The sequence below is a fragment of the Synechococcus sp. UW179A genome, from assembly GCF_900473965.1.
GTDB lineage: Bacteria > Cyanobacteriota > Cyanobacteriia > PCC-6307 > Cyanobiaceae > Synechococcus_C.
The window spans coordinates 106,608-150,473 of the sequence record NZ_UCNJ01000014.1 but is presented as its reverse complement, the minus strand read 5'-3'; the positions used below and the strand labels follow the sequence as shown (position 1 = coordinate 150,473).

Annotated in this window: 35 protein-coding genes and 2 tRNA genes (1 of these 37 cut by a window edge); 13 read left to right on the top strand and 24 right to left on the bottom strand. The window is 59.0% G+C overall.

The features are described from left to right. Positions 1-87: 87 nt before the first annotated feature. Positions 88-1,704: a photosystem II high light acclimation radical SAM protein gene (locus tag DXY31_RS08500; RefSeq protein WP_114993352.1), complete on the top strand. Its 1,617-nt coding sequence runs from the start codon at positions 88-90 to the stop codon at positions 1,702-1,704. Here the strand turns inward: DXY31_RS08500 and DXY31_RS08495 are convergent. The 3 genes from DXY31_RS08495 to DXY31_RS08485 form a co-directional block, all read right to left on the bottom strand. Then, complete coding sequence (locus DXY31_RS08495) at positions 1,668-2,462, bottom strand: lysostaphin resistance A-like protein (protein WP_371639258.1); 795 nt, start codon at positions 2,460-2,462, stop codon at positions 1,668-1,670. The two genes, DXY31_RS08500 and DXY31_RS08495, sit on opposite strands and share 37 nt — an antisense overlap. A 65-nt stretch (positions 2,463-2,527) precedes the next feature. Continuing rightward, positions 2,528-2,848, bottom strand: coding sequence for an ATP-dependent Clp protease adapter ClpS (clpS, locus tag DXY31_RS08490; RefSeq protein ID WP_066904616.1), 321 nt, complete (start codon positions 2,846-2,848; stop codon positions 2,528-2,530). A gap of 49 nt (positions 2,849-2,897) precedes the next feature. Next, positions 2,898-4,124: an LL-diaminopimelate aminotransferase gene (locus DXY31_RS08485; protein ID WP_114993374.1), complete on the bottom strand. Its 1,227-nt coding sequence runs from the start codon at positions 4,122-4,124 to the stop codon at positions 2,898-2,900. Positions 4,125-4,204: 80 nt separating this feature from the next. On the opposite strand from DXY31_RS08485, the gene DXY31_RS08480 reads away from it, so the two are divergent. The 3 genes from DXY31_RS08480 (at position 4,205) to DXY31_RS08470 (ending at position 9,612) form a co-directional block, all read left to right on the top strand. Continuing rightward, positions 4,205-6,856 carry a TIGR03960 family B12-binding radical SAM protein gene (locus DXY31_RS08480; protein ID WP_114993350.1) on the top strand — a complete coding sequence of 884 codons (2,652 nt, stop codon included), beginning with the start codon at positions 4,205-4,207 and terminating at the stop codon, positions 6,854-6,856. A 261-nt stretch (positions 6,857-7,117) separates the two neighbouring features. Then, positions 7,118-9,043, top strand: coding sequence for an Rne/Rng family ribonuclease (locus DXY31_RS08475; RefSeq protein ID WP_114993349.1), 1,926 nt, complete (start codon positions 7,118-7,120; stop codon positions 9,041-9,043). After that, complete coding sequence (locus DXY31_RS08470) at positions 9,040-9,612, top strand: ribonuclease HII (RefSeq protein WP_114993348.1); 573 nt, start codon at positions 9,040-9,042, stop codon at positions 9,610-9,612. Before DXY31_RS08475 ends, DXY31_RS08470 begins: the two co-directional genes overlap by 4 nt. On the opposite strand, the gene DXY31_RS08465 is transcribed toward DXY31_RS08470, so the two are convergent. Next, entirely contained in the window at positions 9,553-10,155 is a 603-nt protein-coding gene (locus DXY31_RS08465; RefSeq protein ID WP_114993347.1) for a DUF1997 domain-containing protein, read from the bottom strand. The two genes, DXY31_RS08470 and DXY31_RS08465, sit on opposite strands and share 60 nt — an antisense overlap. Before the next feature lie 50 nt (positions 10,156-10,205). On the opposite strand from DXY31_RS08465, the gene pheA reads away from it, so the two are divergent. Continuing rightward, positions 10,206-11,045, top strand: a complete 840-nt coding sequence (gene pheA / locus DXY31_RS08460; protein ID WP_114993373.1) for a prephenate dehydratase — start codon at positions 10,206-10,208, stop codon at positions 11,043-11,045. Here pheA and DXY31_RS08455 read toward each other — a convergent pair. From DXY31_RS08455 to DXY31_RS08415, 9 genes are all read right to left on the bottom strand, one after another. Beyond that, positions 11,042-11,986 carry a methyltransferase domain-containing protein gene (locus DXY31_RS08455; RefSeq protein WP_114993346.1) on the bottom strand — a complete coding sequence of 315 codons (945 nt, stop codon included), beginning with the start codon at positions 11,984-11,986 and terminating at the stop codon, positions 11,042-11,044. The genes pheA and DXY31_RS08455 overlap by 4 nt on opposite strands. Further along, positions 11,986-12,648: an LON peptidase substrate-binding domain-containing protein gene (locus DXY31_RS08450; protein ID WP_114993345.1), complete on the bottom strand. Its 663-nt coding sequence runs from the start codon at positions 12,646-12,648 to the stop codon at positions 11,986-11,988. The genes DXY31_RS08455 and DXY31_RS08450 overlap by 1 nt, the downstream gene beginning before the upstream one ends. A gap of 57 nt (positions 12,649-12,705) precedes the next feature. Further along, positions 12,706-13,026, bottom strand: a complete 321-nt coding sequence (rpsJ, locus tag DXY31_RS08445) for a 30S ribosomal protein S10 (protein WP_006042265.1) — start codon at positions 13,024-13,026, stop codon at positions 12,706-12,708. Between the two features lie 148 nt (positions 13,027-13,174). Continuing rightward, complete coding sequence (tuf, locus tag DXY31_RS08440; protein WP_114993344.1) at positions 13,175-14,374, bottom strand: elongation factor Tu; 1,200 nt, start codon at positions 14,372-14,374, stop codon at positions 13,175-13,177. Between the two features lie 42 nt (positions 14,375-14,416). Beyond that, a complete protein-coding gene (fusA, locus tag DXY31_RS08435; RefSeq protein WP_114993343.1) occupies positions 14,417-16,492 on the bottom strand; it encodes an elongation factor G in 2,076 nt (691 codons plus the stop codon). Between the two features lie 85 nt (positions 16,493-16,577). Further along, positions 16,578-17,048 (bottom strand): 30S ribosomal protein S7, encoded by a 471-nt coding sequence (gene rpsG, locus DXY31_RS08430; RefSeq protein ID WP_066904590.1) that lies wholly within the window; start codon positions 17,046-17,048, stop codon positions 16,578-16,580. 77 nt (positions 17,049-17,125) lie between these two features. Next, on the bottom strand, positions 17,126-17,500 hold the full coding sequence (rpsL, locus tag DXY31_RS08425; protein ID WP_066904579.1) for a 30S ribosomal protein S12: 375 nt from the start codon (positions 17,498-17,500) through the stop codon (positions 17,126-17,128). A 76-nt stretch (positions 17,501-17,576) separates the two neighbouring features. Continuing rightward, the gene (locus DXY31_RS08420; RefSeq protein ID WP_114993342.1) at positions 17,577-17,903 is read right to left on the bottom strand and encodes an AIR synthase; all 327 of its coding nucleotides are present in this window, start codon (positions 17,901-17,903) and stop codon (positions 17,577-17,579) included. A gap of 41 nt (positions 17,904-17,944) precedes the next feature. Further along, positions 17,945-19,639, bottom strand: coding sequence for a phosphodiester glycosidase family protein (locus tag DXY31_RS08415; RefSeq protein ID WP_114993341.1), 1,695 nt, complete (start codon positions 19,637-19,639; stop codon positions 17,945-17,947). 98 nt (positions 19,640-19,737) lie between these two features. On the opposite strand from DXY31_RS08415, the gene gltB reads away from it, so the two are divergent. Beyond that, entirely contained in the window at positions 19,738-24,336 is a 4,599-nt protein-coding gene (gltB, locus tag DXY31_RS08410; protein ID WP_114993340.1) for a glutamate synthase large subunit, read from the top strand. A gap of 15 nt (positions 24,337-24,351) precedes the next feature. Further along, entirely contained in the window at positions 24,352-24,657 is a 306-nt protein-coding gene (locus tag DXY31_RS08405; RefSeq protein WP_114993339.1) for a YciI family protein, read from the top strand. Positions 24,658-24,660: 3 nt separating this feature from the next. Here DXY31_RS08405 and lipA read toward each other — a convergent pair whose 3' ends face one another. Beyond that, positions 24,661-25,539 carry a lipoyl synthase gene (gene lipA, locus DXY31_RS08400; RefSeq protein ID WP_114993338.1) on the bottom strand — a complete coding sequence of 293 codons (879 nt, stop codon included), beginning with the start codon at positions 25,537-25,539 and terminating at the stop codon, positions 24,661-24,663. A gap of 18 nt (positions 25,540-25,557) precedes the next feature. Here lipA and DXY31_RS08395 point away from each other — a divergent pair. Beyond that, positions 25,558-25,631 (top strand) — tRNA-Pro (locus DXY31_RS08395). Between the two features lie 16 nt (positions 25,632-25,647). On the opposite strand, the gene cobJ is transcribed toward DXY31_RS08395, so the two are convergent. After that, positions 25,648-27,468, bottom strand: coding sequence for a precorrin-3B C(17)-methyltransferase (gene cobJ, locus DXY31_RS08390; protein WP_114993372.1), 1,821 nt, complete (start codon positions 27,466-27,468; stop codon positions 25,648-25,650). Between the two features lie 52 nt (positions 27,469-27,520). Then, entirely contained in the window at positions 27,521-28,921 is a 1,401-nt protein-coding gene (locus DXY31_RS08385) for a hypothetical protein (protein ID WP_114993337.1), read from the bottom strand. A 414-nt stretch (positions 28,922-29,335) separates the two neighbouring features. Here DXY31_RS08385 and psaA point away from each other — a divergent pair, with 414 nt between their 5' ends. Together psaA and psaB are read left to right on the top strand one after the other, a co-directional pair. Next, a complete protein-coding gene (gene psaA / locus DXY31_RS08380) occupies positions 29,336-31,642 on the top strand; it encodes a photosystem I core protein PsaA (protein ID WP_114993336.1) in 2,307 nt (768 codons plus the stop codon). Between the two features lie 22 nt (positions 31,643-31,664). Continuing rightward, positions 31,665-33,872, top strand: a complete 2,208-nt coding sequence (gene psaB, locus DXY31_RS08375) for a photosystem I core protein PsaB (protein WP_114993335.1) — start codon at positions 31,665-31,667, stop codon at positions 33,870-33,872. A 113-nt stretch (positions 33,873-33,985) separates the two neighbouring features. Here the strand turns inward: psaB and DXY31_RS08370 are convergent, their stop codons facing one another. Further along, on the bottom strand, positions 33,986-34,912 hold the full coding sequence (locus tag DXY31_RS08370) for a cupin (protein WP_114993334.1): 927 nt from the start codon (positions 34,910-34,912) through the stop codon (positions 33,986-33,988). A gap of 153 nt (positions 34,913-35,065) precedes the next feature. Here DXY31_RS08370 and DXY31_RS08365 point away from each other — a divergent pair, with 153 nt between their 5' ends. Then, complete coding sequence (locus DXY31_RS08365) at positions 35,066-35,356, top strand: hypothetical protein (RefSeq protein ID WP_114993371.1); 291 nt, start codon at positions 35,066-35,068, stop codon at positions 35,354-35,356. Positions 35,357-35,358: 2 nt separating this feature from the next. On the opposite strand, the gene DXY31_RS08360 is transcribed toward DXY31_RS08365, so the two are convergent. The 3 genes from DXY31_RS08360 to DXY31_RS08350 all read right to left on the bottom strand — a co-directional run bounded on the left by DXY31_RS08360 (position 35,359) and on the right by DXY31_RS08350 (position 39,295). Further along, positions 35,359-38,496 carry an efflux RND transporter permease subunit gene (locus tag DXY31_RS08360; protein WP_114993333.1) on the bottom strand — a complete coding sequence of 1,046 codons (3,138 nt, stop codon included), beginning with the start codon at positions 38,494-38,496 and terminating at the stop codon, positions 35,359-35,361. A 129-nt stretch (positions 38,497-38,625) separates the two neighbouring features. Next, positions 38,626-39,117 (bottom strand): photosystem I reaction center subunit XI, encoded by a 492-nt coding sequence (locus tag DXY31_RS08355; RefSeq protein WP_114993332.1) that lies wholly within the window; start codon positions 39,115-39,117, stop codon positions 38,626-38,628. 58 nt (positions 39,118-39,175) lie between these two features. Then, positions 39,176-39,295, bottom strand: a complete 120-nt coding sequence (locus DXY31_RS08350) for a photosystem I reaction center subunit VIII (protein WP_114993331.1) — start codon at positions 39,293-39,295, stop codon at positions 39,176-39,178. 114 nt (positions 39,296-39,409) lie between these two features. Between DXY31_RS08350 and DXY31_RS08345 the strand changes: the two genes are divergently transcribed. Continuing rightward, positions 39,410-39,904 (top strand): HEAT repeat domain-containing protein, encoded by a 495-nt coding sequence (locus DXY31_RS08345; protein ID WP_114993330.1) that lies wholly within the window; start codon positions 39,410-39,412, stop codon positions 39,902-39,904. Here the strand turns inward: DXY31_RS08345 and DXY31_RS08340 are convergent. Beyond that, positions 39,862-40,824 (bottom strand): glycosyltransferase family 2 protein, encoded by a 963-nt coding sequence (locus tag DXY31_RS08340; RefSeq protein WP_114993370.1) that lies wholly within the window; start codon positions 40,822-40,824, stop codon positions 39,862-39,864. The two genes, DXY31_RS08345 and DXY31_RS08340, sit on opposite strands and share 43 nt — an antisense overlap. Before the next feature lie 97 nt (positions 40,825-40,921). Next, positions 40,922-41,662, bottom strand: a complete 741-nt coding sequence (locus DXY31_RS08335) for a C40 family peptidase (protein ID WP_114993329.1) — start codon at positions 41,660-41,662, stop codon at positions 40,922-40,924. Positions 41,663-41,679: 17 nt separating this feature from the next. Between DXY31_RS08335 and DXY31_RS08330 the strand changes: the two genes are divergently transcribed. Further along, positions 41,680-42,576, top strand: a complete 897-nt coding sequence (locus DXY31_RS08330) for a serine hydrolase (protein WP_114993369.1) — start codon at positions 41,680-41,682, stop codon at positions 42,574-42,576. A 21-nt stretch (positions 42,577-42,597) separates the two neighbouring features. On the opposite strand, the gene DXY31_RS08325 is transcribed toward DXY31_RS08330, so the two are convergent. Further along, positions 42,598-42,686, bottom strand: a tRNA-Ser gene (locus DXY31_RS08325). A gap of 33 nt (positions 42,687-42,719) precedes the next feature. Then, a protein-coding gene (gene alr, locus DXY31_RS08320) for an alanine racemase (RefSeq protein ID WP_114993328.1) crosses the window boundary here: on the bottom strand, positions 42,720-43,866 show its 3' portion. 35 nt of this gene lie beyond the right edge of the window; 1,147 of the gene's 1,182 nt are visible here — the last part of the coding sequence; the start codon falls outside the window, past its right edge — the gene reads right to left on this strand; the stop codon is at positions 42,720-42,722.

Genomic DNA, 43,866 nt, shown 5'->3' with positions numbered 1-43,866 from the left:
ATGTCGCTTGCTTTATGAAGCCGACATGAAGAACCATTGAGACCTCGCTCAGGCGTTCTCAGGGAAGTGGTTGTTAGCGTCCAGTCCATGCAAGCCCTACTGCAACCGCCTGAGCTCTTGCCTCAGCCCAAGCATTCCGGCGAAAGGGTGCTGCTGGTTCGACTGCCCTGCAATCCAATTTTCCCGATCGGCCCGATCTATCTCGCTGATCACCTCCACAAGTGTTTTCCAGGAATCCCGCAGCGGATTCTTGATCTGGCTGCCTTACCGGTTCTTGATGTGCACCGGGTTCTGCGCATCACGATCGACCAATTCCGCCCCACCCTTCTGGTGTTCTCCTGGAGGGACATTCAGATCTATGCCCCCGTCGACGGTCGGGGCGGTAACCCTCTGCAGAATTCCTTTGAGGTCTTCTATGCCCGTAATCCCTTAAAGCGGTTGCACGGTGCCCTCGGTGGACTCCGGCTGATGACCAGCCACTACGGAGAGCTCTCACGCAACCAAGCTCTGGTGCGTAGGGGGCTTCGTCAAGCAAGGCGTCATCGTCCTGAAGCCAGGGCCGTGCTTGGAGGAGGCGCTGTCAGCGTTTTCTACGAACAGCTTGGTCGCTCTTTGCCCAAAGGAACGATTGTGTCCGTCGGTGAAGGTGAGCCTCTGTTGGAGAAACTGCTTCTCGGTCAATCACTCGATGGCGAGCGCTGCTTTGTGGTCGGTGAGCCCCCTCGGCCCGGGTTGATCCACGAGCAACCGGAAAGCCGACCGAAAACGGCATGTGACTACGACTACATCGCTTCGATTTGGCCCCAGCTCGACTGGTATCTCGAGGGGGGTGATTTCTACGTCGGAGTGCAGACCAAACGTGGCTGTCCTCATAACTGCTGTTATTGCGTCTACACGGCTGTAGAGGGCAAGCAGGTGCGCCTGAATCCTGTTCAGTCGGTGGTTTCGGAGATGCGTCAGCTCTACGACAGAGGTGTTCGAGGTTTCTGGTTCACCGATGCCCAGTTCATTCCCGCCAAGCGTTACATCGAGGATGCCAAGGAGCTTTTGCGAGCCATTAAGGCGGAGGGCCTCACCGATATTCGCTGGGCTGCCTACATCCGGGCCGACAATTTGGATCCAGAACTGGCTCAGCTGATGGTCGAGACCGGGATGAGTTACTTCGAAATCGGCATTACCTCAGGCTCCCAGGAGCTCGTGCGCAAAATGCGCATGGGCTACAACCTGCGCACTGTGCTGGAAAGCTGCAGGATGCTGGCGGATGCAGGCTTCCGTGACCATGTCTCGGTGAACTACTCCTTCAATGTGATCGACGAGCGTCCGGAGACGATTCGTCAGACCGTTGCCTATCACCGTGAGCTGGAGCGCATCTTTGGCGCAGATCTTGTTGAGCCAGCGATTTTCTTTATCGGGCTGCAGCCTCACACACACCTGGAGCAGTACGGCTTCGACCAGGGACTGATCAAACCCGGTTACAACCCGATGAGCATGATGCCCTGGACTGCGCGCAAGCTGCTCTGGAACCCTGAGCCCATGGGCAGCACTTTCGGCAGGATCTGCTTGGAAGCCTTTGATCTTGATCCATCCGATTTCGGCCGAACCGTGATGTCACTGCTTGAGAGGGATTACGGCGTGGCCCCTCTGCAGGAAGCACTTCGAGCACCGCTTCAGGGCCGGGCCGCTTTAGCCAAGGCCGTGAGCTGACGCCAGAGCAGAACGCCCAAAGCGATAATTCCAACCAGCCCGCCCAGGGGGTTGGCATGGGCTCCGCCGGGGCCGATCAGCCATTCGGGAGCATTAGGGGAGACCTGCAGCAACCCGGCTCGTAGTGCGAACCAGCCGCCGACCAGCCCGCCGTGCAATCCGACGCAGCCCCATAGGGAACCACCGTCTAGGCGCCTCTGCAGGGCAAGGATCAGACCAAGCAGCAACAAGCCTGTTAGCAGTCCGAGCATCGGCAGAAAACCCTGATCAAATCGGGTGTGCGCAAGGCTGAAAATCAGGGCCTGACTGATGACTGCTGTGCGAGGGCCAGTGAGTTCGTTGAGCTCTCCCCAGAGCCAGCCTCGGAAGAGCAGTTCCTCCGCCAAGCCCAGTCCGAAGCACAGCAATAAAGCGTTGACAACATCCGCTGTGGTGAGTTCCCCGAGCCAGCGCCCCCAGGATCCCAGCAGCAAGGGCAGGCAGATCAAGGCCAGTAGGCCTGCCGAACGCAGCAGGCCCTGAACCAAGCATGAGCCTGGTGATGCCTCGCCGCGGCGGCTGCGAATGCCAAGGGTCAGCCAGGGCTGACGGCTGTTCCAGCGTTGGCGCACCCAGCTGGGTAGCACCAGGATGAACAGCACGAATGTGATAACCGTGCCGATCAGCGACAGCTTGGAAGCTGAGGTGCCAGGACTCAGCAAACCGATGGGTTGTGCCATCAACCACCCCAGTCCATATAGCGCGGGAATTAAGGCGATCGCAGCGACCCAGCGGGGGTGAAGGCTGAGCAGACCATCCCAGGCTTCGACAGTGGGTTTAACGATTACTCCTCCGGTTCGATTGTGCTGGTGAGCCCTTTGCCTTTGAGCGTTTCGCAATAGAACTCGGCCGGCTCTAAGTCGCAAACGATCACAAGCCCAACGCCTGTGTTGTGAGCTTCCAGCATCACAGCCATGCAGTCCTGCTCGCTGAGTTGGGGAACCACCTGACGCAAGGTGGTGACCACATACTCCATGGAGTTGACCGGGTCGTTGTGAAGCAGCACTTTGTACCGGGGAGAGCGCTTGCGGACCTGTTCCGGTGCCTTGTCCAGAACGGCCGCTCCACCTGGGCTACGGCTGGGGGTGTCCACCGCCATGACCATGGTTCTCAGAGAAATCGAATTTAAAGGGGATGGGCGCACAGCTGGCGAGTCAGAGGACCTTGATTCGCGCCATGGCGCTGTCGACATTGTCTCGACTGTTGAATGCCGAGAGGCGGAAGTAACCCTCTCCAGCTGCGCCGAAGCCGCTTCCTGGAGTCCCCACTACATGCCCTTGATGGAGCAGATGGTCAAAGAAGCCCCAGGAGTCCATGCCGTCAGGAGTCTTGATCCACACGTAAGGAGCGTGCTCCCCGCCATACACGGTGAGGCCAGCTGAGCTGAGTTCGCGACGGATAATTGCGGCATTCTCCATATAAAAGGCCACCAGGTTCTTCACTTCTTGCTGGCCGGCATCGGAGTAAACGGCTTCGGCGCCACGCTGAATGATGTAGCTCACACCGTTGAACTTGGTGCTCTGTCTTCGGTTCCAAAGGCCCCAGAGTTCAACAGCCTCACCATCAGAAGTTTTGCCCTTGAGTCCTTTGGGAACAACGGTGAGCGCGCAGCGGGTGCCGGTGAAGCCGGCATTCTTAGAGAACGAGCGGAATTCAATGGCGCAGTCACGGGCTCCTTCGATCTCGAAGATTGAGTGGGGAAGGCTCGGGTCCTGAATAAAGGCCTCGTAGGCGGCGTCGAACAGGATCAGAGAGCCGTTGGCGCGGGCGTAGTCCACCCAGGCTTTCAGCTGTTCCTTCGTTGCTACGGCACCTGTGGGGTTGTTGGGAAAGCACAGGTAGACCAGATCCACCGGTTCGCTGGGGATCTCGGCAGTGAAGCTGTTGTCGGCACTGATGGGTAGATAGGTGAGACCGGCATAGCGCCCTTCGTCGCCGGCATCGCCGGTGCGACCAGCCATCACATTGCTGTCCACATACACGGGGTAGACCGGATCTGTGACGGCGATCTTGTTCCCTGCCCCGAGGATGTCAAGGATGTTGCTGCTGTCGCATTTGGAGCCGTCGGAAACGAAGATCTCCTCGGCGCTGATGTCACATCCGCGTGCCTGAAAGTCGTGCTTGGCGATGGCTTCCCGCAGCCAGCCGTACCCCTGTTCAGGGCCGTAGCCGTGAAAACCTTCGGCGGTACCCATCTCATCAATGGCTGTTTTCATCGCCTCGCGACAGGCCTTGGGGAGTGGTTCTGTCACGTCGCCAATGCCTAGGCGAATCAGAGCTGCATCAGGGTTCGCAGTGGCAAAGGCCTTCACCCGACGTCCGATTTCAGGGAACAGATAGCCCGCCTTGAGTTTGAGGTAATTGCCGTTGACCTGAACCACAGAAAGACCGATTTCTGCGGGCATCCTGCTACATACGATGAAGGAAGTCGGGTCGGAAGACCGTGACCGTCGCGTTGAATATGAATACATCCATCGCTCCTGTGTCATTTGACGAGCTGGTGGATGCGGGCATCAACAGGCCAGCTCGCTACATGGGCCATGAGCTCGGCGTTGAGCCGAAGGACTGGCATGCCGCCAGGGTTCGTTGGGCTCTCACCTATCCCGAGCTTTATGAGGTGGGCTCCAGCAATCTGGGCCACATCATTCTCTATTCGATTCTCAATGCCCTGCCTGGGCAGGTGTGTGATCGCTCCTACCTTCCAGCAGCTGATCTGGCCGAACGCCTCAAGCAACGTGAGCAGGCCCTCTTTGGTGTGGAGAGTCGCTGGCCCCTCAATGCTTTCGACATTCTTGGCTTCAGTCTGAGCTATGAGCTTGGAGCCACCAACATCCTCGAGATGTTGGATCTCTGCAGGGTTCCGATCCGGGCGGCAGATCGCGGGGACCTTCCGCTGAGCGACCCGCAGGCTCCGCCTCTGATTTTTGCCGGAGGACCAACCGCAACCAGCAATCCAGAGCCCTATTCGGCCTTCTTCGATTTCATTGCCTTGGGTGATGGTGAGGAGCTGTTGCCAGAGATCGGATTGGTGCTGGCCGAAGGCAAGCAGGCAGGGCTGACACGCTCGGCTCTGCTGCTTGATCTGGCTTTGGTGCCAGGGGTTTATGTGCCTTCTCTCTATTCCCCGGGCCCAGATGGGGTGAGCCTTGAACCGCTGAAGCCAGGACTGCCAAAACGGGTGCTGAGACGTGTGGCTACGCCGATGCCCCATTACGCAATGGGTCTCGTCCCCCATGTGGAAACAGTCCATGACCGGCTGACGGTGGAAATCCGACGGGGCTGCACGCGTGGCTGTCGTTTCTGCCAGCCGGGCATGCTCACGCGGCCGGCGAGAGATGTGGAGCCCGAAGCCGTGATCGAGGCCGTTGAGACGGGCATGCGTCAGACCGGCTACAGCGATTTCTCACTGCTGTCGCTCAGCTGCAGTGACTACCTGGCGCTCCCGGCTGTGGGAGTGGAGCTGCGCAATCGGCTTGCGGATCGCAATGTCACGCTTCAGCTCCCCAGCCAGCGAGTCGATCGTTTCGACCAGAACATCGCCCACATTCTTGGAGGTGCACGCAAGGCAGGACTCACCTTTGCTCCGGAAGCCGGCACTCAGCGTCTGCGGGATATCGTCAACAAGGGGCTCACCGATGATGACCTTCTGCAGGGCATCCGTACGGCAATGCAGAACGGGTACCGCAAGGTCAAGCTCTATTTCATGATCGGGCTACCGGGAGAGACCGATGCCGATGTGCTCGGTATCTCCGAAACCTGCCGGATGCTTCAGGAGTGTTGTCGCGACCTGGGCCGCCTCAGCCTCAATACCACCATCAGCAATTTCACGCCGAAGCCCCACACTCCTTTTCAGTGGCACAGCGTTTCCACAGCCGAGTTTCTCCGACGTCAGCAATTGCTGCGTGATGCGGGACGACGGCTTCGAGGTGTGCGCTTCAACTTCACGGATGTGCGCCTTTCGGCGATGGAAGATTTTGTGGGTCGAGGCGATCGGCGGTTGGCCCCTGTGATTGAAGCGGCCTGGCGTGCCGGCGCGGGAATGGATGCCTGGTTCGAAGCCCTGGATCGCACCTACAACGCCTGGACCAGTGCCATTGCCCACGCCGGGCTTCAGGGGAGTTACCGGCAGATGGAGCTTGGTGGCTGGAGTGCCGTGTCGGCGCTGGATCGTGATGATCTTGAGGCGTTCTGCCGGCAACCCCTGCCCTGGGATCACATCGACAGCGGCATCGACAAAGGCTGGCTCGTCCAGGATCTGCAGCATGCGCTCGCCTCTAGCGTTGTGCCCGACTGCTCGTTTGAAGCTTGCAGCAGCTGTGGCGTCTGTGGTCCTGATCTGGGACAGAACGTTGTAGTGGCGCCACCTGAAGTCCCAGTGGCCAAGCCTCAGCAGGCGCCACCGAGTGAGCGTGTCTGTCGCATTCGCTTTCGCTTCAGCAAAACAGGAGCGATGGCGCTGCTCAGCCATCTGGATCTGGTGCGTCTTCTGGAGCGGGCACTGCGCAGGACCGAGCTGCCCGTGAGCTTCACAGGTGGATTTCATCCATTGCCTCGGCTTCAGCTCGCACTGGCGCTCCCTTTGGGAGTGGAAGGGGAAGGCGAATGGATGGATCTCGAATTTGTAGAGACCGTGGACGCGCTGAGGGTGAAGGAGCGTTGGCAGCAGTCGTTGCCACCGGGATTGCGCCTGATCACGGCTGAGGAGGTGGCGGTGTCATCGCCCAGCCTTGCTCAGCAGGTGCGAGCCAGCCGCTGGCGATTTGTTCTAAATGGCTCAGAGCGGCTGTCGCAGAGTGAATCCGTCGACTGGTCGCAGGCCGTCTCGGCACTGTTTGCGCAGAACGAGCTGATCTGGGAAGACACTGATAAGAAGGGTCGACCGCGTCGTCGTGACGTGCGTGACCTGCTTCAAAGTCTGCGACTTGTGGAGCTTGTTGAGCCCTGTTCCGGTGCAGTCGGGTGCGGAGCGGAGCTGGAGCTCATCGCTGCTGTTGATTCCCAGGGCCGCAGTCTCAAGCCGGCCCAGCTGCAGTTCTGGCTCTCGCAACATCTGGGGTTTGACTTGTCACTCTCCCGTGTTCGACGGATCGAGCTGACTCTGTTGCAGTGCTAAATTCAAATGAGGACTTCAATCCAGAGGCTTGAGCCACGGATTCGTCCCGGACTTCATTGTCCCAATCATTGTTTGGAACCAGAGGCCTAGGCCTCAGCTCCAGCCAGCGCCCTAGCGCTGATATTGATGCCATAGGAGCGATTCGCTCCGTGCCATTTCGACCGAAGGGTCTTCTCAAAGCAATTCCAATTCACCCCCGATCAAGGAGCCAGCGGCTCACTGATTGGTATCTGCCCTGACGGGCGTCGTCAGTTCCTGTTTATGCCCCAGCAAATTGTCATCGCCGAGCAGCTGCGAATTGCAGCGGTTCTGTCCGATGACCGCGTTGATGAGCTGATCGTGGCGCAAGGCCGCTATCAGATCGGTGACGTGTACCTCGGAACGGTGGAGAACGTGCTCCCGGGGATTGACGCCGCCTTTGTGAACATCGGTGAGAGTGAGAAAAACGGTTTCATCCATGTGAGCGACCTGGGCCCGCTGCGCCTCAAAAAAGGTTCTGCAGGCATCACTGAGCTGCTCGAACCGCGCCAAAAGGTTCTCGTTCAGGTGATGAAAGAGCCCACCGGCACAAAGGGCCCTCGTCTTACCGGAAATCTGGCTCTTCCAGGCCGTTATCTGGTGTTGCAGCCCAGTGGTCAGGGAGTGAATATCTCCCGTCGCATCAGCGCCGAAGGAGAGCGCAATCGCCTACGAGCTCTAGGGGTGTTGGTGAAACCGCCGGGTGCTGGTCTGCTCGTCCGCACGGAAGCGGAGGGAGTCAGTGAAGACCTACTCATCGATGATCTCGAGTCTTTGCTGCGTCAGTGGGAAGCGATTCAGAAAGCCGCTGAAATCGCTTCGCCGCCTGTTCTGCTCAACCGGGACGAGGATTTCATCCATCGGATTCTTAGAGATCACATCGGCCCTGACCTATCCCGTGTGGTGCTCGATAATGCCGCCGCTGTCGACCGTGTGACCACCTTCCTGGGCCAGGAAGGGGCCAACGTGTTGGTGGAGGCACACACCGAATCCGACGAGCTGCTTGAGCACTTCAAGGTGAATGCGGCCATCCGTGATGCTTTGAAACCGAGGGTGGATCTTCCATCCGGCGGTTACGTGATCATCGAGCCCACGGAGGCTCTCACCGTGATCGACGTGAACTCGGGCTCGTTCACCCGTTCCGCCAATGCTCGTGAGACGGTTCTCTGGACCAACTGCGAAGCGGCTGTCGAGATTGGACGGCAGTTGAAGCTCCGCAACATCGGTGGTGTGATCGTCGTCGACTTCATCGACATGGATTCCCGTCGTGATCAGTTGCAGCTGCTGGAGCATTTCATGACGGCGATGCGCGATGACATGGCACGCCCTCAGATCGCACAACTCACCGAGCTGGGCTTGGTTGAGATGACGCGCAAGCGTCAGGGTCAGAACATTTACGAGCTGTTCGGTCGAGTCTCCCCTGGTTACGAGGCCGTGCTGCCTGGGAAGGATCTTCCTCAGCCTCAAGCTGCCGCTACAGGCCTGGTGAGGTCTTCAACATCGGCGCGTGCGGAAGTCCCTGCCTCTGTTGATTCAGGAGGAGGTCGCCGACGTCGTGGTGGCCGCAGCCGGCTTAATGGATCCACTGAGACCAAATTGGTTGACTCGCCCCTTGAGACGACTGTTGCCGCTGAATCCACATCGGATGCCATCGAGCCTGCGGGCTCCAACCGCCGCCAGGATCCCGAACTGGTCGCAGTGCCGATGGACGACGACCAAGAAAGGGTCTTTGGCTGGTTGGGGCTGAACCCTGTGCTTCTGCTGGATCCACCTCCCGAAAATGACAACCTGCTAGTGCGTGTGGTGCGACCGGGTGAAGATGCCGACTCAGTTCTGGAGGACGCACGCCAGCAGTTGGCTGCCAATTCAGGTCGCCGCCGCCGTCGCGGCTCCCGTGGTGGTCGAGGTGGTGCGCGCAATGGTTCAACCGCCCCGGCACCTTCGCCCGTGCCTGCCTCGGGAACCGCTGAAGAGGCACCCTTGCTGGTTGAGATCACCCCACTGGAGGTGACTCCTACCCATGGCGCCCCGACACCGTCGCAATCGGTTGCTGGACCTGAGTCAAAGCTCCCTGAACCCGTTGCAGCAGCAGTTGCCGAGCCTGAGCAGCCCGCTGAAGAGGCCCGGCCGGGTCGGCGCCGGCGACGGTCATCCGCTACTGCCGAGTGATTGCTGGAGTTGATGAGGTTGGCCGTGGATGCTGGTTCGGCCCTGTCTTCGCTGCGGCGGTCATCCTCACTGATCCTGCCGCGAATCAACTCTCCGATCTCGGCCTGACCGATAGCAAAGCCCTCTCTCCCAAGCGCCGAGCTGCGCTGGTTCCCGAGATTGAAGCTCGAGCGACCAGCTGGGCACTTGGGCAGGCGGCCGCGCGTGATGTGGATGCCAAGGGGATCAGGGTGGCGACGGAGCTTGCGATGCTTCGTGCTCTTCAAAAACTCCCCCAGGTCCCCGAGTTGGTTCTGGTGGATGGAGTGCTGCCTCTGCGTCCCTGGACGGGAGCTCAGCGCACCATCGTGCGGGGTGACAGCTGTGAGGCTTCAATTGCTGCCGCCAGCGTGCTGGCAAAAGAAGCGCGTGATGCTTTGATTCGTCGTCTGGCGCGACGTTTCCCTGGTTACGCATTGGAACGCCATGCCGGATATGGCACCGCTCAACATCGAGCGGCCCTGCTGGTCTCAGGTCCCACTCCGATGCATCGTCACACCTTCCTCACCAAGGTGTTCTCCGGGGTCTGAGCGCTGCTCCGTACTTGTTGTCTCCTTCGCCGGTGGCTGCAGTGCCCAGTCCTGAAAATCTCGCACCAGCTGTCGCCCAACCCGACCTTTAATCGTCATCAGGATGCCGTTCAGAATCGACTCGCCTGTGCTTTCCAGCACTCGTTTCGGAATCAGCTTCAGCAGTGGTGGCTGACTGACATGGACTCCGAGCTTCGCCTCGCCCTGCAAGCCGTGATCCGCCACTTCAAGCAATGCTTCCAGGCTCAGCTGGAAGTCGTCCACAAGGCCAAGTCCATCCAGCGTGGCATCGGTCGCCTGAATGGTGATGGTGCCATCACCCTGCTCGATCTTCAGCGAAACGACAGGACAGACCTGCAGCTGAAAAACTTGCAGTGTGGTGACGGTGTATCGGTAACGACCAGGACCGATTCTGTCGAGCTGACGCGCATCCAGAAGAGCTTTGATCACTCGGTCTTCCTGTTGCAGGTAGCTGCGCAGGTGTTCGGTCTGGTTGGCGACCGGCAGATCGAGATGCTGACTGGCGCGGAAGGCAAGGGTCATGCCCCTTGTGCTGACGCGGCATGATCCTATCGATGCAAGTGCTTGGATCCATGCCGATTCGGATGGCGTTTCTTGGGCCGGAAGGCACCTATGGAGAGCGAGCGGCCAAAGAGATGACCCGGTTAGAACAATTCAGTGATGCTGAGTTGGTGGCATGCACCGGGCTGCGTTCAGTGGTCGACCATGTGGCTGATGGCCGTTGCGAGGCTGCTGTAGTGCCTGTTGAGAACTCCGTTGAAGGTGGTGTCACGGCCAGTCTTGATGCCCTCTGGTCTCATCCCGATCTGTGCATTCGACGTGCTTTGGTTCTTCCGATCCGCCACGCCCTGCTCAGTAGTGGTTCGATAGAGAGCGTGACGGAGGTGCTGTCTCACCCTCAGGCGCTGGCGCAATGCAGCGGCTGGTTGGCAACCCATCTTCCGCAGGCGCTCCAACTGCCAACCACATCCACAGCAGAAGCTGCGCGGATGGTTAAAGGCAGCCGTTTCAGAGCAGCAATTGCGGATCGGTGCGTTGGCGAATTGCAGGGTCTAGGGGAACTGGCGTTCCCGGTGAATGATGTGGTGGGCAACAGGACCCGCTTTCTGTTGCTGCATCGCGGCGAGCGTCTGCGCGATGGTCAGCTCGCCAGCCTGGCTTTCTCTCTGCATCGCAATGCTCCTGGGGCTCTGATCGAAGCTCTTCAGGCGATTGCGGGGCTCGGGCTGAACATGAGCAGGATCGAGTCGAGACCGTCGAAACGCGCGTTGGGTGAATACGTGTTTTTTGTGGATGTGGAGTTGCCAGCTTCCTGTGCGGATGGCGTACTGACAAAGCTGGAGACGCATCTCAGCCCACTGTGTGAGCATCTGGCCAATTTCGGTGCTTATCCCAGCTCGGAATTCAACTAACCAGAGGCGAGGCGGAACACGCCGAATTGCATCATTCCCCGGGCGAACGCCCAGCGCATCAACAGCATTGTGGGAGTTTCACGCAGGCCTTGAAGCAGGGCGGGCGGGCCGAGTTTGAGCACTGCTGCGGGTCGGCGAAACCCTTCCAGGATCGATTCATTCCAGGAAGGGAGAGTCGCCCTGGTCCAGTCACCTGTGTCGATCAGCCCTCGGCGCTGACTGCTGCATTCGAGGTTGTGCTGAAACCCCGGGATGCTGGCGAATTCGGGATGAGCCCACTGGGTCAGCAGCTGATGCATCACCCAGCGTTCGCGGGCATCAAGTGCACCATCGCGAGGATCACGACGGTTCCAATCAGCGACAGCCAGAGCTCCACCTGGTTTGAGAACCCTGAGTAGCTCATCAGCAAACCGTTGCTTATCCGGCATGTGTGGGCCTGCCTCCACACTCCACACACCGTCGAATTCAGCGTCCGCAAGATTCAGGTTCAGCGCGTCCATCACGGCAAAGCGGCAGGACAGGTTGTCCGGTGTTAAATCCGTAGCCCGTTGGATCTGTGCGGGACTGATGCTGATGCCAAGCACGTCAAAGCCGTAGTCTCTGGCAAGAATCCGGGCGCTGCCGCCGATCCCGCAGCCCACATCAAGCACTCTTGATCCGGGAGGGAGGCGATCCAACCCACTCCAATGCACCAATTCGTGCACGAAATCGGCTTTGGCACGGCGGAAATCCCGCCGAATCGGAGGGTCCCCATAATGTCCCAAGTGCACGTGCTCTCCCCAGAGAGTCTCGAGCAGTCGGTCTTCGGTCCAGGCGTCATAAGCAGAAGCGACGCTTTCACTGGACTGATAGGTCCGGCTTCGTCGAGTCCAGAGTGCATAGGCTCCCGCAGCGGCTGCGAGCCCGATCACGGCCGGAGCCAGGAAAGTGGTGACAGGCATCAACCGTTGCCGGAATCGGCTGAAGAGAGGGTGTCGCGCAGCACGGTGCGTGCTGCCAGCTGGCGACGGGTTTCATCGAGCATTTCGAACTCCTGTTCGAGCCGGGTACGGGTACTCGTGAGTTCCAGAAGTTCCTGCTGTTGATCGGCCACGGGGCCACCGAGGTGAGCACCGATCCAGAACGAGAGCTCTCTCGGCAGGTCGGGCAGATCGTCAGGAAGTGCTGTGGGGGAATCCGTGAGCTTTGCCGTCAGCTCGACCACATCTCTGAGGGCTTTTGTAACGGAATCGCTGAGAGTATGAAGCTGATCGATGTCGCTCTCTGGCTCATCCTCAATCCAGCTCACCATGGCAGTGCGGAAAGGAGTCTCACGGGTCACATTCAGCACCCTGAAACGCTGCTGTCCGAGCGTCACGACGTTGCTGCGCCCGTCGTCGCCTGTCTGATGCTGGATCACTTCGGCACAACAGCCGATGGAAGCCATCCTTTGGCTGCGGGGATCCCAACGAACGACGCCAAAACGTCGATCACTTTCCAAGACGCTCTGCAGCATCATCCGGTAACGCGACTCGAAGATGTGCAACGGCAGCACGTCGCTAGGGAACAGAACGAGATCCGGCAGAGGAAATAGGGGAAGCTCTCTGACGGACAGGTCAGCCACGCATGAAATTACTGAGGAATCGAATCTTAGGCAGCTGACCGAATGACCGTGCTCGGCTTAGAGCTTCACCTCGATATCCACGCCGCTGGGCAGATCGAGTTTCATCAATGCGTCGATCGTCTTGGCAGAAGGACTGTAGATATCAATGATGCGGCGATGGGTGCGTGTCTCGAAATGTTCCCGTGAATCCTTGTCCACGTGGGGGGAGCGGAGCACGCAGTAGATCTTGCGCTTGGTGGGAAGAGGAATGGGGCCGATCGCCGTTGCAGCAGTGTTATCGGCAGTTTCGATGATCTTGTCGCAGGACAGATCCAGCATGCGGCGGTCGAACGCCTTCAAACGGATTCGGATCTTCTGCTGGGCAATTGCAGTGGACATGAAGCGCGAAGAAATCTCCTAGGGAGATCACGAGAGGTGGATTGTCGAGGTGCAGATTGAACGTGTCTTGGCAACGTTCACTTCGTTCATGAATGCTAAGGGATGGCCTGACACTGGTCAGCCCATCCCTGCAATCATCCCGGTTCGATCACTCGATGATCTTGGAGACGACGCCCGCACCAATGGTGCGTCCACCCTCACGGATGGCAAAACGCATGCCCATTTCCATAGCGACTGGGCAGATCAATTCCCCCGTCATCTGGATATTGTCTCCGGGCATCACCATTTCCACGTTGCTGCCATCTTCCGCAGTGAAGGCGGTGATTTGACCGGTCACGTCCGTGGTGCGGATGTAGAACTGCGGGCGGTAGCCAGCGAAGAAAGGAGTGTGGCGACCACCTTCTTCTTTTTTGAGGACGTAAACCTGACCCTCAAACTTGGTATGAGGGGTGATTGAGCCAGGCTTCACGAGCACCATGCCGCGCTCGATGTCTTCCTTCTGAATGCCGCGGAGCAGCAGACCCACATTGTCTCCAGCCATTCCCTCATCGAGCAGCTTGCGGAACATTTCCACACCGGTAACGGTGGTTTTCCGAGGCTCTCTGATGCCGACGATTTCGACTTCTTCGCCCACCTTGACGATGCCGCGCTCGATACGGCCTGTCGCCACGGTGCCACGGCCGGTGATGGAGAAGACATCCTCAACAGCCATCAAGAATGGCTTGTCGACTTCGCGCTCGGGCTCAGGGATGTTGGAGTCAACGGCTGCCATCAGCTCTTCGATCTTGGCTTCCCACTCAGCCTCACCTTCGATGGCCTTCAGTCCAGAGACCTGAACAATGGGGATATCGTCTCCGGGGAAGTCGTAGCTGGAGAGCAGTTCGCGGATCTCCATTTCCACCAGTTCGATGATCTCTTCGTCATCAACCATGTCGCACTTGTTCAGCGCAACCACCAAGGCGGGGACGCCCACCTGCTTGGCCAGCAGGATGTGCTCCTTGGTCTGGGCCATGGGGCCGTCGGTGGCGGCACAAACGAGAATGGCGCCGTCCATCTGAGCGGCACCGGTGATCATGTTTTTCACGTAGTCCGCGTGACCGGGGCAGTCCACGTGGGCGTAGTGACGCGAGTCCGTCTCGTATTCGACGTGAGCGGTGTTGATGGTGATGCCGCGTTCGCGCTCTTCAGGAGCACCGTCGATATCGGCGTAGTCCTGGACCTCTGCCTGTCCCTTTTTGGCGAGCACATTGGTGATCGCGGCGGTGAGGGTTGTCTTGCCGTGGTCAACGTGGCCGATGGTGCCGATGTTGACGTGGGGCTTGTTCCTTTCGAACTTCTCGCGTGCCATTTTGGTTAAAGAATCGGGGGTGAAATTAAAAGGGGGTAGAGATCAGGAATTGCCCTGATTCTTGGAAATGATGGCCTCGGCCACGTTGCGAGGAACATCCTCATAGTGGCTGAATTCCATCGAGAAAATACCCCGACCCTGGGTCATGGATCGGAGCTCGGTGGCGTAGCCGAACATCTCGGCCAAGGGCACCTTGGACGAGACTTTTGACGTGCCATCGTCAATTGCCTGACCTTCGACCTGGCCCCTGCGGGAGGACAGGTCGCCGATGATCGAGCCGAGGAAATCCTCGGGGACTTCGACTTCGACCTTCATCATCGGCTCAAGAAGCACTGGATTGCACTTCTTGACCGCATCCTTGAAGGCCATCGAACCGGCAATTTTGAAAGCCATTTCCGACGAGTCCACATCGTGATATGAACCGTCGATCATGGTGACTTTGACGTCGATCATCGGGAATCCGGCGATCACGCCGGACTCACAGGTCTCCTTCATGCCCATTTCGGAGGGCTTGATGAATTCCTTTGGAACGACACCGCCAACAATCTTGTTGACAAATTCAAAGCCGGATTCTGGTTCGCCCGGCTCCATTTCGATCACCACGTGGCCGTATTGACCCTTACCACCTGTTTGACGAGAGAACTTGCCCTCGCCTCGTGATGAGGCGCGAATGGTTTCGCGATAGGAAACCTGAGGAGCGCCGATATTGGCCTCCACCTTGAATTCACGAAGCATCCGGTCGACCAGGATCTCCAAGTGGAGCTCTCCCATCCCGGCAATCACGGTCTGGCCAGTCTCTGAATCAGTTCTGACCCGGAAGGTGGGGTCTTCTTCAGCCAGTGAGACGAGAGCTTTGGAGAGTTTCTCCATATCGCCCTTCGTTTTGGGCTCAACTGCTACGGAGATCACCGGTTCAGGAACAAACAGAGTCTCAAGAACAATCGGATCTTCCACAGAACACAGAGTGTCTCCAGTGGTTGTGTTCTTCAGACCCAGAACAGCACCCAGATCGCCGGCGCGCAGCGCATCAACTTCCTCGCGGTCGTCGGCTTTCAGCACAACCAGCCTGGAAATGCGCTCTTTGCTGTCCTTGGTGGAGTTGAGCACGTAACTGCCCTTCTCGAGCACACCGGAGTACATCCGAACAAAGGTGAGCTTGCCGTAGGGATCAGCCATCACCTTGAAGGCAAGCGCACTGAAGGGAGCTTTATCGTCAGATGGACGAACAGCTTCCTTGCCGTTAGGCAGAACTCCCTGGATCGGGGGAACGTCCACAGGTGCGGGCAGGTAATCGACAACTGCGTCGAGAACCAGCTGTACTCCTTTGTTTTTAAAGGCGGAGCCACAAAGCACGGGCACGAGACCATGCTTGAGGACGCCTTCGCGAATGCCGTTTTTCAGCTCATCGATCGAAAGCTCTCCGGTTTCCAGGAACTTCTCAATCAGGTTTTCGTCGTTCTCGGCAACGGTTTCCATCAGAACGTTGCGCCATTCATCCACCTGATCCTTCATGTCAGCCGGAACATCGGTGACTTCGATGTTTTGACCGAGATCGTCTTTGTAGATGTGTGCCTGATTGGCCACGAGATCAATGATGCCGCTCAGCTCGCCTTCAGCACCGATGGGCAGCTGAATCGGAACGGCATTCGCTTTGAGTCGATCCTTGATCTGACCGTGAACCTTGAGGAAGTCGGCGCCGGTGCGATCCATTTTGTTGACGAACACCATCCGTGGCACGGAATAGCGGTCGGCCTGGCGCCAGACGGTTTCTGACTGAGGCTGGACTCCTCCAACCGCGCAGAACACAGCAATCACACCATCGAGCACACGCATGGAGCGCTCCACCTCGATGGTGAAGTCCACGTGACCAGGGGTATCAATGATGTTGATGCGGTGGTCTTTCCAGCTGGTTGAAATGGCCGCAGCAGTGATGGTGATGCCCCGCTCGCGCTCTTGAGCCATCCAGTCGGTCACCGCTGCACCGTCGTGCACTTCACCGATCTTGTGAACCACGCCCGAATAGAACAGGATCCGTTCTGTCGTGGTGGTTTTGCCCGCATCAATGTGGGCAGCGATACCAATATTTCTGACGCGTTCCAGGGGAAAGGCGCGAGCCACAGGAAACTCCGGGGTGGGGCGTAAAAAGGCGGGTGAGATCCTACAGGTCCGCCCCGAGCAATCGAGGCTTCAGAGCGGGGTTGGATCAGTAGCGGTAGTGGGCGAATGCCTTATTGGCTTCGGCCATCTTGTGGGTTTCTTCGCGTTTGCGAACGGCACTGCCTGCTTCATTGGCAGCATCCATCAGTTCACCAGCAAGCTTCTGGGCCATGCTGCGACCATTGCGAGCGCGAGAAAAACTGACAAGCCAACGCAAAGCCATGGCAGTGCCGCGCTCCTGGCGCACTTCCATGGGCACCTGATAGGTGGCACCGCCGACGCGTCGGGCACGGACTTCAACGAGAGGAGTCGCGTTCTTCACGGCCGTTTCAAAGAGCTCGATGGGATCGCCACCGGTGCGGTCGCCGATCAGACTGAAGGCATCGGACAGGATTCGCTGTGCCGTGGACTTCTTTCCATGCTTCATCAGCCGGGCCACGAGCATCGTGGCAAGTCGGTTGTTGAACTGGGGATCAGGGAGGACCGGGCGCTTGACGGCGGCGTTACGGCGTGACATGGACTGTCAAATAAAAAAGGAACGGAGAAGGGTGAAGGTGATGGGTGGAAACGATCCTGAAGCTGGATCGTTGGCGATCATTCCTTCGGTGACTTGGCGCCGTACTTCGAACGAGACTGACGGCGGTCCTTGACCCCTGCGGTGTCAAGAGTTCCGCGAATGATGTGATATCGAACTCCGGGGAGATCTTTGACTCGACCACCGCGGATCAGCACAACCGAGTGCTCCTGCAGGTTGTGGCCGATACCGCCGATGTAGGCGGTGACCTCAAAACCCGAGGTGAGGCGCACACGGGCCACTTTGCGCAAAGCCGAATTGGGCTTCTTGGGGGTGGACGTGTACACACGGGTGCAAACACCACGGCGTTCGGGGCAGGCTTTCAGAGCTGGCGATTTGGTTTTCGCCTTTGAGCTCTGGCGCTCGGTCCGGATCAGTTGCTGAATGGTTGGCATCGACGGTCGCGTAGCGGCCGGAGATCCGACCTGTTCGACAATCCATCACAATACCGGTTCGACCTGCCTGATCTGATCAAAGGCGGCTGAAAGCGCTGCCGCAGGCACAGCAACGCACTGCATCGCTGCTCAGGATCAGAAATCCACCGCCACTGATGTCGCTGCGATAATCCAGTGTCAGCCCTTCCAGCAACGCGTGCTGGGCATCGGGAACATGCAGGGTGACGCCCTCTGATCTGGCAACCGGTGTTCCGCTGAGCTGGCCTGGCTGAAGACGGATGACATTTCGCTCACAGTGCCCTGCCGTGAGATCCAGATGCATCGCTCCGGGGGTTCCTGCAACAGCAGCCTGTCGACCCAGTTCGGCGGCTGCAGTGGCGGTGATTTGCAGCGTGGCGCCCATGGACCGAAGCTCAGGAGAGGCTCCAGTGTGCCAGCCGTTGTTCAGCGGCGAACCAGCCCCAGACCGTTCTGAACCCTGGGTGTCATGCCGCGTCCTGTCATGACGGTTCGATTGGCTGCAAGCAGCGTGGTGGAGCTACCACCATCGAGATTGAGGGCGTCGAGCATTCCCAGCTGCTGAAGAGCCAGTGTCGTTTCCAGCAGCGTGGGATCACTCCCTGAAGTGCCTTCGATTGTTAACAGCCACACACGACTGCGGTCCTGGGCAACAACCGTTCGTGGAGCTGCAAGGGATAGGAACCCGGCACTGAACCCTTCCTGGCGACCTCGCAAAACAACCTGGCCATTTTTCAGCAGAAGTGGACCACCGGCCAGCACCTGAGGTTGCTCTCCGACTGCAGAAGATGGCCGCACACTGATGCTGACTCGATCGCCGGGTTGAGCTGGAAGTGGAGCTCCAGCGCGGGAAACGATCAGGGAGGCGCCGGGTTTCAAAGGAACCCCCCGATTCAGCTCGGCGCGATCATGCTGACTAATGGTGACTCCATCCCGCACGCTGATGGCCTTCTCTTCGCCGCTAAGGGCCTTGTAGATAGGACCCCATGCACGGGTGTACCGACTCAACCCGCGCTGGACGTAGCCACTGTTGAGAAAACCCAGGCCCCAGCGACGTCCACCGTTGACCTGCATGGACTGGTCGAGGCGCAGTCGATTGAACAGAAGTCTGTTCCCTGCTGTCCAGCCGATGGCTCCCCGGTTCAGAATCGGTCCCGAAAACCAGGTCCCATCGACACGAAGGGCGCCGAGGGGAAGCTGACGAACACGATTAAAGAACCCTCCATTGATGGCCAACAAAGCCTGTTCAGGCTGGGCCAGTTGGCTCAGAAATCGAATCCCGGTTTGTGCCCCTCGAGCAGCGAGTGGTCGAAGCTTGAGAGTGCTGCTGTTAAAGGGAACACCTGCTCTGTAAATCTTCACCGGCTTGACCCCTACACGAAGTGTGCGGGCGTCCAGCACCAGTCCGTTGCGATTCTCCGCCTGGATCTCTGGATTGAGCAGAGCTGACTGCAACGCATTCCTGCTAGCACGCACCTGGGTGGTGCCCGAGCTGCTCAACCCATCGATCACAAGCCGCCACGGTGATGCAAGCGTGAGCGTCGGACGATCGGCACTGCCTTGGAGTCGCAGACCATGACTTTCACGCTTGGTCTTCAGACCGATTTCACGCAACTGGGCTTCTTGGGCTGCACTGATCGAAACCCCAAGGAATAAATCGTCGTTCTGACGTTGCAACAGCGCAGGACCACTGAGATCGAGCACCAGCCGCCCTGCTGTGCTGCCGCGCCCCTGACGCAGCTTCTGGACTCTGGGAGCTTTGAGCGAGATCGAGAGGACACCATTGCGACGGCTGGTCGAGACATTCAATGTCTTGAACCAAGGTGCTGCATCAACTGCCACCTCATCGTCAAGAGAGCGCTTGTTCAGTGCCTGTAAAGGGACGCTTTGACCGAACCACTCCAGTGCCTCGCCTCCTTCATTGACAACCCTCTGGAAGCCGAGTCGTCCGATCAGCAGATCCAGTGGAATCCAGAGCTGGTCTGGTGAGCTTTGGTCGTTTCCGACCCACTGCCAAGTCCCCTTGGATGCAAGGCCTCCAACCTTGACTTCGCTACCGCTGAACCGGTTGGCTGTGCGCACTTCGGCAACCGGGGCTGGAGGAGGAGGCGGCAATAACATGTGCAGACGCTAGCCGGGGTGGCCAATCCTTAGGATCGAATTTGGTCCGTGATGGATGTTGCATCCAGAGCGGCGTCAGCCCGACTCTTATCCAGGTCATGACTCACCTCACCGGCTCCTCCTGGCCTTACAGCGACAGCGCTGCGCCCCAGGCGGTAGCCGGCGAAAAGGACGCCTGTGGAGTGGGATTCCTGGCTCAGATGCAGGGACAACCCAGTCATTGGGTTCTGGAGCAGGCCCTGCGTGGCCTTGGATGTATGGAACACCGCGGTGGTTGTGGGGGTGACGCTGACTCAGGTGATGGTGCGGGCGTTTTGTGTGAAATTCCATGGTCTTATCTGAGGGCGATCTGGCCGGAAGCGGCTGATGCCCGTGGTCTTGGAATGATGTTTCTGCCCACAGATGCTGAACGACGTCAGCAGGCTCGCCAGTTTTTTGAGGAGGAGGCCGCTGCGCTGGGCCTGCAGTACGCCGGTTGGCGCGAGGTGCCTGTCGACTCAACAGTGCTTGGGCCGATGGCTCGTGAAACGGCTCCTGTCATTGAGCAGTGGCTCGTCAAGGGGGAGGCTGAAGGTGATGCCTTCGAGGCGCTGCTGCTGCGTCTACGGCGCCGCGTTGGTGCCAGGGCCAGGGAAGCATGGGGGTTTGAGGGGTCACGCGACTTTTATGTGGCGTCCATGAGCAGTCGAACCGTCGTCTACAAGGGCATGGTGCGTTCGGAAGTGCTCGCGCAGTACTACGCCGACCTGCGTGATTCCCGCTTCGAAGTGAGCTTCGCGGTGTATCACCGGCGCTTCAGCACCAACACCCTTCCACGCTGGCCCCTAGCCCAGCCAATGCGGATGTTGGGGCACAACGGTGAGATCAACACTCTGCTGGGCAATCTCAACTGGGCTAAGGCCTCTGAAGCCAGCCTCGCTGGAGTCTGGGGAGACGCCGCGGATGACCTCAACCCTGTGGTCAATCCCGCTTTCAGTGATTCAGCGAACCTCGACGCCACGCTCGAGCTGATGGTGCGCAGTGGTCGCTCGGTTACCGACAGCCTGATCACCCTTGTCCCGGAAGCGTTCCGCAACCAGCCAGACCTCGATAGCCGTCCTGATGTAACGGCCATGTATGAATTCAACGCTGGCATCCAGGAGCCATGGGACGGCCCTGCTCTGTTGGTGTTCGCTGACGGTAAGCGTGTTGGAGCCACCCTTGACCGCAACGGCCTACGCCCGGCTCGCTGGTGCTCTACGGACGATGGCTTCGTGATTATGGGATCCGAGACTGGCGTGGTGGATCTCAGCGGCAAGACCGTGGTCCAGAAAGGTCGGCTCGGTCCCGGTCAGATGCTGGCGGTTGATCTGGAGACCGGCCAGCTCCTGGATAATTGGTTGGTGAAAGAAGACGCCGCTGGACGTTTTCCCTACGGCGATTGGCTGAAGCAACATCGCCGCAACGTGAGTCCGCAACCCTGGACCCAGTCTCAGCAGGTCGGAGAACTCGACCTGCTGAGACTGCAGACCGCCATGGGCTTCACCGCCGAGGATTTCGACCTGATCATTGGCGACATGGCTTCCCTTGGGAAGGAGCCCACCTTCTGTATGGGTGATGACATCCCACTGGCAGTGCTTTCGGACAAGCCTCATTTGCTCTACGACTATTTCAAGCAACGCTTCGCTCAGGTCACCAATCCTCCGATCGATCCCCTTCGGGAACAACTGGTGATGAGCCTGGAAATGCATCTGGGTGAACGTCGTCCGGCGTTGAAGCCTCAGGCCGATGCCGCTTCTGTGATTCACCTTGATACCCCGATTCTCAATGAGGCTGAGCTGGAAGAGATCAGCCAGCAAGGTCTTCCTGTTCAGTTCCTGTCCACTCAGGTGGCGGTTGAATCCTGCACCGGTGGATTCCGAACCGTTCTTGATGCCATGTGCCAGGCGGCTGAGCAAGCCGTGCACGATGGGGCCCAGGTTCTGGTGCTCTCCGACCGCGTGGATGCCAACGCCAAGCCCACGCCCCTGACTGCCACCACGGTGGCGATGCCAGCACTTCTCGCCGTTGGCTCGGTTCACCACCATTTGCTGCGCCGCAAGCTGCGACTGCGCTGCTCAATTGTGGTGGACACCGCTCAGTGTTGGAGCACTCATCACATGGCCTGCCTGATCGGCTATGGAGCAAGCGGCGTTTGTCCATGGTTGACCTGGGAGACCACCCGCCACTGGCTCCAACACCCGAAAACAAGAAAGCGCATCGAGCAGGGAAAGCTTCCCGACCTCAGTGCTGATCAGGTTCAGGCCAATGTGCGCATCTCTCTAGAAAACGGTCTCAGAAAAATTCTGTCCAAGATCGGAATTTCGCTGCTGGCCAGTTATCACGGCGCTCAGATCTTCGAGGCGATCGGGCTGGGTGCTGATGTGATCGAGACCGCCTTCAGTGGCACGACCAGCCGGGTTGCCGGCATGACTCTTGCGGAACTGGCGAACGAAACACTCTCGATGCATGCCAAGGCATTCCCCGAGCTGAATCGCAGCAAGCTCGAGTTCATGGGATTCGTTCAATATCGCAATGGTGCGGAGTACCACCGCAACAATCCTGAACTTTCCAAGGCCTTGCACAAGGCTCTGGCCCAGGGGCCTGGCTATGACCATTTCTCCACTTACAAGACGTTGCTGGAGAACCGTCCGGTGATGGCGCTGCGTGACCTGCTGGAGTTCAAGGTTGCGTCGACGCCGTTGCCCCTGGATCAGGTGGAGAGTGTGGAAAGCATCTGCACCCGTTTCTGTACCGGTGGCATGAGCCTCGGGGCGCTCTCTCGGGAAGCCCACGAGGTGTTGGCCGTGGCCATGAATCGCATTGGCGGCAAGAGCAACAGTGGCGAGGGTGGTGAGGATCCTGCCCGCTTCCAGGTGCTTACTGACGTGGATAACGATGGCCGGTCCGTCGCCTTCCCCAGCATCGGAGGGCTTCGGAACGGCGATACCGCCTGCTCTGCGATCAAGCAGATCGCCTCAGGTCGCTTCGGTGTCACGGCTGAATATTTGAGGAGCGGTAAACAGCTGGAAATCAAAGTGGCCCAAGGGGCCAAGCCGGGGGAGGGAGGACAGCTTCCCGGCCCGAAGGTGGATAAATACATCGCCTGGCTTCGCAACAGTAAGCCTGGAGTCGCTTTGATTTCACCGCCACCGCATCACGACATTTATTCGATTGAGGATTTGGCTCAACTGATCCACGACTTGCATCAGGTGCATCCCTCGGCGCCGGTCAGCGTCAAGCTTGTAGCCGAGATCGGCATTGGTACCATCGCCGCCGGTGTGGCCAAAGCCAACGCGGACGTCATCCAGATCTCCGGCCATGACGGAGGCACAGGGGCTTCCCCGCTGAGTTCGATCAAGCATGCCGGTGGTCCTTGGGAACTGGGCCTCACCGAGGTGCATCGTGCTCTGCTCGAGAATGGACTTCGTGACAGAGTTCTGCTCAGAGCCGATGGTGGTCTCAAGACCGGCTGGGATGTGGTGATCGCTGCGATGCTCGGTGCTGAGGAATATGGCTTCGGCTCGATCGCCATGATCGCCGAAGGCTGCGTGATGGCTCGCGTTTGTCATCTCAACAGCTGCCCGGTTGGTGTGGCGACACAGAAGGAGAACCTCCGTCAGCGCTTCACCGGAGTTCCTGAGCACGTCGTGAATTTTTTCTGGTACGTCGCCGAAGAGGTGCGTCAGCTCATGAGTCTGCTGGGTCTGGCCCGACTGGAGGATCTCATTGGTCGCAGCGACCTCCTTAAGCCCAGGGGCGTGTCTCTGGCCAAAACCAAGTGTGTGGACCTCTCCAGCCTGCTGGCACCGATCAGTGGTTCTGAAGATCGTTCATGGCTGACCCACAGTGCAGAAGCTCATGGCAATGGGCCGATTCTCGAAGACCAACTATTGGCCGACCCCGAGCTGATGGCTGCCATTGAGAGTCAGCGATCCATCCGTCGCACAGTTCAGATCGTCAACACCGACCGGAGCGTCTGCGCACGTCTGGCCGGTGAGATTGCCCAGCGTTACGGCAATCGTGGCTTTCTGGGCCAGCTCGATCTCACCTTCCGCGGAGCTGCTGGTCAAAGCTTCGGGGCTTTTCTCGTTCAGGGTATGAATGTGCGCCTTGAAGGCGAAGCCAACGACTACGTCGGAAAAGGCATGAACAGCGGTCGTATCACGCTTGTGCCATCGGATTCCACCGCAAATCCCGGTGATCAGGTGATTCTCGGGAACACCTGTCTGTATGGAGCAACCGGTGGTGAGCTGTTCGCGCAGGGTCGCGCCGGGGAGCGCTTCGGTGTGCGCAACAGCGGTGCCCGCACTGTTGTTGAGGGTGCCGGCGACCACTGCTGTGAATACATGACCGGTGGCGTTGTGGTTGTGCTCGGTAGCACTGGCCGCAACGTTGGCGCTGGGATGACCGGTGGCGTCACATTCCTTTTGGATGAAGGCGAACGGGTTACTCCACGTGTGAATCCGGAGATCGTTGAGGTGTGCCCTATCACCACATCTGAACAGGAGTCCACGCTCAAGGGTCTGCTCGAGCTTCATGTCGCTGCTACCGGCAGTGAGAAAGCTGTGGCTCTTCTGTCTGACTGGTCTGCCTCAAGAAGCCGTTTCAAGGTTCTGGTTCCTCCTAGCGAACGTGCTGCCATGGGGCTGGCGGATAAACAGGCGGTTGCGGCCTGATCGATCAACCGCACTGTGCCCTGGTTCATCAAGACCGAAACATTCACTCAGGAGACGGCCGCGCTGCCCCTTGAGCAAAAGCGGCCTCACCTCGAGGCCCATCGCCGATGGGTGATGTCCCAGTGCCACTGCGGACGTCGTATCCACAGTGGCTATCTAGTGGATGGCGAGAAGCGGCCAGGCGGAGGTGGACTGTTGATCTTTGAAGCCCGCAGCTTCGAGGACGCCTACCGCTGGGTGCAGGCCGACCCGATGATTCAGTCAGGACTGGTGACCTGGCAGTTGCAGGAATGGATTCAGATCGGCGGCGATGCGCTCTGATCGTCAGCGTGGGTGGCTGATCATCAGGCGCTGCACTTCGCCGGCGTGATAGCTGCTGCGCGTCAGAGGACTGCTCACCACCTGCAGACAACCCAGCTCCTCTTCGCCAATGCGCCGATAACTGTCGAACTGTTCCGGAGTCACGAAGCGGTTCACCGGTAGGTGTCTCGGCCCGGGAGAGAGGTACTGGCCAATGGTGACGATGTCGACACGGTGGGCGCGCAAGTCGCGCAGCACTTCGATCACCTCCTCATCGTTTTCTCCGAGACCCACCATCAGACCGGACTTGCTGTACGACCTGGGCCATCCATCTCTGACCCGTTTCAGCAATTCCAGAGAGCGTTCGTAATTGCCCTGTGGTCTGGCTCTTCTGTAAAGCCTTGGAACCGTCTCGATGTTGTGGTTGAGCACGTGTGGGGCGGCGTCCATCACCGTTTCCAGTGCGTCCCAGTTCCCACAGAGGTCGGGGATCAGCAGTTCGATTGTGGTGAAGGGTGAGCGTTGTTTCACCTGTTCGATGCAGGCAACGAACTGACTGGCTCCGCCATCGCTGAGGTCATCGCGGTTCACCGAGGTGATCACCACATGCTTCAGTTTCAGCCGTGACACCGCTTCACCTAAACGTTGCGGTTCGGTGGGATCCAGCGTTCGAACGCTCTTGTCGAAGTCAATGTCGCAGTAGGGACAGGCACGCGTGCAGCCCGGACCCATGATCAGAAATGTTGCGGTTCCCCCGGCGAAGCATTCACCGATGTTTGGGCAGCTGGCTTCCTGGCAGACCGTGTTGAGCTTGAGGTCAAGAAGCAGGTCGGCAACAGCTCCGATGCGTTCCCGCTGCGGGGCTTTGACGCGCAACCAGTCGGGTTTCAGAACTGAGGTCATCTTCTACAGTCGGGCCATCGGGATGTGGCGCAGCTTGGTAGCGCACTTCGTTCGGGACGAAGGGGCCGCAGGTTCGAATCCTGTCATCCCGACTGCACTAGGTCGTCATCAGCTCAGTGCGGCTCCTGGGTAACCCCTGGGGGTCACCATGCGGCCGTCCTGAACGCGGCTGCTGCTGTTTCCTATTACCAGCACCGTAAGCATGTCCACGTCTTCAGGCCGCAGGTTGCCCAGATTGTGAATGCTTACCTGCTCTTCGCTGCGTCCGAGCTGGCGAGCCATCACCACAGGAGTGGTCAGAGGACGCGCGCAGAGCAGAATCTCAATGGCCTTTGCCAACTGCCAGTCGCGTTCCCTGGAGCGAGGGTTGTAAAGCGCCACCACAAAATCTCCGTCGGCAGCTGCCTTGATGCGTCGTTCGATCACCTCCCAGGGTGTGAGCCGGTCGCTGAGAGAAATGGTGCAGAAGTCATGCATCAGTGGTGCACCAGCCTTGGCGGCAGCCAGCTGTAATGCGGAGAGACCAGGATGCACTTGGAACTGAGGACGTTCTGTCTGAGGCAGGTCCAGCCAAAGCTCTAACGCCAGCCCTGCCATGCCATAGATGCCGCTGTCTCCGGAGGAGATCAGAGCAACACGGCTGCCCTGACGGGCCAGATTCAGCGCCTGCAAGCAGCGATCGCGTTCCCGGGTGAGTTGTCCGTCTAACCGAACCTGATCGCAGCGCCGCAGCGGTTCAAGCAGATCCAGGTAAAGGCCATATCCCACCCAGAGGACACAGCGGCTGAGTGCTGTGCGGGCGTCGGCAGTGAGCAGTTGCAGTGACCCGGGCCCACTGCCGATCAGATGCAGCTCACCCTTCCAGGGTGCCAGGGCTTGGGCAGCCTCTGCGATCGCCACCGTTACGGCGCCTTTCTCGTCGCCCTCTGCATGGAAGATTTGCTTGGCCTGCAATAGCTGTGCGCCCTCTCCTGAGGCCAGCAGTGCAGAAGCTTCCGCAACAGATGCTGTGCCCATCTCCGCCTTCACCACTTCAGAGGGTGTGGGCACGGCAACATTGGCGAGGGCAGTCGCGCCGAACAGCCGTAGAGGCCAACACTGCTGCTCAGAGAGCTGCAGCAAGGCAGGCTCGTCACCCTTGGCTTTAATGCTGCTGATGCCTGCCACGGCTTCCTTGGCCATTCCTGCGGACTGAAGTGAGCGATCCACAGCTCGTTGAATCAGTGCAAGGCTGCTCAAGCGTTCGCAGCCGATGCCGATCCAGAGCGTGGCTGGGTGCCAGCGACAGCGAGCCCCGTTGGATCGTGGACCGATTGCCAGTGCTGCCTCCTGCTCGGTGTCTGCGGCAACGCTGAAGTTTTGACCGGCCTCACTGCTGCGCCAGAGGTCTGATCCTGTCTCTTGAAGAACATTGACCGGATGCCCAGTGGCCTGGGAGACCATGAGTTCATGCCAATCTTCCGGAGCGCCGCCACGCACCCAACCCCAGTCTTTTCCGAAGGCGTCGAGAGCTAGGCGCTGCTGGCTCGCTGCATCACCGGTCAGCACGACCTGCCCCCCCAGTGCAGCTGCCAGTGCATGGGCCAGTTGTTCAGCCCCTGCCGCATGACCACCAATCAGGGGCACGATCTGTTGACCGCGTGCGTCCATCACCACCACGGCAGGGTCGTTCTGCTTGCAGCTCAGTAAGGGGGCGATCAGTCGTATGACGGCACCCAGGGCTCCGATCACAATCGTGGAGCCTCCGTCTCGCCACTGACCAGCCAGAAGTTCCGTTGCCGGTGCAACCAGCAAATCGCGAGGAGGGGGCTCCAGTGCTGCGGCCGCCAGCGGTGTCAGTCCCACCCGATCAGCCTGGCCCACCTGTCGCAGCTGCTGAAGTAGGGGCCAGGCACTCACTGATAGGCCCAGTGCGAGTGAAGCTCCCATCGGATTGATGGAGGTGGTGTTGACAGCGTTCAGGTCTAGCGGCCTCAGTGAATCAGCGCTGGGTGCCATCCTCGTTCAACAGCTCCCTGGCTGATCCTCCCAGGCTGCTGGTGATCCGCAGCTTCTCCGGCTCGGCTGCCGGTTCGGTCTTGCGGATCTCTTCTTCGGGAACAGCTTTCTCGGCTTTGCTGGTCTCCAGCGACTCTTCTGAGTCGGCAGCAGACTGATCTGGTGCCACTGGCAGTTCATCGTCAGCTGTGATTGCCGGAGGCGAGGAGTCGATCTGCAGCCGGCTTGGATCAACCATCAAATCCGCAGCGCCATCTGCGTCTGAAGCCCTGGTTTGTTCTTCCATGGCTTGTCCAAAAACGGTTTGTTCATCAACTGTTTGTCCTTCTGCTGTGAGGGTCTCCGTTGAAGGGTTGTCTTGGATGAACGCCTCCGTTTCAGAATCAGTGGTGAGTGCAGTCTGTGGCGGTGCAGCTTCTCTCTCAGCTGCCTGTTCTGGTTCAGGAATGACTTCACCAAGCAGGCGCGCCATCTGTTCATCGCTGAGACTCGACTGCATCCAGATCGCACGAGCACCGGCGAGTGCAGCGGTGGTACGCAATTGATTGTTGAAGACCGGTGTGATCGGATCACCAAGACCGTCGAGCAGTTCCATCTGCACGCTGCCATTTCTGTTGCCTGCGGCTTTCAGCCAAAGAGCCTCTTGACGGTCAACAAGAAAACTGTCGCCATTCACGCTGATCCTCAGCCTCCAGCGGCCATCTCCCTCCCGCAGGTTCTGAAGCGGGGCGTTCCAGATCAGCCAGTCGATCAGCAGCGGATCACCGCTGCTGAGATCGGAGGGGCTGACCACTGCAAGCCAGGGATCATTTTGATCCGGCTGAGTTCCTGAAAGCTGCTGCAAGAGATTCAGTCTCCACTGAAGGCTTGCCCCCTGAGATTTCACGGCTTCACCCCAAGGCATGGCGGCATAGGCCGAAAAGCGATGACTTCCCGGGCTGAGATCGGGAAGCGTGATCTGGAGTCGATCGTTGTCGGCGTGGCTGAAACGCAATGGCGGATCGTCGTCGATCTGGAGTGCCACATGTGCACCAAGCCCCAGTTGTGGATCTTCGGCCAGAGGCCAATCTTCGATCCGTAACGTGAGTTGCCTCTCCCCGTTCTTCAGCACACTGCCATCAGAGGGGCTGATCAGCTTTAGTTGGGGCGAATGGCTGCTCAGGGCTGTCTGCAGCTGCTGAACAGCGCCCGGGGGACTGACTTCCTGCAGTCGCCCGGAAGGTGAAGCAACACTGATGATCTCTGCGGAGCGTTCGCGATCGCCTGAGCCGTCTGCTCCCCAGGGCCAGGCCTGCGCGGTTGCGGCGGGGACCACCATGATCCACAGGGCAAGCAGAGTCTGCAGCCAGTGATGAAGGTGGTACGTCCGGCCTGATGCCGCCATGGGGCAAAGCTTGAGTCGACCCATTCTGGGCACCGATGGAGGGGACGCACTATTGGGAATGATTTGCATTAAATAGATCGATATGTGTCGCCTGTTTGTGTTGCTCAACGTGCCTAATCGGGGTCTCCTCGCTGATGCTCGAGCTGATGCAGATTCCAGGTCTGGACAGGCCCGCGGCCGGATTGAACCTTTGTAACTCCCTGTCGTGTGATGACTGCTTCCCCTCCTATGCTTCCCGCAGCGGTCCCCTCTTTGGGGCCCTAGCTCCAGTGAGAGTCAGGGTTCATTGCTCTGAATGCCACTGGCGCCCGGCCACGGTGAAGCTTGCTGATCCGCGTCCGGGGCCCCGGTAATCCCATTGATTTCCGGAGGGGTGTCCCACCACCTCGATCCCGTCCCTCGAGGAACGACTCGATGACCATCAGCCCACCAGAGCGTGGGAGCACCGCGAAGACTCAAGTCGAGAAGGTTGACAATCCAGCGACCTTCGAATTGTTCGGAAAGCCCGGACATTTCGACCGAGCCCTCGCGAAAGGTCCCAAAACCACCACCTGGGTTTGGAACCTCCACGCCAACGCTCACGATTTCGACAGCCACACGAGTGACCTTGAAGAGGTTTCTCGAAAGATCTTTAGTGCTCACTTCGGCCATCTGGCCGTGATCTTCATCTGGCTGAGCGGTGCCTTTTTCCATGGCGCCCACTTCTCCAATTTCTCCGGCTGGCTCGCCGATCCCACCCATGTGAAGCCAAGCGCTCAGGTGGTATGGCCGATCTTCGGCCAGGAGATCCTCAACGGCGACATGGGTGCCGGCTTCCAAGGCATCCAGATCACTTCAGGTCTCTTCCATGTCTGGAGGGCCTGGGGCATCACCAATGAGACGCAGTTGATGTCTCTCGCCATCGGCGCTCTGGTGATGGCCGGCCTGATGCTGAATGCAGGCGTTTTTCACTATCACAAGGCAGCTCCGAAGCTTGAGTGGTTCCAGAACGTTGAGTCGATGCTCAACCACCACTTGGCTGGTCTGCTGGGCCTGGGCTCACTGTCCTGGACCGGTCACTTGCTGCATGTGTCACTGCCCACCACCAAGTTGATGGATGCCATTGACGCCGGCCAGCCGCTGGTGTTGAACGGCAAGACCATTGCTTCCGTGGCAGACATTCCTCTTCCTCACGAATTCTTCAATCAGGATTTGCTGGCTCAGCTCTATCCAGGATTCAGTGCCGGCATTGGTGCTTTTTTCAATGGCAACTGGGCTGCATACAGCGATTTCCTCACCTTCAAGGGTGGAATCAATCCTGTGACCGGAAGCATGTGGATGACCGATATCGCTCATCACCATCTGGCTATCGCGGTGCTATTCATCGTGGCCGGACACATGTACCGGACCAACTGGGGAATCGGGCACTCCATCAAGGAGATCCTCGAGGGCCAGAAAGGCGATCCTCTGCTTTTCCCTGCAACGAAGGGCCATGACGGCCTGTTCGAGTTCATGATCAACAGCTGGCATGCCCAGCTGGCTCTGAACCTTGCAATGCTCGGCTCCCTGAGCATCATCGTTGCCCAGCACATGTACGCGATGCCTCCCTATCCGTACATGTCGATTGACTATCCGACTCAGATCGGTTTGTTCACCCACCACATGTGGATTGGTGGCTTCCTGATCGTCGGCGCTTCAGCTCACGCCGCCATCGCGATGATCCGCGATTACGACCCCGCCAAGCACGTCGACAACGTCTTGGACAGAGTGCTCAAGGCCCGTGACGCTCTGATCAGCCACCTCAACTGGGTGTGCATCTGGCTTGGCTTCCACAGCTTCGGCCTGTACATCCACAACGACACGATGCGTGCTCTGGGTCGCCCCCAGGACATGTTCAGTGATTCCGCGATCCAACTGAAGCCCGTCTTCGCTCAGTGGATTCAGGGTTTGCACGCCGCAGCTGCCGGTAGCACCGCTCCCAATGCTCTCGCTGGCGTTAGTGAAGTGTTCAATGGTTCCGTAGTGGCCGTTGGTGGCAAGGTTGCCGCAGCTCCGATTCCTCTGGGTACGGCGGACTTCATGGTCCACCACATTCACGCCTTCACGATTCATGTGACGGTGTTGATCCTGCTCAAGGGTGTTCTTTACGCCCGTAATTCCCGTCTGATTCCAGACAAAGCCAATCTTGGTTTCCGCTTCTCCTGCGATGGCCCTGGTCGCGGTGGCACCTGTCAGGTGTCTGCTTGGGACCATGTTTTCCTGGGTCTGTTCTGGATGTACAACTCCCTGTCGGTCGTCATTTTCCACTTCTCCTGGAAAATGCAGAGCGACGTCTGGGGTGCGGTGAGGCCTGATGGCTCAGTCCAATACCTCACCAATGGCAACTTCGCCAACAGCGCCATCACCATCAATGGCTGGTTGCGTGATTTCCTGTGGGCTCAGGCCGTTCAGGTGATCAACAGCTACGGCTCTAATACAGCCGGCTACGGAATCATGTTCCTTGGTGGTCACTTCATCTGGGCTTTTAGCCTGATGTTCCTCTTCAGTGGCCGCGGCTACTGGCAGGAGCTGATTGAGTCCATCGTCTGGGCTCATAACAAGCTGAAGGTGGCCCCTGGCATCCAGCCTCGTGCGCTGTCCATCATCCAGGGCCGTGCTGTCGGTGTTGCTCACTATCTTTTGGGCGGCATCACAGTCACGTGGTCCTTCTTCCACGCCCACATCCTTGTGGTGGGCGGCTGACCTTTCCTGAACTTTCCCTCTAATGGCAACGAAATTTCCTTCGTTCAGCCAGGGTCTGGCACAGGACCCGACAACCCGCCGCATTTGGTACGGGATCGCCACGGCTCACGACTTCGAGAGCCATGACGGAATGACGGAGGAGAGGCTTTACCAAAAGCTCTTCTCCACCCATTTCGGGCATCTCGCAATCATCGGCCTCTGGGTTTCGGGAAACCTGTTCCATATCGCCTGGCAGGGCAACTTCGAACAGTGGGTCGCCGACCCCCTGCACGTGAAGCCCATTGCTCACGCAATCTGGGATCCCCATTTCGGTCAAGGCGCCATTACCGCCTTCACCCAAGCGGGAGCCACATCACCGGTGAACATCGCCTACTCAGGTCTGTACCACTGGTTCTACACAATCGGCATGACGAAGAATGCCGAGCTGTATCAGGGTTCCATCTTCATGATGATCCTGTCGGCCTGGGCCTTGTTCGCCGGTTGGCTGCACCTGCAGCCCAAGTTCCGCCCTTCACTCGCTTGGTTCAAGAATGCTGAGTCACGCCTGAACCATCACCTGGCCGTCCTTTTCGGTTTCAGCTCAATCGCCTGGACTGGACACCTGGTTCACGTGGCGATTCCCGAATCCCGGGGTCAGCACGTGGGGTGGGACAACTTCCTGAGCGTGATGCCTCACCCTGCCGGTCTTGGACCTTTCTTTACCGGCAACTGGGGTGTCTATGCACAGAATCCTGATTCCATGGGCCAAATCTTCGGGACAACCGAAGGGTCCGGTACTGCGATTCTCACCTTCCTGGGTGGCTTCCATCCTCAGACTGAAGCCCTTTGGCTCACTGATATCGCCCATCACCACCTGGCGATTGGTTGCATATTTGTGATCGCTGGTCACATGTACAGGACCAACTTTGGCATCGGTCACTCCATTAAGGAGATCCTCGAAGCTCACAATCCTCCTAAGGGCACTCCTGGTGATCTGGGTGCTGGTCACAGGGGTCTTTACGACACCTTGAACAACAGCCTGCACATGCAGCTCGGCTTAGCGCTCGCCTCGCTTGGTGTCGTTACCTCTCTGGTGGCTCAGCACATGTATGCAATGCCGTCGTATGCCTTCATTGCAAAGGCCTACACGACACAAGCTGCTCTTTACACGCACCACCAGTACATCGCCATCTTCCTGATGTGCGGTGCCTTCGCCCACGGAGCGATCTTCTTCATCCGTGACTACGACCCCGAAGCCAACAAGGACAATGTCCTGGCCCGGATGCTTGAGCACAAGGAGGCGATCATCAGCCACCTGAGCTGGATCACCCTCTTCCTTGGCTTCCATACCCTGGGTCTTTACGTTCACAACGACGTTGTTGTGGCGTTCGGAACACCTGAGAAGCAGATTCTGGTTGAGCCCGTCTTTGCCCAATTCGTTCAAGCCGCTTCCGGTAAGGCGATCTATGGATTCGACGTGCTGCTCTCCAATTCCGCTGGTGCTGCCGCTAATGCCAACGCTGCTTACATGGGTGGGTGGATGGATGCCATCAATGGGAACACCGACGTGTTCTTGCCGATCGGCCCTGGTGACTTCATGGTTCACCACGCCATCGCACTGGGTTTGCACACCACCACTCTGATTCTGGTCAAAGGTGCTCTGGATGCCCGTGGCTCCAAGCTGATGCCAGACAAGAAGGACTTTGGCTACTCCTTCCCCTGCGACGGCCCTGGCCGTGGTGGTACTTGTGACATCTCTGCCTGGGACGCCTTCTATCTGGCTGTCTTCTGGGCACTGAACACAATCGGTTGGGTCACCTTCTACTGGCACTGGAAGCACCTGGCCATCTGGCAGGGCAACGTGGCTCAGTTCAATGAGTCCAGCACCTACCTGATGGGTTGGTTCCGCGATTACCTGTGGCTGAATTCCTCCCAGCTGATCAACGGTTACAACCCCTTCGGCAGCAACAACCTCGCCGTTTGGGCCTGGATGTTCCTGTTCGGCCACCTCGTCTGGGCGACTGGATTCATGTTCCTGATCTCCTGGCGCGGTTACTGGCAGGAGCTGATCGAGACCATCGTTTGGGCTCATCAGCGCACACCGCTTGCCAACCTTGTTGGCTGGCGTGACAAGCCAGTGGCTCTGTCGATCGTTCAGGCTCGTGTTGTGGGTCTCGCCCACTTCACGATTGGCTACATCCTCACGTATGCCGCCTTCCTGATCGCATCGACTTCCGGCAAGTTCGGCTGATCAATCCTGTTTGCCCTGGCCACAGGGCATCATAAATTCACCCCTGTCCAGCTCATCTGGCGGGGGTTTTTTGTTGGGTGAAAATGAATGGCGCAGAGCCCTTCAGCCTTTGATCAGCCGCTAAAAAGAATGTCGAGCGTGCGCAGATAGGTGTGCAGTCCTGCGTCCTGAATCGGCAGCACGTAGGCATCAGCACCAGACTCATTGTGGTGGGAATGCCAGTAGCCCGGTGGGGTCACAAAAGCGGCACCAGCTGCCCAGTCTTCCCGATGTGGCTTCCGGATTCTTCCCTGATCATCGAGCTCAGTGCCAATCAGGGTGTAGCAACCTGGCCTGCAGTCCACGGCGAAATCCAGGGCGATCGACTGGTGTCGGTGAGGCTTCTGTTCCTGCCCAGCGGGAAGAATGCCCAGCATGGCCCAAAGGGTGTGGCTGACCGTTCTGGTCTGGGGAAACGCAGCGTTGCCCATCAGCACACTGACTCGGTTGGCACGGGCGCCGCTGGGGTTGGCTGCGATCTCAGCTAGTCGCCCTTGGCTATCGCGATGGCTGTAAAAGGTTGGTTCAAAAAGGGCTTCATTGGGAGTCACACCTAGAAAACGCAGCAGTGGTGCGTCGTGCACCCAGTAGAGAGCCGCCTTGCCAGAGCAGCTGTGAATGGCGTCTCCTCCTGCTGGGAGAACGAGCATGTCGCCCTTGTTCCACTGGAAGTGTTGGCCGCAGGCTTCCGTTTCACCGTCTCCATCGGCTACGAAGAACAACTGGCTTGTTGCCACAGCAGTGGTGCGCAGCCCGTCGCCATTCATTCGGATGAAGTTGGCGCATAACGACGGGCCGGTGGCAGGTCCACTGCACTGCAGTTCCTCGCTCAGATCCAGAGGCATCACGGCACTACCGTTTTGGCCAAAGAAAGCAGGGGAAAAGGAGTGATAAGGAACGGCGTCCGTCAGTCCGCTGCGGATTGGGTTGGCCGCTTCGCCGTAGGAGAAATACTGAGCCTGGGCCGATGACGCTTGACGATTCGTTGCGCTGCTCAGCATGCCGTGACGTCTCAGCGGTTCAGGGAGCACACACCTTACAAATCGCTGCAGCGTCGCTTCGTACGCAAAGCGTCATGGCTTCGACAGATCTCAGTCATGTTTTGCTCCTGTCGTTCGCTTCTACTGGTCCATCACCAATTGGTTGAGTCCTGGATGTCGTTTCCTTCCCTGCCCCCCAAACTGGAACTCGTGGTGCTGCTGGTTGGCGTCGCGGCCGGTTACAACCTCACCATGCAGATCCTGCCAAGAGAGCGAATCGACTTGGCTCAGCTTGAGGTGGAAGAGCAGATGACTGAGCGTGCTGAACCTCAGCCCACTGTTATTCCAAAAACTTTCGCGTCTATCGCGATTACGGACTCAGCGGCTGAATCGTCGCCTGGAGGCAAGTGCCTGGTCCCGCCAGGTGGAGGTCCGGCTCTGAACGAGCGCTTTGAACCCTGTTGAACTCAGCCGTCTAGCTCGGGCTTTGCCGGGCCAACTCCTCTCCAACGCTTGAACAGCAGATAGGTGGCCGGCACGATGAACAGCGAGAGCAGCGTTGACACCAGCAGTCCGCTGAAGACAACGGTGCCGATGCTGATGCGACTGGAGGAGCCTGTTCCGGTGGCAAGCAGCAATGGCAGAAATCCGGCCAGCGATGTCACCGCTGTCAGCAGAATCGGCCTCATTCTGTTGAGCGCCGCTTCCTCGATGGCATCGATCAGGGCGGTTCCCTGGGCAAGCCGTTGATTGGCGAATTCAACAATCAGGATTCCGTTCTTGGCGGCCAGGCTCACCAGCACCAGCAAGCCCATCTGGGCGAAGACGTCGAGCGTGAGACTGCGCAGCTTCAGGCCGATCAAGGCTCCCAGCAGTGCCATCGGCACTGTGAGCAGGATGATCAGCGGATCCACAAAGCTTTCATAGAGGCCCGCCAGCAACAGATACACCACCGTGACGCCAAGTCCGAACAGCACCCAGGACACGGATTCCGCTCGGGTCTCCTCTCTGGCAAGACCGGTGAAGGCCAGGCCCAGGTTGTTGCCTCCGGTCCGATCACTGATCGCCTGAAGGAGATCGATGGCCTGGCCACTGCTGATCCCATCTGAAGGGATGGCAGTGATGCTGATCGATCGCTTCTGGTTGTAATGGGTGATTCGATTCGCTCCTGAATCACGTTTCAGTTGCGCAACGTTCGCTAATGAGACCAGGTCGCCGCTGCGGTTGCGCACCATCAGGCTCGTGAGATCTCCAGGCTTGCTGCGGTCAGTTCCCTCCAGTTGGATGTAGATGCTGCGGATCTCCCCCCCTGAGAAGGTGTCATCGATGAAACGGCCTCCGATGGCGGTTCCGATGTCCCTCAGAGTCGGACCCACCGGTAGGTCCAGCGCTGCCATCTGGCTGCGGTCAAGCTCCAGTTTCCAACGCGGTGAGCTTGCATCGAAGCGCGTGCTCACGCGCTGGAACTGCCCGGAGTTCTGGGCAGCCAGGATGAACTGCTGGGCCTGATTCTCGAAATCCTGCAGGCTGAGCTGGCCGCCACTGCGATCCAGCAGTTCCATCTGCAGGCCTGATTCACTGCTGAACCCCCGCACTGTGGGCGGCGTGGTCACAATCACCTGGGCATCGGTGATGCGTCGTCTCAGCTCGCTGTTCAGACGCTGCTTCACGGATTGACTGCTGTTCTGCCGCCCAGGGCGTTCTTTCAGGGGTGTGAGGCGCAGATAGAAAGACCCCGTGTCCTCGCCGCTCTGTCCGAATGAGCTTCCGGCATAGAAATTGCCGCTGCGGATCAGGGGCTCTTCAGCGACGACCTCGCGGATGCGTTCCATCACAGCCTCGGTACGTTCCAGGCTTGCCCCTTCCGGCAGCGTGAAATATCCGCGCACCTGGCCCTGATCTTCGTCGGGGATGAAGGAGGTGGGGATCGTCGCCAGACCAATGCCGGTGAGCATCAGTCCTGCCAGCACCAGCGCGATCACGGTTCTGCCCCGTGCCAGCCAGACCGCCAGCATCTTTGCGTAAAGACCTTGCAACCGGGCCATGCCCTCCCGCAGTCGGCGACTGATCGATCTGAACGGTGCTGGCAATCGTCCGTCGCCCTTTCCCAGCACACGGGCGCAGGCCATCGGAGTGAACGTGAGGGCATTGAACGTTGAGAACAGAATTGCGCCGCTGATGGCCAGAGCAATCGGTTGATAAAGGCGGCCAATGGAGCCAGGGATCAGCAGAACCGGCAGAAAGACAGCAGCCAGAACCAGAGATGTGGCTAAAACTGCGCCCGCAAGCTCTGCCATCGCATCTTCCGAAGCGCCCTGGGGCTCCTCGCCCCGTTCGATCCGGCCTGCGATGTCTTCGCTGACAACGATGGCATCGTCGACAACGATGCCCGTGGCCAGCACGAGGCCGAACAGGATCAGGCTGTTGAGATTCGACCCGCTGAGGCGCACCACCACCAGACTGCCGATCAACGCCACAGGCACCGCCAGGCCAGGAATCAAGGCCAGGCGCCAGCGTCCCAGAAACAGCACCAGCACCACCAGCACCAGCAGCACCGCGTCCCTGAGGGTGTCTCTGGTGCGATCGAGATTGGCCTGGACGTTTTCGGCCACATCAAAGATCATCTGCACGTCCAACCCAGGGGGAAAGCTGCTTTCCAGGCTTTTCAGCCTCTCCCGAACCGCACGACTGACCTCCAGAGCGTTCGATCCATCCCGCTGGAAGATACCGACAGCCACTGAGCTTTCGCCCTGAAGATTGAGCGCGCTGCTTCCGTAGTTGCGTTGGCCAAGCTCAACGCGACCTACATCCTTCAGGCGAACCAGGCCACCGTTTTCGGTGCGTTTTACCACCATGGCTGCAAAGTCGGCCTGGCTGCGCAGCCGCCCTTCAGCATCCACGGGCAGGCTGAAAAGCTGTCCTGCTGGAGCCGGTGCCTCGCCCAGGTTGCCTATTGCGGCAAGAACGTTCTGCTCTGCCAGAGCGGCGGTGATGTCGTTGGTGGACAGACTGAATTGCTCCAAGCGATTGGGATCCAACCAGAGGCGGTAGGCGAGCTCGCTACTGCCGAACACACGGATGTCGCCAACCCCAGGCGTGCTTCGCAGGCCTTCACTGAGGCGTTGGTCGAGCCAGCCACCGATGAAGATCGGCTCATACATCCCGGGAGGAGCGCTGAAGCCGAGGATCAGCAGCAGGTCATTTGTGGAGCGGTTCACATTCAGCCCCTGTCTGGTCACTGACTGGGGCAGTCGGCGGCTGGCCAGATTGACCTCGTTCTGAACCTTGATCGCGTTGAGCTCCGGATCGCCTGACTCGAAGCGCAGGCTGAGGCTGGCTCCACCCTGCCTGCTGCTGGAGGTCATGCTCTCCAGGCCATCCAGGCCGCTGAGCTGTTTTTCCAGCACTGCTGTGACGCTTTGCTCTACCACTTCCGGGCCTGCGGCAGGAAAACTGGCGCTCACGCTCACGCGGGTGGGTGCCAGTTGAGGCAGGTCTTCAAGGCCGAGGCCCACCAGAGACACCACCCCAGCCAGCAGCACCAATAAGCTGCAGACGATGGTGAAGACGGGCCGTCTCAGAAATGGCTGGGAGATGGACCGCAACTCGGCGACCGCTCAGTAAGGGCCCAGATCCTGGCAGCAGAAAGCCCCGAATGAGAAGTCAGTGCTCATTCGGGGCTTAATGGAATCCGATCGATCGGATCGATTGTGCAGATGACTGGAGTTTGGAACTCAGTTGACGCTCCAGACGCCGCCGGCAATTTTCACCAACGGAAGCACAAATGTTGAGCTGGCCAAGAACCAGGCGAATGCAGCGCCTCCACAGCCACCGAGCCAGAAGCCACTGGCAAATTCAGCCCAGCCAGCCTTGGTGAAGAGGTCAGACGGCGGGTTGTCGATGGTGGCGTCAGCCGGTTGCACCTTAGGTCCGTTCCCAGCGGTGCCGTAGATCGAGAGACACACGGTCAGGATTGACACCAATCCGATGGAGGCGAGCAATCCTGCTGTCGCGGCGTAATCGCCATTTCGGAGCGGGCCGCACACAGCGAAGGGGCCGTATAGCAGGAAGCCGTGCGCCATCCCAATTTCCAGACCACGACGGTTTGGCGAGAGGTCAGGACGGTACGCAGGCAGAGCGTTGAGGTAGGCCTTGGTGAAGTAGCTGCTGTTCACCGGAGTGGCCAGATTGCCAACCGTTGGATCGGCGACGGGGGAAACAGACATGGATAAAAAAGCGGTGGGTGGGCAATGCGCTTGATCGTTGGCCGGAGCCTGAGCGCGATCAGTCAGCAGTGGTTTCGATCAGATTGAACATCAGAACCATCACGACAGCTGGACCCAAAACCCCAGCCAATGGAATGAAAACCGAAGGCATCCAGGAAGCAACGAAATCTCCAGTCATGGCAGCGACCCAAATGTCTGCGGTTACTGTAAAGACTGCCTTTCTAGTGGTCTTCGACCGGTCCGGTCGGTGACATAAAAGTTCAATCCATTCGGCATCCGCCGCTTTGAACCCATGAATCAGCTGCTTGCAGGTGGTGCCGCCCTTGTACTAGTGGTCGTGCTCTGGGGTCTTGGTCGTCGGCCTGGAAAAACGTTGTTGCGCAGCACTGATGCGACATCTGTCGCAGCCATCAACAGAGCTCAGCTGGGCCTGGTTCAGGCTTCGTTGCCGCAGAAAGATGATGAGAAGAAGGCAGGTTCTGCCAGGGATGACTTGGAGTCGGCTCCGTTCACGCCTCCAGCCAGCAGCGCTGAGCGGATTTCGCTTGAGCGCCGGTTACGCAAGTGGATGGATCAAGGCAACCCAGACCAGAGGCTTGAGGCCGTGAGGGTGGCCGGTCAATGGGGGCATAGCTCCGTTCTTCCTTTGCTGAGGCGAGGTCTGCGTGATGCCGACAGTCTGGTTGTCGAAGCCGCTGCAACAGCAATCGAGCGACACCGTGGCGCATCCCGACCGTCTCCTGCTCAGGTGGCCCGTCCCCCGCGCAACGTTGCCCGGATGCGATAAATCGGGCGCCCCTGGCTCTCGTGGTAGGTCCTGATCAGCAGTTCTCCTAACAGTCCGAAGCAGAACAGCTGGATCCCGGCCAGGCCGAGCACGACCGCCAAGGTGAGCAGTGGCCTGTTCCCGATGTCTTCACCCGTCAGCTTGATCATCAGCAAATAGGCGCTTGCCACCAGGCTTGTTGCGATGGCGACGAGGCCTCCAAACCCAAAGACGTACATCGGCCGGGTGAGGAAGCGTTTCATGAACCACACCGTGAGCAGGTCCATCAGCACTCGAAAAGTGCGATCAATGCCGTATTTGCTGGCTCCGTACTGACGCGCACGGTGGTTCACTTTCACTTCGGTGATGCGGGCTCCTTCGATGAAGGCCAGCGCCGGCAGAAAGCGATGCAGCTCTCCGTATAAGCGCATGTCGGACAGCACGTCGCGGTCATAGGCCTTGAGCGAACAGCCATAGTCATGTAGACGAACCCCGGTCACTCTCCCGATCAGGCGGTTGGCCAGCCTGGAGGGAAGCTTTCTCTGAAGCTCGGCATCCTGGCGATCAAAACGCCAACCGCTCACCAGGTCATACCCCTCGCGCAGCTTGTTGAGCAGCAGGGGGATGTCGGCGGGATCGTTCTGTAGATCACCATCGAGGCTCACGATCACTTGCCCTTCGGCCACATCGAAACCTGCCGCCATGGCAGCGGTCTGACCGTAGTTCTTGCGCAGCAGAACCCCCACCAGCTCAGGCACTTTGTTGCTGATGCGCTCTAGCACTGAAGCGGTGTCGTCCGTTGAACCGTCATTGACCAGCACCAGCTCAAACCGCTCTCCGGTGGGTCGCAGCGCGTTGAGCAGCTGGTCCACCAGCTCAGGCAGGCTTTCGTCCTCGTTGTACAGCGGCACCACAACCGAAAGGTCCAGCCCAGCCGTCATCAGGATCCGATCGATGTCAATGCAACCTAATCGGCGCCTGTTGGACCAATACCGAGAGGCCAAGTCAGGCAGACGGTTAGATCATCAACAGCAGCAGTCAAGGGAGGGTGCTGCCGTCATGGCAGCGGATCACCCGGCCGGCACCTCGCAGTTCAGCTCTGTAGTGACTGGCCACAGGATGGAGATCCTCGGGATTCAGGCTGTCGATGCCGATGCCATTGCGTCCATGTTCAATCCCTGAGCTGTGCATGTAGTGGCCGTTTTCGAGATGGATGGCGACGTGGGTGCAGCGCTCAGTGCTGCCGAAGAAGATCAGGTCTCCGGCGCGCAATTCGTTGAGGTTGTCCGGCTGCACCGCCACCGGCTGGCAGAACCTTTCCTGCTGATAAGCATCTCTGGGCAGCCAGATCCCACTGTTAGCGAAGGCTGTCTGCACAAGGCCGGAACAGTCAAGATCAGGCCCGATGGTGCCTCCCCACAGGTAGGTGTTGTCGCGCTCGGCGGCGGCTTTCAGCCACTCCAGAACCGCATGCAGTCTGCTGCTGATTTCAGAGCTTGAGAGCAGACACGGCTGCCAGGTCTCACAGGCCACAGCCTGACCGGCCAGTTCATCGATGGACAGCCAGCAGGGGTAGCCATCCTCGAGAAGCACAACTTGCAAACGTCCGTGATCTTCGGGGCACAAGGGTGCGGCGACCTTGAAGCCTCGACCCGCTGCGGCCTGGGTGGCGAGTCCCTTCTCCGTGGGCCTGGCGTAGCCGTTCTGTCCTTTGATCAGTTTCCAGCAGCTTCCTGGGTTGATCAGACCCGGAGAGATCGGGGTGCCTAGGGTCGGCATTGCCAGTAGCCAGTGCCATGGCGTTCTACCGTCCCGAGCCGGCGATGCAGCAGCACCTGGTTGCTTTAATCGACAGGCTGGCGGCTGAGGGCCGTCCAGGTCTTCACGATCAAGTGGCCGTGAGCTGGGTGCGTTACGACACCACGTCGCCGACCAATGGCAGCGGTAGCGGTGCGGCCTGGGCTGACCAGAAGCTGCTCTATCCCGCCAGCGTGGTGAAGTTGTTGTATGCCGTGGCGGCCGAGCACTGGTTGCAGCGTGATCTGATTCCAGACAGCGAAGAACTTCGTCGTGCGCTTCTCGACATGCTGGCTGACTCCAGCAATGACGCCACGGGCTTGATCCTAGATCTGCTAACCGGCACCACCAGTGGTCCGCCGTTGCGCTCCCCTGCATGGGAGCAGTGGCAGCAGCAACGCCGTCTGGTGAATGATTGGTTTCATGGTTTCGGCTGGCCTGAGCTGGAGCGCGTCAATTGCTGCCAGAAAACCTGGGGTGATGGTCCTTATGGACGTGAGCGTGTGTTCTACGGGGAGGACAACAACAATCGCAATGCCCTCTGCACGGCTGCTGTCGCCAGGATTCTCGAGGCGGTCATGACTGATGGCGTGCTTTCACCCCCGGCCTGTCAGAGACTCCGAGCCCGATTGGCTCGCTCACTCAGCAAGTCAGACAGATTGAATGATCCGGAGAATCAAGTTGATGGCTTTCTTGGTGAGGGTTTGCCCGAAGGCAGTCAGCTCTGGAGTAAAGCCGGGTGGATGAGTCAGGCCCGTCATGACGCAGCCTGGTGGTGTATCGATGGGCAGGCACCTTGTCTGCTGGTGGTCTTCAGTGAAGGCAAGGAGCGCGCCGGCGATGAACATCTGCTTCCGCAGATGGCGAAGGAACTAGCGGCGTACGGAGCCGATTGACGACTCGCTGTTTCAGTTCAACGGAGAGGGAGGGATTCGAACCCTCGACAGAAGTTGCCTCCTGTAACTCCTTAGCAGGGAGCCGCTTTCAACCACTCAGCCACCTCTCCAGCGGCCCGCCCACCCTATCAAGAGGGTGCCCTTCAGACCACCAGTCGCGGCAGGCGATGCTTGAAGCTGCACAACACTTCCCAGGGGATGGAACCCGAAAGTTGCGCCCAGTCTTGGGGGCGGATGACCTGCTGTTCATTCTGTCCCAGCAGCGTAACGACATCACCGGTCTCAAGATCGGGATGATCGGTGACATCCAGAACCAGCTGATCCATGGTGATGGCACCAACCTGAGGAAGGGTTTGGCCGCGATGCAGGGCGTGGATTTGCCCTGACAGGCAGCGGCTGATTCCATCGGCGTAGCCGATACCGATCACGGCCAGTCGACTGGACCGATTGGTGACAAAGCGGTGCCCGTAGCTCACCCCCACACCTGCTGAGACCTCACGGATCAGGGTGACCCGCGCTTTCACGGTCATTGCCGGTTGAAGATCGAGGCTCTGCTCCAGATGGGCACCTGGGGCATGGCCGTAGAGAGCCAATCCCACTCGCACCTGATCGTGATGCAGCGATGGGTCCCGCAGGGTGCCTGCCGAATTGGCCAGATGTCGCTGCAAACCCTGTTGTCGGTGCTTACGCGTTACGGCCTCGAAACGCTCCTGCTGCAGGCGCGTGATCTGTTCGGCATGGCCTTCAAGTTCTCCATCGGCAAGAGCGAGATGGCTATAAACACCTCCTAGATTCAATTGATCGAGCTGCAGGATCGCCTCGGTCAGGCGTTCCCCGTCCTGCCAATCACAGCCGAGCCGAGTCATGCCGGTGTCGAGCTTGAGCTGCACCGTGAACTGACGGCCACTGCCATTGGCCAGGTTCTGGCAGAGAAGCGCCTCGCGCATGCTGCTCAGGGTGGGCATCAGCTGCCAGTGCAGGCAGGAGCGCAGTTCTTCGGGTTGGGTGAGATTGCCCAGCACCAGCACCGGCAACTCCAGTCCCGCGCGACGCAGTTCGATTCCCTCCTGCAGGGTGGCGACTCCAAGGCTGGTCGCCCCTCCGCAGATGGCGGCCCGGGCAACAGTTTCGGCTCCATGCCCGTAGCCGTCAGCCTTGACGACCGCCATCAGTGCGCAGTTTGTTGCCAGCAAACGTTTCAACGCTCTGGCGTTGTGTTCAACAGCGGAGGCCGATACTTCCATCCAGGCTCGCTGCCTCGGGTCAGCTCCAGCAGCCATCTCGAGGCTG

What these genes read in the sequence shown, in the direction of transcription:
- DXY31_RS08500 (WP_114993352.1), top strand. Translation starts at nt 88, where the DNA reads ATGCAAGCCCTACTGCAACCGCCTGAGCTCTTGCCTCAGCCCAAGCAT.
- clpS (WP_066904616.1), bottom strand. Translation starts at nt 2,848, where the DNA reads ATGGTCATGGCGGTGGACACCCCCAGCCGTAGCCCAGGTGGAGCGGCC.
- DXY31_RS08480 (WP_114993350.1), top strand. Translation starts at nt 4,205, where the DNA reads ATGAATACATCCATCGCTCCTGTGTCATTTGACGAGCTGGTGGATGCG.
- DXY31_RS08475 (WP_114993349.1), top strand. Translation starts at nt 7,118, where the DNA reads ATGCCCCAGCAAATTGTCATCGCCGAGCAGCTGCGAATTGCAGCGGTT.
- DXY31_RS08465 (WP_114993347.1), bottom strand. Translation starts at nt 10,155, where the DNA reads ATGACCCTTGCCTTCCGCGCCAGTCAGCATCTCGATCTGCCGGTCGCC.
- pheA (WP_114993373.1), top strand. Translation starts at nt 10,206, where the DNA reads ATGCCGATTCGGATGGCGTTTCTTGGGCCGGAAGGCACCTATGGAGAG.
- DXY31_RS08455 (WP_114993346.1), bottom strand. Translation starts at nt 11,986, where the DNA reads ATGCCTGTCACCACTTTCCTGGCTCCGGCCGTGATCGGGCTCGCAGCC.
- rpsJ (WP_006042265.1), bottom strand. Translation starts at nt 13,026, where the DNA reads ATGTCCACTGCAATTGCCCAGCAGAAGATCCGAATCCGTTTGAAGGCG.
- tuf (WP_114993344.1), bottom strand. Translation starts at nt 14,374, where the DNA reads ATGGCACGCGAGAAGTTCGAAAGGAACAAGCCCCACGTCAACATCGGC.
- rpsG (WP_066904590.1), bottom strand. Translation starts at nt 17,048, where the DNA reads ATGTCACGCCGTAACGCCGCCGTCAAGCGCCCGGTCCTCCCTGATCCC.
- rpsL (WP_066904579.1), bottom strand. Translation starts at nt 17,500, where the DNA reads ATGCCAACCATTCAGCAACTGATCCGGACCGAGCGCCAGAGCTCAAAG.
- DXY31_RS08420 (WP_114993342.1), bottom strand. Translation starts at nt 17,903, where the DNA reads ATGGGCGCCACGCTGCAAATCACCGCCACTGCAGCCGCCGAACTGGGT.
- DXY31_RS08415 (WP_114993341.1), bottom strand. Translation starts at nt 19,639, where the DNA reads ATGTTATTGCCGCCTCCTCCTCCAGCCCCGGTTGCCGAAGTGCGCACA.
- gltB (WP_114993340.1), top strand. Translation starts at nt 19,738, where the DNA reads ATGACTCACCTCACCGGCTCCTCCTGGCCTTACAGCGACAGCGCTGCG.
- lipA (WP_114993338.1), bottom strand. Translation starts at nt 25,539, where the DNA reads ATGACCTCAGTTCTGAAACCCGACTGGTTGCGCGTCAAAGCCCCGCAG.
- cobJ (WP_114993372.1), bottom strand. Translation starts at nt 27,468, where the DNA reads ATGGGAGCTTCACTCGCACTGGGCCTATCAGTGAGTGCCTGGCCCCTA.
- DXY31_RS08385 (WP_114993337.1), bottom strand. Translation starts at nt 28,921, where the DNA reads ATGGCGGCATCAGGCCGGACGTACCACCTTCATCACTGGCTGCAGACT.
- psaA (WP_114993336.1), top strand. Translation starts at nt 29,336, where the DNA reads ATGACCATCAGCCCACCAGAGCGTGGGAGCACCGCGAAGACTCAAGTC.
- psaB (WP_114993335.1), top strand. Translation starts at nt 31,665, where the DNA reads ATGGCAACGAAATTTCCTTCGTTCAGCCAGGGTCTGGCACAGGACCCG.
- DXY31_RS08370 (WP_114993334.1), bottom strand. Translation starts at nt 34,912, where the DNA reads ATGCTGAGCAGCGCAACGAATCGTCAAGCGTCATCGGCCCAGGCTCAG.
- DXY31_RS08365 (WP_114993371.1), top strand. Translation starts at nt 35,066, where the DNA reads ATGTCGTTTCCTTCCCTGCCCCCCAAACTGGAACTCGTGGTGCTGCTG.
- DXY31_RS08355 (WP_114993332.1), bottom strand. Translation starts at nt 39,117, where the DNA reads ATGTCTGTTTCCCCCGTCGCCGATCCAACGGTTGGCAATCTGGCCACT.
- DXY31_RS08350 (WP_114993331.1), bottom strand. Translation starts at nt 39,295, where the DNA reads ATGACTGGAGATTTCGTTGCTTCCTGGATGCCTTCGGTTTTCATTCCA.
- DXY31_RS08345 (WP_114993330.1), top strand. Translation starts at nt 39,410, where the DNA reads ATGAATCAGCTGCTTGCAGGTGGTGCCGCCCTTGTACTAGTGGTCGTG.
- DXY31_RS08340 (WP_114993370.1), bottom strand. Translation starts at nt 40,824, where the DNA reads ATGACGGCTGGGCTGGACCTTTCGGTTGTGGTGCCGCTGTACAACGAG.
- DXY31_RS08335 (WP_114993329.1), bottom strand. Translation starts at nt 41,662, where the DNA reads ATGCCGACCCTAGGCACCCCGATCTCTCCGGGTCTGATCAACCCAGGA.
- DXY31_RS08330 (WP_114993369.1), top strand. Translation starts at nt 41,680, where the DNA reads ATGGCGTTCTACCGTCCCGAGCCGGCGATGCAGCAGCACCTGGTTGCT.